Annotated in this window: 71 protein-coding genes (1 of these 71 running past the window's edge); 4 read left to right on the top strand and 67 right to left on the bottom strand. The window is 42.2% G+C overall.

The window, feature by feature from the left end; translation table 11 throughout:
- Positions 1–297 precede the first annotated feature (297 nt).
- The 46 genes from ACEE44_RS07565 to ruvB form a co-directional block, all read right to left on the bottom strand.
- Positions 298–1,557, bottom strand: coding sequence for a glutamate-cysteine ligase family protein (locus ACEE44_RS07565; RefSeq protein WP_449171828.1), 1,260 nt, complete (start codon positions 1,555–1,557; stop codon positions 298–300).
- Positions 1,558–1,769: 212 nt separating this feature from the next.
- A complete protein-coding gene (rplQ, locus tag ACEE44_RS07570; RefSeq protein WP_105113652.1) occupies positions 1,770–2,156 on the bottom strand; it encodes a 50S ribosomal protein L17 in 387 nt (128 codons plus the stop codon).
- Positions 2,157–2,170: 14 nt separating this feature from the next.
- Positions 2,171–3,109, bottom strand: a complete 939-nt coding sequence (locus ACEE44_RS07575) for a DNA-directed RNA polymerase subunit alpha (RefSeq protein ID WP_449171829.1) — start codon at positions 3,107–3,109, stop codon at positions 2,171–2,173.
- A 44-nt stretch (positions 3,110–3,153) separates the two neighbouring features.
- Positions 3,154–3,537 (bottom strand): 30S ribosomal protein S11, encoded by a 384-nt coding sequence (rpsK, locus tag ACEE44_RS07580; protein WP_003080097.1) that lies wholly within the window; start codon positions 3,535–3,537, stop codon positions 3,154–3,156.
- Positions 3,538–3,554: 17 nt separating this feature from the next.
- The gene (rpsM, locus tag ACEE44_RS07585) at positions 3,555–3,920 is read right to left on the bottom strand and encodes a 30S ribosomal protein S13 (RefSeq protein WP_449171830.1); all 366 of its coding nucleotides are present in this window, start codon (positions 3,918–3,920) and stop codon (positions 3,555–3,557) included.
- Positions 3,921–3,939: 19 nt separating this feature from the next.
- Positions 3,940–4,056 (bottom strand): 50S ribosomal protein L36, encoded by a 117-nt coding sequence (gene rpmJ, locus ACEE44_RS07590; protein WP_001808836.1) that lies wholly within the window; start codon positions 4,054–4,056, stop codon positions 3,940–3,942.
- A 24-nt stretch (positions 4,057–4,080) separates the two neighbouring features.
- Positions 4,081–4,299 carry a translation initiation factor IF-1 gene (gene infA, locus ACEE44_RS07595; protein WP_002936627.1) on the bottom strand — a complete coding sequence of 73 codons (219 nt, stop codon included), beginning with the start codon at positions 4,297–4,299 and terminating at the stop codon, positions 4,081–4,083.
- A 122-nt stretch (positions 4,300–4,421) separates the two neighbouring features.
- Entirely contained in the window at positions 4,422–5,063 is a 642-nt protein-coding gene (locus ACEE44_RS07600; protein ID WP_449171831.1) for an adenylate kinase, read from the bottom strand.
- A gap of 93 nt (positions 5,064–5,156) precedes the next feature.
- The gene (gene secY / locus ACEE44_RS07605; RefSeq protein ID WP_172050312.1) at positions 5,157–6,467 is read right to left on the bottom strand and encodes a preprotein translocase subunit SecY; all 1,311 of its coding nucleotides are present in this window, start codon (positions 6,465–6,467) and stop codon (positions 5,157–5,159) included.
- A gap of 13 nt (positions 6,468–6,480) precedes the next feature.
- The gene (gene rplO, locus ACEE44_RS07610; RefSeq protein WP_002936637.1) at positions 6,481–6,921 is read right to left on the bottom strand and encodes a 50S ribosomal protein L15; all 441 of its coding nucleotides are present in this window, start codon (positions 6,919–6,921) and stop codon (positions 6,481–6,483) included.
- Between the two features lie 130 nt (positions 6,922–7,051).
- The gene (gene rpmD, locus ACEE44_RS07615) at positions 7,052–7,234 is read right to left on the bottom strand and encodes a 50S ribosomal protein L30 (protein WP_002936638.1); all 183 of its coding nucleotides are present in this window, start codon (positions 7,232–7,234) and stop codon (positions 7,052–7,054) included.
- Positions 7,235–7,248: 14 nt separating this feature from the next.
- Positions 7,249–7,743, bottom strand: coding sequence for a 30S ribosomal protein S5 (gene rpsE / locus ACEE44_RS07620; protein WP_002936639.1), 495 nt, complete (start codon positions 7,741–7,743; stop codon positions 7,249–7,251).
- 18 nt (positions 7,744–7,761) lie between these two features.
- On the bottom strand, positions 7,762–8,118 hold the full coding sequence (rplR, locus tag ACEE44_RS07625) for a 50S ribosomal protein L18 (RefSeq protein ID WP_002936641.1): 357 nt from the start codon (positions 8,116–8,118) through the stop codon (positions 7,762–7,764).
- A gap of 88 nt (positions 8,119–8,206) precedes the next feature.
- On the bottom strand, positions 8,207–8,743 hold the full coding sequence (gene rplF / locus ACEE44_RS07630) for a 50S ribosomal protein L6 (RefSeq protein ID WP_449171832.1): 537 nt from the start codon (positions 8,741–8,743) through the stop codon (positions 8,207–8,209).
- Positions 8,744–9,025: 282 nt separating this feature from the next.
- Complete coding sequence (gene rpsH, locus ACEE44_RS07635) at positions 9,026–9,424, bottom strand: 30S ribosomal protein S8 (RefSeq protein WP_002936647.1); 399 nt, start codon at positions 9,422–9,424, stop codon at positions 9,026–9,028.
- Between the two features lie 189 nt (positions 9,425–9,613).
- Positions 9,614–9,799, bottom strand: coding sequence for a type Z 30S ribosomal protein S14 (locus ACEE44_RS07640; RefSeq protein WP_002936651.1), 186 nt, complete (start codon positions 9,797–9,799; stop codon positions 9,614–9,616).
- Between the two features lie 14 nt (positions 9,800–9,813).
- Positions 9,814–10,356 (bottom strand): 50S ribosomal protein L5, encoded by a 543-nt coding sequence (gene rplE, locus ACEE44_RS07645; RefSeq protein WP_002936653.1) that lies wholly within the window; start codon positions 10,354–10,356, stop codon positions 9,814–9,816.
- Positions 10,357–10,379: 23 nt separating this feature from the next.
- Positions 10,380–10,685, bottom strand: coding sequence for a 50S ribosomal protein L24 (gene rplX / locus ACEE44_RS07650; protein WP_014637292.1), 306 nt, complete (start codon positions 10,683–10,685; stop codon positions 10,380–10,382).
- 84 nt (positions 10,686–10,769) lie between these two features.
- The gene (rplN, locus tag ACEE44_RS07655; RefSeq protein ID WP_002936658.1) at positions 10,770–11,138 is read right to left on the bottom strand and encodes a 50S ribosomal protein L14; all 369 of its coding nucleotides are present in this window, start codon (positions 11,136–11,138) and stop codon (positions 10,770–10,772) included.
- Between the two features lie 24 nt (positions 11,139–11,162).
- On the bottom strand, positions 11,163–11,423 hold the full coding sequence (rpsQ, locus tag ACEE44_RS07660) for a 30S ribosomal protein S17 (protein ID WP_000440801.1): 261 nt from the start codon (positions 11,421–11,423) through the stop codon (positions 11,163–11,165).
- A 23-nt stretch (positions 11,424–11,446) separates the two neighbouring features.
- Positions 11,447–11,653, bottom strand: a complete 207-nt coding sequence (gene rpmC / locus ACEE44_RS07665) for a 50S ribosomal protein L29 (RefSeq protein WP_002936659.1) — start codon at positions 11,651–11,653, stop codon at positions 11,447–11,449.
- Between the two features lie 9 nt (positions 11,654–11,662).
- Entirely contained in the window at positions 11,663–12,076 is a 414-nt protein-coding gene (rplP, locus tag ACEE44_RS07670; RefSeq protein WP_002936660.1) for a 50S ribosomal protein L16, read from the bottom strand.
- A gap of 3 nt (positions 12,077–12,079) precedes the next feature.
- Positions 12,080–12,733 (bottom strand): 30S ribosomal protein S3, encoded by a 654-nt coding sequence (gene rpsC / locus ACEE44_RS07675; RefSeq protein ID WP_044689746.1) that lies wholly within the window; start codon positions 12,731–12,733, stop codon positions 12,080–12,082.
- A 12-nt stretch (positions 12,734–12,745) separates the two neighbouring features.
- Positions 12,746–13,090 (bottom strand): 50S ribosomal protein L22, encoded by a 345-nt coding sequence (gene rplV / locus ACEE44_RS07680; RefSeq protein ID WP_002936662.1) that lies wholly within the window; start codon positions 13,088–13,090, stop codon positions 12,746–12,748.
- A gap of 17 nt (positions 13,091–13,107) precedes the next feature.
- Positions 13,108–13,389 carry a 30S ribosomal protein S19 gene (gene rpsS, locus ACEE44_RS07685; protein WP_000533766.1) on the bottom strand — a complete coding sequence of 94 codons (282 nt, stop codon included), beginning with the start codon at positions 13,387–13,389 and terminating at the stop codon, positions 13,108–13,110.
- A 250-nt stretch (positions 13,390–13,639) separates the two neighbouring features.
- Positions 13,640–14,473: a 50S ribosomal protein L2 gene (rplB, locus tag ACEE44_RS07690; protein ID WP_002936663.1), complete on the bottom strand. Its 834-nt coding sequence runs from the start codon at positions 14,471–14,473 to the stop codon at positions 13,640–13,642.
- Between the two features lie 17 nt (positions 14,474–14,490).
- The gene (locus tag ACEE44_RS07695; RefSeq protein ID WP_004195491.1) at positions 14,491–14,790 is read right to left on the bottom strand and encodes a 50S ribosomal protein L23; all 300 of its coding nucleotides are present in this window, start codon (positions 14,788–14,790) and stop codon (positions 14,491–14,493) included.
- Entirely contained in the window at positions 14,790–15,413 is a 624-nt protein-coding gene (gene rplD / locus ACEE44_RS07700) for a 50S ribosomal protein L4 (RefSeq protein ID WP_004195490.1), read from the bottom strand. Before rplD ends, ACEE44_RS07695 begins: the two co-directional genes overlap by 1 nt.
- A gap of 24 nt (positions 15,414–15,437) precedes the next feature.
- Positions 15,438–16,064, bottom strand: coding sequence for a 50S ribosomal protein L3 (gene rplC, locus ACEE44_RS07705; RefSeq protein WP_011921686.1), 627 nt, complete (start codon positions 16,062–16,064; stop codon positions 15,438–15,440).
- Positions 16,065–16,161: 97 nt separating this feature from the next.
- Positions 16,162–16,470: a 30S ribosomal protein S10 gene (rpsJ, locus tag ACEE44_RS07710; protein ID WP_002939332.1), complete on the bottom strand. Its 309-nt coding sequence runs from the start codon at positions 16,468–16,470 to the stop codon at positions 16,162–16,164.
- A gap of 265 nt (positions 16,471–16,735) precedes the next feature.
- The gene (locus tag ACEE44_RS07715; protein WP_248051104.1) at positions 16,736–17,209 is read right to left on the bottom strand and encodes a sigma-70 family RNA polymerase sigma factor; all 474 of its coding nucleotides are present in this window, start codon (positions 17,207–17,209) and stop codon (positions 16,736–16,738) included.
- An 86-nt stretch (positions 17,210–17,295) separates the two neighbouring features.
- Positions 17,296–17,844 (bottom strand): nucleotidyltransferase family protein, encoded by a 549-nt coding sequence (locus tag ACEE44_RS07720; RefSeq protein WP_161943271.1) that lies wholly within the window; start codon positions 17,842–17,844, stop codon positions 17,296–17,298.
- Between the two features lie 425 nt (positions 17,845–18,269).
- Complete coding sequence (locus tag ACEE44_RS07725) at positions 18,270–18,587, bottom strand: DUF1292 domain-containing protein (protein ID WP_004195480.1); 318 nt, start codon at positions 18,585–18,587, stop codon at positions 18,270–18,272.
- An 11-nt stretch (positions 18,588–18,598) separates the two neighbouring features.
- Positions 18,599–19,018, bottom strand: a complete 420-nt coding sequence (ruvX, locus tag ACEE44_RS07730) for a Holliday junction resolvase RuvX (protein WP_105108278.1) — start codon at positions 19,016–19,018, stop codon at positions 18,599–18,601.
- Positions 19,018–19,284, bottom strand: coding sequence for an IreB family regulatory phosphoprotein (locus ACEE44_RS07735; RefSeq protein WP_105108277.1), 267 nt, complete (start codon positions 19,282–19,284; stop codon positions 19,018–19,020). Before ACEE44_RS07735 ends, ruvX begins: the two co-directional genes overlap by 1 nt.
- A 105-nt stretch (positions 19,285–19,389) precedes the next feature.
- Positions 19,390–19,788, bottom strand: coding sequence for a transcriptional regulator Spx (spx, locus tag ACEE44_RS07740; protein WP_029177692.1), 399 nt, complete (start codon positions 19,786–19,788; stop codon positions 19,390–19,392).
- Positions 19,789–19,945: 157 nt separating this feature from the next.
- A complete protein-coding gene (recA, locus tag ACEE44_RS07745) occupies positions 19,946–21,097 on the bottom strand; it encodes a recombinase RecA (RefSeq protein WP_449171833.1) in 1,152 nt (383 codons plus the stop codon).
- A 51-nt stretch (positions 21,098–21,148) separates the two neighbouring features.
- The gene (locus tag ACEE44_RS07750) at positions 21,149–22,330 is read right to left on the bottom strand and encodes a competence/damage-inducible protein A (protein ID WP_449171834.1); all 1,182 of its coding nucleotides are present in this window, start codon (positions 22,328–22,330) and stop codon (positions 21,149–21,151) included.
- Positions 22,331–22,366: 36 nt separating this feature from the next.
- Positions 22,367–22,936, bottom strand: a complete 570-nt coding sequence (locus tag ACEE44_RS07755; RefSeq protein WP_449171835.1) for a DNA-3-methyladenine glycosylase I — start codon at positions 22,934–22,936, stop codon at positions 22,367–22,369.
- Positions 22,937–23,393: 457 nt separating this feature from the next.
- Complete coding sequence (gene ruvA / locus ACEE44_RS07760; RefSeq protein ID WP_208561921.1) at positions 23,394–23,984, bottom strand: Holliday junction branch migration protein RuvA; 591 nt, start codon at positions 23,982–23,984, stop codon at positions 23,394–23,396.
- A gap of 38 nt (positions 23,985–24,022) precedes the next feature.
- Positions 24,023–25,960 carry a DNA mismatch repair endonuclease MutL gene (gene mutL, locus ACEE44_RS07765; protein WP_449171836.1) on the bottom strand — a complete coding sequence of 646 codons (1,938 nt, stop codon included), beginning with the start codon at positions 25,958–25,960 and terminating at the stop codon, positions 24,023–24,025.
- A 107-nt stretch (positions 25,961–26,067) separates the two neighbouring features.
- Positions 26,068–27,582, bottom strand: a complete 1,515-nt coding sequence (locus ACEE44_RS07770) for a quinol oxidase (protein ID WP_449171837.1) — start codon at positions 27,580–27,582, stop codon at positions 26,068–26,070.
- Between the two features lie 190 nt (positions 27,583–27,772).
- Positions 27,773–28,993, bottom strand: a complete 1,221-nt coding sequence (locus ACEE44_RS07775; protein WP_449171838.1) for a bifunctional folylpolyglutamate synthase/dihydrofolate synthase — start codon at positions 28,991–28,993, stop codon at positions 27,773–27,775.
- Positions 28,994–29,200: 207 nt separating this feature from the next.
- The gene (locus ACEE44_RS07780) at positions 29,201–30,100 is read right to left on the bottom strand and encodes a helix-turn-helix domain-containing protein (protein WP_449171839.1); all 900 of its coding nucleotides are present in this window, start codon (positions 30,098–30,100) and stop codon (positions 29,201–29,203) included.
- Positions 30,101–30,201: 101 nt separating this feature from the next.
- Positions 30,202–30,816 (bottom strand): HAD-IA family hydrolase, encoded by a 615-nt coding sequence (locus tag ACEE44_RS07785; RefSeq protein ID WP_449171840.1) that lies wholly within the window; start codon positions 30,814–30,816, stop codon positions 30,202–30,204.
- Between the two features lie 67 nt (positions 30,817–30,883).
- Positions 30,884–31,885: a Holliday junction branch migration DNA helicase RuvB gene (ruvB, locus tag ACEE44_RS07790; protein ID WP_024377694.1), complete on the bottom strand. Its 1,002-nt coding sequence runs from the start codon at positions 31,883–31,885 to the stop codon at positions 30,884–30,886.
- 127 nt (positions 31,886–32,012) lie between these two features.
- Between ruvB and ACEE44_RS07795 the strand changes: the two genes are divergently transcribed.
- The 4 genes from ACEE44_RS07795 to ACEE44_RS07810 are packed head-to-tail and all read left to right on the top strand — an operon-like array spanning position 32,013 to position 34,963.
- A complete protein-coding gene (locus ACEE44_RS07795) occupies positions 32,013–32,672 on the top strand; it encodes an amino acid ABC transporter permease (protein WP_449171866.1) in 660 nt (219 codons plus the stop codon).
- Positions 32,653–33,330 carry an amino acid ABC transporter permease gene (locus ACEE44_RS07800; protein WP_449171841.1) on the top strand — a complete coding sequence of 226 codons (678 nt, stop codon included), beginning with the start codon at positions 32,653–32,655 and terminating at the stop codon, positions 33,328–33,330. Before ACEE44_RS07795 ends, ACEE44_RS07800 begins: the two co-directional genes overlap by 20 nt.
- A gap of 4 nt (positions 33,331–33,334) precedes the next feature.
- Complete coding sequence (locus tag ACEE44_RS07805; protein ID WP_449171842.1) at positions 33,335–34,081, top strand: amino acid ABC transporter ATP-binding protein; 747 nt, start codon at positions 33,335–33,337, stop codon at positions 34,079–34,081.
- 12 nt (positions 34,082–34,093) lie between these two features.
- Positions 34,094–34,963, top strand: coding sequence for a cysteine ABC transporter substrate-binding protein (locus ACEE44_RS07810; RefSeq protein WP_449171843.1), 870 nt, complete (start codon positions 34,094–34,096; stop codon positions 34,961–34,963).
- A gap of 231 nt (positions 34,964–35,194) precedes the next feature.
- Here ACEE44_RS07810 and ACEE44_RS07815 read toward each other — a convergent pair whose 3' ends face one another.
- The 21 genes from ACEE44_RS07815 to plsX all read right to left on the bottom strand — a co-directional run.
- Positions 35,195–35,362 (bottom strand): hypothetical protein, encoded by a 168-nt coding sequence (locus ACEE44_RS07815; protein ID WP_449171844.1) that lies wholly within the window; start codon positions 35,360–35,362, stop codon positions 35,195–35,197.
- 136 nt (positions 35,363–35,498) lie between these two features.
- The gene (purB, locus tag ACEE44_RS07820) at positions 35,499–36,791 is read right to left on the bottom strand and encodes an adenylosuccinate lyase (RefSeq protein ID WP_449171845.1); all 1,293 of its coding nucleotides are present in this window, start codon (positions 36,789–36,791) and stop codon (positions 35,499–35,501) included.
- A gap of 15 nt (positions 36,792–36,806) precedes the next feature.
- Entirely contained in the window at positions 36,807–37,493 is a 687-nt protein-coding gene (locus ACEE44_RS07825) for a dual OB domain-containing protein (protein ID WP_449171846.1), read from the bottom strand.
- Between the two features lie 16 nt (positions 37,494–37,509).
- Positions 37,510–37,947, bottom strand: a complete 438-nt coding sequence (locus tag ACEE44_RS07830) for a DUF488 domain-containing protein (protein ID WP_449171847.1) — start codon at positions 37,945–37,947, stop codon at positions 37,510–37,512.
- Complete coding sequence (locus tag ACEE44_RS07835) at positions 37,944–38,669, bottom strand: DUF488 domain-containing protein (RefSeq protein WP_449171848.1); 726 nt, start codon at positions 38,667–38,669, stop codon at positions 37,944–37,946. The genes ACEE44_RS07830 and ACEE44_RS07835 overlap by 4 nt, the downstream gene beginning before the upstream one ends.
- Before the next feature lie 430 nt (positions 38,670–39,099).
- On the bottom strand, positions 39,100–40,152 hold the full coding sequence (gene purK, locus ACEE44_RS07840; RefSeq protein ID WP_449171849.1) for a 5-(carboxyamino)imidazole ribonucleotide synthase: 1,053 nt from the start codon (positions 40,150–40,152) through the stop codon (positions 39,100–39,102).
- A complete protein-coding gene (gene purE / locus ACEE44_RS07845; RefSeq protein ID WP_449171850.1) occupies positions 40,139–40,627 on the bottom strand; it encodes a 5-(carboxyamino)imidazole ribonucleotide mutase in 489 nt (162 codons plus the stop codon). The genes purK and purE overlap by 14 nt, the downstream gene beginning before the upstream one ends.
- Positions 40,624–41,070 (bottom strand): DUF523 domain-containing protein, encoded by a 447-nt coding sequence (locus ACEE44_RS07850; RefSeq protein WP_024379957.1) that lies wholly within the window; start codon positions 41,068–41,070, stop codon positions 40,624–40,626. The genes purE and ACEE44_RS07850 overlap by 4 nt, the downstream gene beginning before the upstream one ends.
- On the bottom strand, positions 41,060–42,325 hold the full coding sequence (gene purD, locus ACEE44_RS07855) for a phosphoribosylamine--glycine ligase (RefSeq protein ID WP_449171851.1): 1,266 nt from the start codon (positions 42,323–42,325) through the stop codon (positions 41,060–41,062). Before purD ends, ACEE44_RS07850 begins: the two co-directional genes overlap by 11 nt.
- Positions 42,326–42,445: 120 nt before the next feature.
- Positions 42,446–43,351, bottom strand: a complete 906-nt coding sequence (locus ACEE44_RS07860) for a type II restriction endonuclease (protein WP_449171852.1) — start codon at positions 43,349–43,351, stop codon at positions 42,446–42,448.
- Entirely contained in the window at positions 43,351–44,277 is a 927-nt protein-coding gene (locus tag ACEE44_RS07865; RefSeq protein ID WP_449171853.1) for a type II restriction endonuclease, read from the bottom strand. The genes ACEE44_RS07860 and ACEE44_RS07865 overlap by 1 nt, the downstream gene beginning before the upstream one ends.
- Positions 44,255–45,070: a DNA-methyltransferase gene (locus tag ACEE44_RS07870; RefSeq protein WP_394733268.1), complete on the bottom strand. Its 816-nt coding sequence runs from the start codon at positions 45,068–45,070 to the stop codon at positions 44,255–44,257. The genes ACEE44_RS07865 and ACEE44_RS07870 overlap by 23 nt, the downstream gene beginning before the upstream one ends.
- Positions 45,060–45,890: a DNA adenine methylase gene (locus ACEE44_RS07875; RefSeq protein ID WP_449171854.1), complete on the bottom strand. Its 831-nt coding sequence runs from the start codon at positions 45,888–45,890 to the stop codon at positions 45,060–45,062. The genes ACEE44_RS07870 and ACEE44_RS07875 overlap by 11 nt, the downstream gene beginning before the upstream one ends.
- 65 nt (positions 45,891–45,955) lie before the next feature.
- Positions 45,956–47,503 (bottom strand): bifunctional phosphoribosylaminoimidazolecarboxamide formyltransferase/IMP cyclohydrolase, encoded by a 1,548-nt coding sequence (purH, locus tag ACEE44_RS07880; protein WP_449171855.1) that lies wholly within the window; start codon positions 47,501–47,503, stop codon positions 45,956–45,958.
- Positions 47,504–47,512: 9 nt separating this feature from the next.
- On the bottom strand, positions 47,513–48,064 hold the full coding sequence (purN, locus tag ACEE44_RS07885) for a phosphoribosylglycinamide formyltransferase (protein WP_449171856.1): 552 nt from the start codon (positions 48,062–48,064) through the stop codon (positions 47,513–47,515).
- Complete coding sequence (gene purM / locus ACEE44_RS07890) at positions 48,061–49,083, bottom strand: phosphoribosylformylglycinamidine cyclo-ligase (protein ID WP_449171857.1); 1,023 nt, start codon at positions 49,081–49,083, stop codon at positions 48,061–48,063. Before purM ends, purN begins: the two co-directional genes overlap by 4 nt.
- 33 nt (positions 49,084–49,116) lie before the next feature.
- On the bottom strand, positions 49,117–50,571 hold the full coding sequence (gene purF / locus ACEE44_RS07895) for an amidophosphoribosyltransferase (RefSeq protein ID WP_449171858.1): 1,455 nt from the start codon (positions 50,569–50,571) through the stop codon (positions 49,117–49,119).
- A gap of 2 nt (positions 50,572–50,573) precedes the next feature.
- Positions 50,574–54,293 carry a phosphoribosylformylglycinamidine synthase gene (locus ACEE44_RS07900; RefSeq protein ID WP_449171859.1) on the bottom strand — a complete coding sequence of 1,240 codons (3,720 nt, stop codon included), beginning with the start codon at positions 54,291–54,293 and terminating at the stop codon, positions 50,574–50,576.
- A 12-nt stretch (positions 54,294–54,305) separates the two neighbouring features.
- On the bottom strand, positions 54,306–55,013 hold the full coding sequence (purC, locus tag ACEE44_RS07905; protein WP_449171860.1) for a phosphoribosylaminoimidazolesuccinocarboxamide synthase: 708 nt from the start codon (positions 55,011–55,013) through the stop codon (positions 54,306–54,308).
- Positions 55,014–55,130: 117 nt separating this feature from the next.
- Positions 55,131–55,379 carry a phosphopantetheine-binding protein gene (locus tag ACEE44_RS07910; RefSeq protein ID WP_141597414.1) on the bottom strand — a complete coding sequence of 83 codons (249 nt, stop codon included), beginning with the start codon at positions 55,377–55,379 and terminating at the stop codon, positions 55,131–55,133.
- Positions 55,372–55,922, bottom strand: the 3' portion of a protein-coding gene (gene plsX, locus ACEE44_RS07915; protein WP_141597413.1) for a phosphate acyltransferase PlsX. It continues 457 nt past the right edge of the window; 551 of the gene's 1,008 nt are visible here — the last part of the coding sequence; its start codon lies beyond the right edge, outside the window; its stop codon occupies positions 55,372–55,374. The genes ACEE44_RS07910 and plsX overlap by 8 nt, the downstream gene beginning before the upstream one ends.

Raw genomic sequence — 55,922 nt, forward strand, 5'->3', positions numbered from 1 at the left:
TCTCGCGACAACTATCTTAGTTTATCATTTCTTCAACTGATTGTCAACACTTTTTTGAAACTTTTTTAATTTCTTTTTTGTGTTCTGTCGCTTCAGATTTGACAACTCAATTATTCTATCATCTTCACTTAACCTTGTCAACTACTTTTTGAAACTTTTTTTCAAACGGTTAACAGGTTCTCTATAAGACAACTCAATCATTCTATCATCTTCATTTCCTCTTGTCAACTCTTTTTTGAAACTTTTTTCATGCCTATTTTTGATGAAATAAAAATAGCTGATAACCTAAAATGATTATTAGTTATTACCCTGTAAAGATAATAAGTATTTTTCTTCCCCCATACCTCTGACTTTCAGACCTTCTGTCGCACAAGTCACTAGTTCTCTGGATAATTGCCCTACGATTTCTCGTTCTCTTCTCGTAAGGTGTTTTACTGAGAATTGTTTACGAAGATGCTTGTAATCTCTTCCAAAATAGTCAAAGAAATCCGTTTCTTCTAGTATTTTTTCAAATTTTTCTAAATTTACAAGCAACCCTAATTGAAAGGCAATCGGTGCAAATGTCTTATCAAATGGTTGTGTACAGATACTTCTAAATTCAATTGTGCCTCTTTTGGTCAACTCCTGATAATGATAAGAACGATGTGTTTTCAAATCGCTAGTAGTTGGAACAATTTCCTGCGACTGACCAGAGGTAGTCATAGCAGTTATTTTTTTCATTCTTAGAAAGTCTTCTACAGTAATAGGGGGGAAGTAATAACATTTTGCATCACGTTCAATATAGAAGATGGCCGTTTTTTTCTGAAACTCAAGGTAATCTGTTTCTGTATTGAAATCCTCTGGATATACCCCGACATTATCCTCTATCAAACCATGCATAGAGGATTCCCAAAAATAATCTCGACTTATTGTCCAATCTTCACGCTCGGCAAATTCAGAATTCGCAAAAAGGAAGGCCTTGACAGCTTCAATCTTATTAAATGCATTTATAACCCGTAGATAGTTTTCACGTGATACATCAAATTGAACCTGGTTGCCGCAAATAAAACCCGCATAATCCACATAGGGATGCATATGAGGCTGGTTTTCAGCCAATCTTAAATAAGCCATTAGCATCTTATAACGATCTGTAGCTACTGGTCTGTGGTCATTTAACTGCCAACTAGGATTTATTCCCACTCCCTGCAATTCATGATCATATAAAGCCAAGACTCCCTGTATTTCTTGTAGATATAATTCAAAGCGCTTGGCTACATCGTGAATACATTTTGCCTTTGCAAACGCCAATTCTAGCGTGTTATAAGTTACTTCGAATAGGATAAGATCGCCATCATCATTGACAATCTCTATAGGATTGCCAGTTTCATCCAACTTCCTTACGTAAAAATCCATATTCTTTGCAAGATGTACGAGTAAATCTTTGGTTACTTTTATAGAGGTGGGTCCTCCATTTTTATTCACTATTGGATATTCAAGTTCAATTCCAATAAATAATTCTGGGTTATCCTGTATTTTCGAAAGATAATAATCTTTAAAGAAGTTAGTAATTTCAGCCATGTATCCTCCATTCGTTCTTTAAAGTATATCAAATTTTATGCAAAAATAAAACGCCTGCTTACGAAATTATTCTACATTAGAGTAATTTCGTAAACAAGCGTCCAATCAATATGATGAGTGTTACCGCTGGGATGAACCCAGCGGCAGACCAGAGCTAGACTAAGGATTTGAAACAAATCCCATCATCATAACACTCAACAAAATTGATGATCTTATACAAGTTCGATAATTGCCATTGGGGCAGCATCACCACGACGTGGTTCAGTTTTGAGGATACGAGTATATCCACCATTGCGTTCTGCATAGCGAGGCGCGATTTCTGAGAACAATTTTTGAAGTACAGTAGTAGCTGTGTACTTGTCAGTAGCTTCGTCATAGTTTTCAGATGCGATTTCGTTACGAACGAATGCAGCAGCTTGACGACGTGCGTGCAAGTCACCACGTTTACCAAGTGTGATCATTTTTTCAACTGTTTTACGGATTTCTTTAGCACGAGCTTCAGTTGTAACGATTGATTCGTTGATCAAAAGGTCAGTTGTCAAATCGCGCAACATTGCTTTACGTTGTGAGCTAGTGCGTCCTAGTTTACGGTATGCCATGATTTCCTCCTATATTATTTATCTTTCTTCAATCCCAGACCTAAGTCAGCCAATTTAACCTTGACTTCTTCAAGACTCTTACGACCAAGATTGCGCACTTTCATCATTTCTGGCTCAGTTTTTTCTGTCAAATCAAATACAGTATTGATGCCTGCACGTTTTAAACAGTTGTATGAGCGAACAGATAGGTCCAATTCCTCAATCGTACGATCGAGCATACGGTCGTCAGACGTTACTTCAGTTTCCTTCATTACTTCTGCAGATTTAGCAACTTCAGTCAAATCTGTAAATAGACCAAGGTGCTCCATCAAAATACGAGCTGAAAGACCTAAAGCATCTTCTGGAATAATTGTACCATTTGTATTGATTTCAAGTGTTAATTTGTCAAATCCATCATTGCTACCAACGCGAGCTGGTTCAACCTGATAGTTGACTTTTGTCACCGGCGTATAGATTGAATCCACCGCAAGTGTTCCCACTGGTGCATCATCTTTTTTATTACCTTCAGCTGGCACATAACCACGACCTGAATTGACGGTCAAGGTAGCTCTAAAGCTTGCGTCTTCAGCAATAGTGAAAAGATAATGATCTGGGTTTATAATTTCAATGTCACTGTCAGTAAGAATGTCCCCTGCTGTTACTTCAGCTGGACCTACTACATCAAGTTCAATCGTCTTTTCGTCTTCGACATAAGATTTTACAGCAATGCCTTTGATGCTAAGAATAATTTGCATAACATCTTCACGGACACCTGGAACTGTGTCGAATTCGTGGAGTACGCCATCAATTTTAATTGATGTTACTGCAGCACCTGGAAGTGAAGCAAGAAGTACACGACGAAGAGAGTTACCAAGAGTTGTTCCATAACCACGTTCTAGCGGTTCGATGACAAATCTGCCGTAATCTTTTTTTTCATCAATTTTTGTTATTGTTGGTTTTTCAAACTCAATCATTTCTTACTCCCTCTTAAACGAAAAGCTGTGTATGGTATGTATGATTATACACGGCGACGTTTTGGAGGACGAGCACCATTGTGTGGTACAGGAGTCACATCACGAATTGCTGTTACTTCAAGACCAGCGGCAGCAAGAGCGCGGATAGCAGACTCACGACCTGAACCTGGGCCTTTAACGGTAACTTCAACTGTTTTAAGACCGTGTTCTTGTGCAGATTTAGCAGCAGCTTCGGCAGCCATTTGAGCAGCAAATGGTGTAGATTTACGAGAACCTTTGAAACCAAGAGCGCCAGCTGATGACCAAGCAAGAGCGTTACCATGCACATCAGTAATCATAACAATAGTGTTATTAAATGTTGCGTGAATATGAGCAATACCAGATTCGATATTCTTTTTCACACGACGTTTACGTGTTGGTTTAGCCAATTTTTCTACCTCCTATTTTATTTTTTCTTACCTGCGATCGCAACAGCTTTACCTTTACGAGTGCGGGCATTGTTTTTAGTGTTTTGTCCACGGACAGGAAGTCCACGACGGTGACGGATACCACGGTATGAACCGATTTCCATCAAACGTTTGATGTTCAAGTTAACTTCACGACGAAGGTCACCTTCAACTTTGATTGCATCAACTTCGCGACGAATAGCGTCTTCTTGATCAGGTGTCAAGTCTTTTACGCGAACATCTTCTGAAATACCTGCAGCAGCAAGAATTTTCTTAGAAGTTGCGAGACCGATACCGTAAACATAAGTCAATGAAACAACTACACGTTTGTCATTTGGAATGTCAACTCCAGCAATACGAGCCATGTTTTCTCCTTTCTATTTCTTAACCTTGACGTTGCTTGTGTTTAGGGTTTGCTGGGCAAATCACCATAACACGACCATTACGACGAATGACTTTGCAGTATTCGCAAATTGGTTTGACCGATGGTCTTACTTTCATGTCTAATCCCTCCAAGTATTTCGACTATTTAAAGCGGTATGTGATACGTCCACGTGTCAAGTCGTATGGACTAAGCTCAACAGTTACGCGGTCACCGACCAAAATACGAATGTAGTTCTTACGGATTTTACCAGAAACAGTTGCAAGGACTTGGTGTCCATTTTCCAACTCAACAGTAAACATAGCATTTGGCATTGTATCAACTACTTTGCCTTCAATTTCAATCACATCTTCTTTTGCCATGCAAAAGTAACCCCTCTCTAAATATCGATTTGATGCCCTCTGAACACAGAGGTAACAATTATAAGTCAGACTAGGCTATTTTATCACTTTTGGTGGAAAAATGCAAGCCAAATCTATTAAGTTTATTGCAATTTTGATAGCACAGTATCAATTGCTTTGAAAACAAGTTCGATGTCTTGGTCTCCTTCAATATCATGCACCAATCCTTTGGCACGATAGTGTTTGATAATCGGTTGACCTTGTGCAATGTTTACTTCTAAACGGCGTTTAACAGATTCTGGCTTATCATCTTCACGTTGGTAGAAATCTTCCTCTTTGTAATCCCCAACTGGTGGATTGAATACCTTGTGGAAGGTTTCACCTGTTTCCTTATGAATGATGCGGCCACTTAGACGCTCAATCAATTTTGATGGATCAATATCAATGTTGATTACTCCTTGCAATTCAATACCCAAATCCGCCAAGTTTGCATCTAGTGCATGGGCTTGTTCGATAGTACGTGGGTAACCGTCCAACAAGAAACCTTTTTCTTTAATATCATCTTGAACCAAGCGCTCTTTGACAATGCCATTAGTAACTTCATCTGGTACTAAATCGCCCTTGTCAATATAAGACTTAGCCAAAACCCCCATCTCAGTCTGATTAGCCATCGCTGCGCGGAACATATCGCCAGTAGAAATATGAGCAACATTAAATTTCTCTACAATCTTAGCTGCCTGTGTCCCCTTACCAGCACCTGGTAAACCCATAATTAAAAGATTCATGACAAACTCCTTATTTTGTTTTCACATAAATTTGCCAACATTGACAAACTTATCTAAAAACAAAATAGAAGGTTGACGAGGTCAACCTATATTCTATTCTGTAATTTCCAAGAAACCTACATATTTTCTCTTTAGAAGGTAGCCTTCCAACTGCTTAATACCTTCGATACTTGTTGAAATCAAGATGATCAAACTCGTACCCAAGAAAGCAATATTCGAAGAAAGCCCAAAGAGATTTTGTGCAAGAATTGGTAGCAAGGCAATAAAGCTTAGGAATAGTGCGCCAATCGCAGCTAAACGCTTCAGCAATTTAGACAAGAATTGTTCTGTCCCATTTCCAGGCCGTACGCCGTGGATGTAGGCAGCACTCTTTTGTAAACTTTCTGCAGTTTTTTCAGGATTGACCTGAACGAATGTATAGAAGAAAGTAAACAAGATAATCAAACTTGCGTAAACAATCATTCCTTTGACAGTTGAATAATCAAAGTATTCTTGAACTGCCATTAACCAACCTGCACTTCTATTCTGACTTGCAAAATATTGAATCAAAGAAGTTGGAACTGCAGTAATGGAACCTGCAAAGATAACGGGAATAACTCCTGCTGGATTCAATTTTAGGGGCAAGTAAGAACTAGAAGGCGCACCTTGAGCACGTTTTGTGTATTGAATTGGTAGTTTATACTCAGCTTGTTGTACAAATGTTGTAAAGTAAATTACAAAAAGTATTAAGACAATCAATGCTGCAACAAAAATCGCAGATTGTCCCAGACGACTCGATTCAATATTAACAAAACGGTCGATGTAAATCTCATAAAAAGTTCCTGGTAGGGAAGAAATGATACCTGCAAAGATAATCATTGATGTCCCATTACCGTAGCCTTTTTCAGAAATTTGTTCTCCTAACCAAGTAACAATAACTGAACCAGTTGTTAAAATGGAACCAATTAACAAATAAGTTTGCCAGTTAAGTGGCATATTTGTTAATTTTGCGCCTGATAGAGCATTGAAACCTGCTGTGATACCGATAGACTGAACAAACGCCAACACCAAAGAGATGTATCGGGTCGCTTGATTTAACTTCCGTCGACCAACTTCACCCTGTTTTCCCCATTCTACAAATTTGGGTAAGATATCCATTTGTAAGAGTTGAACAATGATAGAAGCTGTGATATATGGGCTAACCCCTAGCGCAAAGACCGAAAAATTTCGCATTGCATTACCAGAAACCAGACTCAACATGTTCAAAAATGGGACATTTGACAAGGCTTCAAGACTTTTTGCATTTACTCCTGGCACTGTAATATGAGTACCGATTCGGAAAACCAAAAGGATAAAAATGGTAAATAGAATTTTACTACGTACCAATTTTATTTTCAAGGCATCCTTTAAAAGCTTAAAAAACATAGGCTGTCACCTCTTAGATGACTTCTACTGAGCCACCTTTAGAAGTGATTGCTTCTTCAGCTGATTTAGAGAATTTAGCAGCCTTAACTGTCAATTTCTTCGTCAATTCGCCGTTACCAAGGATTTTGATACCTGATTTTTCAGCTTTAACAATACCAGCTTCGATAAGTACAACTGGTGTTACTTCAGCACCATCTTCAAAAGCGTTCAATTGATCAAGGTTAACGATTGCGTATTCTTTAGCGTTGATGTTTGTAAATCCACGTTTTGGAAGACGACGGAACAATGGAGTTTGTCCACCCTCAAAACCTGGACGAACACCGCCACCGCTACGAGCTTTTTGACCTTTTTGACCACGGCCAGAAGTTTTACCGTTACCTGATGATGTACCACGACCTACACGGTTGCGGACTTTACGAGAACCTGTAGCAGGTTGCAATTCATGAAGTTTCATTACTTATTTTCTCCTCTTTTATAGGCTAGCGCCTGTGGAATACAAGAGTCTTTGTCCACAAACTCGCTTATTTTATTAAATTGACTAGAAGTCGCAAAGAATTTTCTATGCGACTTAGCCATTTGTTATTTTACTTAACTTCTTCTACAGTTACCAAGTGAGAGATAGCGTTAACCATACCAAGGATAGCTGGATTATCTTCCTTAACAACTGAAGAGTTCAATTTACCAAGTCCAAGTGCAACAACTGTTTTACGTTGTTCTGGTTTGCGACCGATTGGAGACTTAGTCAAAGTGATTTTAATTTGAGCCATGAGTATCTCCTTTCTTATGCTAAATCAGAAACTGAGATGCCACGAAGTGCAGCCACTTCTTCAGCACGTTTCAATTGTTTCAAACCTTCAACTGTTGCGCGAACGATGTTGATTGGTGTGTTTGAACCAAGTGACTTAGAAGTCACATCTGCGATACCTGCCAATTCGATTACGGCACGAGTTGCACCACCGGCAGCAACCCCTGAACCTTCTGAAGCAGGTTTCAACAATACACGAGCGCCGCCAAATTCTGAGCGAACTTCGTGAGGAATTGTTGTACCAACCATTGGTACTTCAATCATGTTTTTCTTAGCAGATTCAACTGCTTTACGGATAGCTTCTGGTACTTCTTGAGCTTTACCAGTACCGAAACCTACGCGACCGTTACGGTCACCAACAACCACAAGAGCTGCAAAACGAAGACGACGTCCACCTTTAACAACTTTTGTAACACGGTTGATGGCTACTACGCGTTCTTCAATTTCAACTGCGTTATCTTTGAATGCCATTTCTTAGTGTCCTCCCTATTAGAATTTCAATCCGTTTTCACGAGCTGATTCAGCCAAAGCTTTCACACGTCCGTGATAGAGATATCCACCGCGGTCAAAGACCACTTCAGAAATACCTTTAGCTACCGCGCGTTCAGCAACGAGTTTACCTACAACAACAGCTTGTTCTGTCTTAGTACCTTTTGAAACTTCTTTATCAAGAGTAGAAGCGCTTGCGAGCGTTACACCCGCTACGTCATCAATCACTTGAGCGTAGATGCCTGTATTAGAACGGAAAATGTTCAAACGTGGGCGAGCAGCAGTTCCAGAGATTTTACCGCGAACGCGACGGTGGCGTTTTTGGCGGATTTTGTTTTTATCTGGTTTTGAAATCACAATATTCACCTCTTAATGTATGATTCTGTTTCTTACGAAACAATTTGAGAAATAGTCAGCCAGGTGGCTCAGCCACCTCAGCAAGCTATTATTTACCTGTTTTACCTTCTTTACGGCGAACGAATTCACCAACGTAGCGGATACCTTTACCTTTGTATGGCTCAGGAGCGCGAAGGCTACGGATGTAAGCTGCTGTTTGACCAACAACTTCTTTGTTGATACCAGACACGATGATTTGTGTTGGTGTTGGAACTTCAAATGTGATACCTTCTGGTGCAACCACTTCGTCTGGGTGTGATTTACCAACAGCAAGTGTCAATTTGTTACCAGCCAATTGAGCACGGTAACCGACACCACGCATTTCAAGTTCTTTTTTGAAGCCTTCAGAAACACCAACAACCATGTTGTTGAGGTTAGCACGGCTAGTACCGTGAATAGTCTTCATTTCTTTTGAATCGTTTGGACGGTGAAGAGTAACTTCTGTACCTTCCAAACGGATTTCAATAGCAGTTGGGAATTCACGAGTCAATTCCCCTTTAGGTCCTTTTACAGTTACCACGCCGTTGTTTTGAGCAAGCTCTACTCCAGCAGGCAATGTAATTACTTTATTACCAATACGTGACATATTTTTTAATTCTCCTGTTAAATTATCAAGCCGTCAAGCGACCAGTTTTCACGGGGGCTCATTTAAACACGGACAATAGCCCGTGTTCGATTGAGCAGGTTACATGATACTAAATAATCAGTAAGTCTGATTTGAACACGCACGAAGAGCTGGTCCTCTCGCGTTTGTATCATGCTTTTAGGTTTCAATTTCTAAATGTGGCAAGGCAGAGCGACGCAGGCTATACTCGAGTATGCCAAGACGCTCTAACACAGACACATGACGAAATTGGAAGCTAAAAGATTACCAAACGTATGCGATAACCTCACCACCAACGTTCTTTTGACGAGCTTGTTTGTCAGTCAAAAGACCTTCTGATGTTGAGATGATTGCGATACCAAGTCCGTTAAGAACTTTTGGAATATCTTCACGTTTTGAGTAAACACGAAGACCTGGTTTTGAAACGCGTTTCAAGTTAGTGATAACTTTTTCACCGTTTGGTCCGTATTTCAAGAATACGCGGATGATGCCTTGTTTGTCATCTTCGATGAATTCAACGTTTTTTACAAAACCTTCGTTTTTAAGGATTGTAGCAATACCTTTTTTGATGTTTGATGCAGGAACTTCAAGCACTTCGTGTTTTGCTTGGTTAGCGTTACGAATACGTGTCAAAAAATCTGCAATTGGGTCAGTCATAACCATTTGTTGTTTCTCCTCTTACTAGCAGTTTGATTAAATCACTTGCTAGTTAATGATGTCCTTGCGGACAAGTGATAAGTGTAAATAGAATAAGTTGCTAGTCCTAAGCAATACTAGGAAGCACTTGACAGGCAATACTAAGATATGACCAGAAGTGCTGACGACAAATTGCAAGGGAATAGCAAGTTATTCTTACCAAGAAGCTTTTGTTACGCCAGGAATTTGTCCAAGGTAAGCCAAGTCGCGGAAGCATACACGGCACAATTTGAATTTGCGGTAAACTGAGTGTGGACGTCCACATTTTTCACAGCGTGTGTAAGCTTGTGTAGAGAACTTAGCTGGGCGTTTGTTCTTAGCGATCATTGATTTTTTAGCCATTTATTCTCTCCCTCTTATTTTGCAAACGGCATACCAAGGCCAGTAAGCAATGCACGTGATTCTTCGTCAGTGTTAGCAGTTGTAACGATAACGATATCCATACCGCGAGTTTTATCAACATCGTCGAAGTTGATTTCTGGGAAGATCAATTGCTCTTTCACACCAAGTGTGTAGTTACCACGTCCGTCAAATGACTTAGTTGGTACACCGTGGAAGTCACGTACACGTGGAAGTGAAACTGTAACCAATTTGTCCAAGAATTCATACATACGTTCGCCACGAAGAGTTACTTTCGCACCGATCGCAACACCCTCACGAAGACGGAAGCCGGCGATTGATTTCTTAGCTTTAGTGATAAGTGGTTTTTGACCTGAGATCAAAGCCAATTCTTGAGCAGCTTTCTCAAGGTTTTTAGCGTTAGAAACAGCGTCACCAACACCCATGTTCAAAACGATCTTATCAACTTTTGGCACAGCCATAACTGAAGAATAGTTAAATTGTTCAGTCAAAGCAGGAACTACTTCATTAAGATATTTTTCTTTTAAACGATTTGCCATTATACTTCTCCTTTCCTTCGTGATTAATCAAGCACTTCGCCTGATTTTTTGTTGTAGCGAACTTTTTTGCCGTCTACAAACTTGTAACCAACGCGTCCTGCAACACCATTTTTGTCAAGAACTTGAACGTTTGACACATGGATTGGAGCTTCTTTTTCAACGATAGCGCCTTGAGGGTTTTCGCTGTTTGGTTTTTGGTGTTTCTTAACGATGTTAACACCTTCAACAATAACTTTGTTTACTTTTGGAAGTGCTGTTACGACAAGAGCTTCAACGCCTTTGTCTTTACCAGCGATTACGCGAACTTTATCGCCTTTTTTTACAAACATTTGATTTCTCCTATAATTTCTTACGCCCTAATGGGCACCCTGGTTAGTTTGTTAACCAGGGGACTTAGTTTGTTAGATTTTAAATTAAAGTACTTCTGGTGCCAATGAAACGATTTTCATGAAACCGCCATCACGCAATTCGCGTGCCACTGGGCCAAAGATACGAGTTCCGCGAGGGTTTTTATCTTCACGGATGATAACTGCAGCATTCTCATCGAATTTGATGTATGAACCATCAGCACGACGAGCACCTGTCTTAGTACGAACGATAACGGCTTTAACAACGTCACCTTTTTTAACCGCACCACCAGGAGTAGCTTGTTTTACTGAAGCAACGATGATGTCGCCGATGTTCGCGAATTTACGTCCTGAACCACCAAGAACTTTGATTGTCAAGATTTCACGTGCGCCACTGTTGTCAGCAACTTTCAAACGAGTTTCTGTTTGAATCATGTCAATTTTCTCCTTTCAGGTTGATTAAATGATAACTGCCTCTTCCACAACTTCTACAAGACGGAAACGTTTTGTAGCTGAAAGTGGGCGAGTTTCCATGATACGAACGATATCGCCTTCTTTAGCAACATTGTTTTCATCATGAGCTTTGTACTTTTTAGAGTAGTTAATACGTTTACCATAGACTGGGTGGTTACGTTTAGTTTCAACTACAACTGTGATTGTTTTGTCCATTTTGTCAGATACTACGCGTCCAACAAGAACTTTACGATTATTGCGTTCCATTGAAATTCTCCTTTCCCAATCTATTATTTAGTTTCAGATTGCACAGTTTTGATACGTGCAATTTGTTTCTTCACTTCGTTCAAACGAGCAGTTTGCTCAAGTTGACCAGCAGCAGCTTGGAAACGAAGTTCGAAGAGTTCTTTCTTCAATTCGTTTTCTTTCTTAGCAAGTTCTTCTTGAGAAAGGCCACGAAGTTCTTTTACAAAATCTTTAATTTCTTGAAGTTTCATGTCTTCTCCTTATTCTGCTTCACGTTTTACGAATTTAACTTTAACTGGCAATTTGTGACCAGCAAGGCGGAATGCTTCACGTGCAATTTCTTCAGAAACGCCAGCTACTTCAAACATAACCTTACCGCGTTTAACTGGAGCTACCCAACCTTCAGGAGCACCTTTACCAGAACCCATACGTACACCGATAGCTTTAGCAGTGTATGATTTGTGTGGGAAGATTTTAATCCAAACTTTACCACCACGTTTCATGTAACGCGTCATAGCGATACGGGCAGCTTCGATTTGGCGGTTTGTAATCCATGAGCTAGTAGTTGCTTGAAGACCGTATTGACCAAAGTCTACTTGTTTTCCACCTTTAGCTTCACCGCGCATTTTTCCACGGAATTCACGACGGTGTTTTACACGTTTAGGTACTAACATTTGTTATTTACCTCCTTTAGTGTTTTTACGAGCTGGAAGAACTTCACCACGGTAGATCCATACTTTGATACCAAGTTTACCGTAAGTTGTCAAAGCTTCTTCCCAAGCGTAGTCGATATCCGCACGAAGTGTATGAAGAGGAACAGTTCCTTCTGAGTAGCCTTCTGCACGGGCAATATCCGCACCATTCAAACGACCAGAAACTTGTGTTTTGATACCTTTTGCACCAGCGCGCATTGCACGTTGGATAGCTTGTTTTTGAGCACGGCGGAATGCCACACGTTGCTCCAATTGACGAGCGATTGACTCACCAACAAGGTGTGCATCCAAATCAGGTTGTTTGATTTCGATGATGTTGATGTGTACTTGCTTACCAGTCAATTTGTTCAATTGAGCACGAAGTGCATCAACGTTGCTACCAGCTTTACCGATAACCATACCTGGTTTAGCAGTGTGGATAGAAACGATAACTTTGTTTACAGCACGTTCGATTTCGATTGTTGATGTTGACGCATCAGCCAATTCTTTTTTGATAAAGTTGCGGATTGCAAGATCTTCATGAAGGTAATCCGCGTATTCTTTTTCAGCATACCATTTAGCATCCCAATCACGGATGATGCCAACACGCATACCAATTGGATGTACTTTTTGACCCACGTTTTTACCTCCTTATTTCTCTGCCACAACTACAGTGATGTGAGCTGTGCGTTTGTTAATTGGTGAAGCTGAACCTTTCGCACGTGGACGGAAACGTTTCAACGTTGGTCCTTCGTTTGCGAATGCTTCGCTGACTACCAAGTTAGCTTTTTCCAAACCAAAGTTGTTCTCAGCGTTAGCGATTGCTGAGTTCAAAACTCCCTCGATAATGCCTGCAGCTTTGTTTGGTGTGAATTTCAAGATTGCGATTGCGTCTGCTACGCTTTTGCCACGGATGTTATCCAAGACAAGACGTGATTTACGAGGTGAAACACGTACTGTGCGAGCAGTTGCTTTAGCTGAAGTAATTTCTGCCATTGTGTTTTCCTCCTAAATTATTTACGACGAGTTTTCTTATCGTCAGCAGCATGACCTTTGTAAGTACGAGTTGGTGCAAATTCACCAAGTTTGTGACCTACCATGTCTTCTTGAATGTATACAGGTACGTGTTTACGTCCATCGTAAACTGCGATTGTATAACCGATGAAACTTGGGAAGATCGTTGAACGACGTGACCAAGTTTTAATTACTTTTTTCTTTTCGTCGTTTGCTTGAGCTTCAACTTTTTTCATCAAATGCTCATCGACGAAAGGTCCTTTTTTAAGACTACGTCCCATTTTAGTGTTTTCTCCTTTAAAATATGTACCACAGCGGCTTGGGAGCTGGACAGAACCCCAGTTCCCGTGTTCGTTGTCCTGCCCCCGCACAGTTGATTAGAAGTTTCGACGTAGCTAAGCTACTAGAAACTGCAATCAACCACTGCGTCAAATTGGCATTTCAATCAAACTGAGGTGCTGGAATAGTCAGTCCATAACAAACCCTACCGAGTTGGCGGATGATATAGAATGCTATGCAACTAAGAATAGATTATTTTTGGTTGCGACGACGAACGATAAGTTTGTCAGATTTAGCTTTCTTGTTACGAGTTTTCAAACCAAGAGCTGGTTTACCCCATGGTGTAGATGGTGCTTTACGACCAACTGGTGCTTTACCTTCACCACCACCGTGTGGGTGATCGTTAGGGTTCATTACAGAACCGCGAACTGTTGGACGGATACCTTTCCAACGGCTACGTCCTGCTTTACCAAGGTTAACAAGGCCATGTTGTTCGTTACCTACAGTACCAACAGTAGCACGGCAAGTACCAAGGATCATACGAACTTCACCTGATTGAAGGCGAACAAGAACATATTTACCTTCTTGACCAAGAACCTGTGCAGATGCACCAGCAGCACGAACCAACTCACCACCGCGACCTGGTTTCAACTCGATGTTGTGAACAACAGTACCGACTGGGATGTTTGCAAGTGGAAGTGCGTTACCAACTTTGATATCTGCTTCTGGACCTGAAACGATACGTTGACCAACTTCAAGACCTTTAGGAGCAATGATATATGCTTTAACACCGTCTGTGTAGTGTACAAGAGCGATGTTTGCTGAACGGTTTGGATCGTACTCGATCGTTTTAACGATTGCTTCAACGCCATCTTTGTTACGTTTGAAGTCTACCAAACGGTAGAAACGTTTGTGACCGCCACCTTGGTGACGAACAGTGATGCGACCGTTGTTGTTACGACCAGCTTTGCTCTTCAAAGCAACAAGCAAGCTTTTTTCTGGAGTGCTTGTTGTGATTTCAGCGAAGTCCAAAGAAGTCATGTTACGACGGCCATTTGTCGTTGGTTTATAAACTTTAATACCCACGTTAATTCCTCCTTTGATTATTCAGCGTCAGCTGTAGCGAACAATTCGATCGCTTTTGAATCAGCAGCCAATGTGATGATTGCTTTTTTCACTTTGTTTGTGCGACCTACATAACGACCTACGCGTTTTGTTTTAGGTTTCACGTTGATTGTGTTAACATTTGCAACTTTAACACCCTCGAATGCAGCTTCAACAGCTTGCTTGATCAAGAGTTTGTGTGCACGAGTGTCAACTTCAAATACATACTTGCCTGCTTCGAGTTGGCCCATTGAGCTTTCTGTGATGACAGGTTTTTTGATAACATCATACAAATTCATTATGCAAGAACCTCCTCAATTTTAGAGATAGCTGCTTGAGTTACAAGAAGTTTGTCTGCATTTGCGATGTCAAGTACGCTTGCAGTTGTTGCAGTTGCAACTTTAACTCCTGGGATGTTACGAGCAGAAAGAGCTGCGAATTCGTTGCCTTCTTCAAGAATAACAAGGACTTTAGAATCAATGCTCAATGCTGCAAGTACTTTTGCAAATTCAGCAGTTTTTGGAGCTGTGAATTCAAGTGAGTTAACAGCTACAAATTTGTTTTCAGCAACTTTTTCTGAGTAAACAGATTTAAGTGCCAAGCGACGAACTTTTTGTGGAAGTTTGTACGCGTATGAACGTGGAGTTGGTCCGAAGACTACGCCACCGCCACGCCATTGTGGTGAGCGGATAGAACCTTGACGAGCACGTCCAGTTCCTTTTTGACGCCATGGTTTGCGTCCGCCACCTGAGACTGCTGAACGGTTTTTAACTGCGTGAGTACCTTGACGAAGGCTAGCACGTTGGCTGATGATCACATCAAATACAACTGCTTGGTTTGGCTCGATACCAAAGATCGCATCGTTAAGAACTACTTCACCAGCTTGTTTACCAGTTTGGTCAAATAATGTTACGTTTGCCATTTCGACTGATTTCCCCTTTCCTTATTATTTACCAGCTTTAACTGCTGACTTGATAGTGATAAGAGATTTCTTAGCACCTGGTACGTTACCTTTGATAAGGATAACGTTCTTTTCTGGAACAACTTGTACAACTTCAAGATTTTGAATTGTTACACGGTTGCCGCCCATGCGACCTGCAAGGTTTTTACCTTTGAATACACGGTTAGGTGCAACAGGACCCATAGAACCTGGACGACGGTGGTAACGAGAACCGTGAGCCATAGGACCACGTGATTGACCATGGCGTTTGATAACACCTTGGAAACCTTTACCTTTAGATGTACCAGTTACATCAACAACATCACCAGCTGCGAAAGTTTCAACTGTAATTTCTTGTCCAACTTCCAAGCCTTCAATGTTTTTGAATTCACGAATGAAGCGCTTAGGAGCTGTGTTAGCTTTAGCTACATGGCCTTTGGCAGGTTTGTTGCTCAATACTTCACGTTTGTCATCAAAACCAACTTGAACTGCTGCATAACCATCAGTTTCAACTGTTTTCACTTGAAGAACAACGTTTGGAGTTGCTTCGATGACAGTTACAGGGATAAATTCACCAGATTCAGTGAAGATTTGAGTCATTCCCACTTTTTTCCCTAAGATTCCTTTTGTCATGAGAAAAATATTCCTTTTCTTAATTTTGTATTTAAAAAGTTTTTAACGAGCGTTTTTTATGCTCAAATCAAGTTTCTGAGTTTTGCTCGCGACTTGATTACAATTTGATTTCTACGTTCACACCACTTGGAAGATCCAATTTCATCAAAGCATCAACTGTTTTTTGAGTTGGGTTGATGATGTCGATCAAACGTTTGTGTGTACGCATTTCGAACTGCTCACGAGAATCTTTGTACTTGTGAGTCGCACGGATGATTGTGTAGAGGCTACGTTCTGTCGGAAGTGGAACTGGACCTGCTACTTGAGCACCTGTACGAGTTGCAGTTTCAACGATTTTTGCAGCTGCTGTATCAAGTGTACGGTGTTCGTACGCTTTCAAGCGGATGCGGATTTTTTTGTTTGCCATCTTTTTCTCCTTTTCGTCTATTTAAGATAATAGGCTAGCTCCACAAGAAAACCAACACGTGTTGCGTGGCAATGCAACCGAGCGTGTCGCAACCTCTTGCATCAAAGCTACAGCCGTAATTTTACGGCACTAGAACATTCTATCAAATTATATTGTGCATTGCAAGAGTTTTTACTTAAAAATTTAAAAATCCCAAAACTTCTGTTTTGGGAGGCGGTTCGTGTATTCTATCGCCATTATTCTTATAATAATTAGTAGAAAACAATCATCGAAAATCCTTTAAATGTTCTTGTAAATCCCTAAGCATATTCTTACGACCATTGAAACTCTGACCACTAATTAGTTTTTCATAATTTTCCAATTGGTCCATGGACAAATTTTTCCGATAATCTCTCAAGGCACCTCTCAACAACAATAGCTCGTCATTGACTAAACCTGGCGATTGTATTACTTGTGATAGTTCATGTATGTCTTCATGAGGCATTCGGTCAAACTTTCGCTTTTTACTTTCCTGTCTGCGAACATAGTCCTTAATCCGATTTCTAAATTTAACCTTGAAATAACAATACAACTGAGCTCTTTCCCCAATCAACCATGGTTGATCCTCCAATAATTCAAACAAGGTTATCATGCCTTCCTGCTCCCAGTCATCTCTGTCCCACAGTTTGATATAAAACTCTTTACGAGCCTTGTTAACAATTCCTTTTACGCAATCATAGACCTTTTCAAATTCCATCATCCTATCTCCTTTGTTTGATGGTTTAAGTTTATCGAAAAGAGCTAACTTTCTACAGGACATTTTTGTCTATCGGATTATATTTCGTTTTATTCTTCATATTTTATGGTTATTTTAGACCATTGTTTTTTCCAATTCTTCTTTTTTATTCTTTTCTCATATAAATCCATTCGTTTAGAATTACCAATAAAATGAGGAGTTGGTCGTACCAAATAATTATAAATATCAGTTAATCCATAAGGCGCAAATAGTTCTATATTCCCTTTCTCTGCTTGCCGAACACCAATTGCGGTACACCTTTCAGGAAATTTTTCTATTGCATCTTTTGACGATTGATAAGGAGAGGTATCCGGGCTATGAATGTGCATAAATACTTGATTCTTAACTTCCCACTGATATTCCGGATATCTTTGACGCAAATTTACTTCTAATTCTTTTGTTGCTTGATACGACACTTGGTCATCGTAAAAGATAAGATCAACATCCGTATTTTTATCAAAACGGTAGTGATTCCAGATAAAATTACGAATTGTTCCCGCACAAATCCATGAATCAGCTAAGTCTAAATCCTTTACAATCCCCAAAATCCTAATGATATCAGGGTCTTTTAACAAATATCTTTCTAACTCTTCTTTCATACAATCTTCTACCTTCAAGTTGTTCATTGATTTTAGTGTTATTTTTTTCTAGCTTCCTTAAAAAAATCGTTAGAATTATCATTCTAACGACAGGGAACAGATTAAAACATTCACCAGACCTTTATTCGATTTCTAATTTATGGACTCATGATTCGATGTCCACAGGACCTTGATTAGCTCTTCGATTTTCAGCTCCTGATAAAAAGGTCCAGCCAGACCTAGTTTTGCTCTCCTGTTTTCAAGCAAAAGATAAAAAGGTCCACACGGACCTTAATTCGCTTTCTTGTTTTCAGGCTCATGATAAAAAGGTCCACTGGACCTAGTTTTGCTCTCCTGTTTTCAAGCAAAAGATAAAAAGGTCCACCCGGACCTAGTTTTGCTCTCCTGTTTTCAAGCAAAAGATAAAAAGGTCCACCCGGACCTTTTTATTCCTCCATAAAGCTGTTGAAGACTTCTTCAATCATATCCCACTCTGCTGTCGCGTCTTCTGGGATTGGTTGTAGGTCGCCTTCTGTACCGTTCTCATTTTCAATATATGAGTAAGCTTGGATTTCAACTTCTCCGTTCTCATCTTCTTCTGCGCTTGCAGGAATTAAAAGAACGTAGTTTTTACCAAATTCTTCTTGACCATCAATTGTCAATAAAATTTCAAAAAGTGTTTCATTACCTTGGTCGTCTACCAAAGTAATCAATTCACGTTCGTCGTGATTGTGGTCGTGTTCATGGTCATGATGATGTGCCATTAGTATCTCCTTTAAAATGTTCTATCTAAATAATTTTGCAAAATCAGCTGAGCTGCTAATTTGTCAATAACTTTCTTGCGTTTTCCGCGACTGATATCTGCCTGCTCAATCAGCATGCGCTCTGCCGCTACGGTTGTTAACCGTTCATCCTGATAATCAACTGGTAGTTTGTATTGTTCAATCAATAAATTTCCATAAGCTTGACTAGCTTCAACACGAGGTCCGCTAGTATTGTTCATGTTCTTAGGTAGGCCTACAACAAACTTATCAACCTTATACTGCTCTACTAACTCAGTTAAACGCTCTAAACCAAATTCACCCTTTTCTTCGTCAATTGGGATGATTTCCAATCCTTGAGCTGTGAAGCCCAAGGGGTCTGAAATGGCTATGCCAACTGTCTTAGAACCGACGTCTAATCCCATTATTCTCATTAGAGGTCAATCCCATTTCCTTTCAAATAGTAGCGCACCAATTCTTCGATAATTTCATCGCGTTCATGTTTACGAATTTGGTTGCGGGCATCATTATAGCGCGGAATATAAGCAGGGTCCCCACTTAATACGTAGCCTATGATTTGGTTAATTGGATTATACCCCTTCTCATCCAATGAACGATAAACACTGGTCAGCGTTTGGCTAATTTCTTGCTTATCTGTATCATCCAGACGAAATCGGACTGTTTCTTCTGTGAATCCCATACTTACACCTTCTTTCATTATGTCTTACTCCCATTATAACACACTATCTACATAATCTCAAAGAAAGAGCAAAAAGAACTCTATCATCAGAGTTCTTTCCTACTCTTATAAAGCTGCTCGCATACGAGCTTGAGCGTTCTCTACATTGCGAACCGCTCGTGGTAAGAAGGCGCGAATGTCATCTTCTTTATATCCAACCTGCAATCGTTTCTCGTCAATCAGAATTGGGCTTTTCAAAATACGTGGATTAGAAGTAATCAAGTCAATCACTTCATTGACACTCAAATCTTCGATATCAAAATCCAAACTCTTAGCATAGCGATTTTTTGACGATACAATACTTGCAATGCCGTTTTCCGTCTTGGTCAAGATATTTAAAATTTCTTCCTTGGTGATTGCCTCTTTAGCTAGGTTATGTTCATTATAGGACAATTGATGGGCATTCAACCAGTTCTTTGCTTTCTTACAAGAAGTACAACTAGATACTGTATAAATTTTAATCATGTAGTCACTCCTTTGCTACATCTTAGTAAGCACATTATAAAACATTATACCACAAATTCCATCCGTCTGTAGACCTATTTTTAAAAAACTTTAAATTTTTGGGCGAATATTCGTTTTTCAATCAAAAAAAGTCTGGATAACCCAAACTTTTTCGTTTTTATTCTTCTAATTCAATACCGCCATCAAGATCTAGGACAACATCTTGAACCTCTTCGATAGCAACAGAAGCCTCTTCTGTCACAGCTTCTTGCGTTTCATCAGCTTCAATCAGGCCGTAGTGAACACGGATTTTGCGGTCAATTTCATCAAAGATTGCTGGATTATCTGCTAAGAATTTCTTAGCATTTTCAGAACCTTGGCCAATTTTTTCTCCATTATATGAATACCAAGCACCTGCTTTTTGGATGATGCCGAGGTTGCTACCAATCTCAATCAATTCACCTGTGCGAGAAATTCCTTCACCGTACATGATTTCAACAACAGCTTCTTTAAATGGTGGAGCCACCTTGTTCTTCACAATCTTCACCTTGGTTTCCTTACCAACGTTTTGATCTTTCTTGTCGCCTGTCCCTTTGATTTGTGTGTTTCCACGAACATCCATACGGACAGATGCATAGAATTTAAGCGCACGTCCACCAGGTGTTGTTTCAGGGTTACCAAACATGACACCGACTTTTTCACGTAATTGGTTGATGAAAATAGCTACTGTCTTGGTTTTGTTGATGGATGCACCGAGTTTGCGCATGGCCTGACTCATCATACGAGCCTGTAAACCAACATGGCTATCACCGATATCACCGTCGATTTCTGCACGTGGTACTAGGGCAGCAACAGAGTCCACAACAACCAAGTCAACCGCACCAGAGTCTATCAGCTTGCCTGCAATTTCAAGACCTTGTTCCCCTGAGTCTGGCTGGGACAAGAGTAACTCATCAATATTGACACCAAGAGCTGCTGCATAGGCTGGATCCAAGGCATGCTCCGCATCGATAAAGGCAGCAATACCACCATCTTTCTGGGCTTGAGCTACTGCGTGTAGAGCAACAGTTGTCTTACCTGAGCTCTCTGGACCGTAAATCTCAATGATACGACCTTTCGGATAGCCACCCGCTCCAAGCGCAATGTCGATTGATAAGCTACCTGAGCTCATGACTTGAACTTTTTGTTCAGCACGCTCCCCAAGACGCATAACAGCACCCTTACCAAAATCTTTTTCAATTGATTTTAGAGCATCATCCAGCGCTTTTTTACGCTCATCGCCAAATTTCTTTGTAATATCTTCTAATTTTTTTCCTGGTTTCTTAGCCAATGATTTTCTCCTCTTTTCTTAGTCAAACTATTATAGCAAATATCTGCTATTTCACAAAGTGTTTCGTACAAAATCCCAGGCCTGCAGACAAGCAAGCTGGCGAAGGTATTGCCACGAATAACCACCTAAATCTGTCTCTTTTTGGGAAATACCCGAGGTCGTAGCCAAAGTGAGATATACTTTTGCAAGTACGTTGTCCTCTGTTGATTCCGGTTTGATAAGCACAGACACAGCCAAACCCAAATCAGCTTGCAGCTCCTGCCGAATGCAGTCAGCTTCCTCTGATAGCCAGCCCGATTCTGTCCCTAGCTGACCGATGACTTTTCCTCCGCTAAAATACGGCTGTTCAGCCAAAGCCAGGCTCAATTCAGCTTGCAAGAGACCACCTGTCCCTTGTTCGACGATAGCGATGGTTTGTCTTTTCTCCACCAAACGAGTCGCTACCGTTTTGACCAAACTATTGTCCTCACCATAGGCATAGAAATAGTCGACCAGTTTATCACGTTGTAAGATGTCTTCTTCCAACTGATTCAAACGTAGATTTGCTTCTTCTTGGCTGGTCGCTTTGGTGGACAAGCGTAAAGTTACCTCTCCAACTTTTGCATAAGGAGCAAGAGTTGGGTCTGTCTGCTTGTCGATCAAGTCCGCCAAAACAGTCACCAACTGACTTTCACCAATGCCAAAAAAGCGCAGGACTCGAGAGTAGAGTTGTTGACTTGACTGGTCAAACAAGGGCTGCAAACTTTCTGTAAACATAGCCTTGAGCTCACTTGGTGGGCCAGGCAAAACAATATAGGTTACCCCATCTTGCTCAATCATGCCTCCCACTGCCAATCCTGCTGGATTTTGTAGCGCTTGACTGCCCTCAACAATTTGTGCCTGGCGTTCATTATTGGGCGTGCGGACACGACCTGGTCGGCTGGCAAAGAAGCGGTCTAATTTTGCCATGGCTTTTTCATCAAAGACCAATTTTCTACCTAAGAAGGCCGCCAAGGTCTGCTTGGTCAAGTCATCTTCTGTTGGTCCAAGACCTCCACAGAGAATGACTAGCTCACTACGCTTCCTGGCTACCTCCAGTACAGACAGAAGCCTGTTTTCATTATCTCCAACAGCTGTGTGGAAATAAACATCAATTCCCAGCTCTGCACATTTCTCCGAAAGGAACTGGGCATTGGTATTAATGATTTGGCCTGTCAAAATCTCCGTCCCAACGGCAATTAGTTCTGCTTTCATATTCCTCCTCTGTCTAGGGTGCGATTGCTCGCTCATCTAATTAGTTCGTAATTTCTTTCCAATCTCGCAAGTTTCTTCATGTTCATTCAACAGACCTGCTGCCTGTAGATAAGAATAGACACAGACAGGACCTACAAATTTGAAACCTCGGTTCTTCAGATCTTTGGACAATTTTTCTGATAATTCACTTTTGTTCGGTAGTTCTCGAAAGGACTTAATAGGGTTGTCAAGAGGTGAAAAGTCAACCCAAGACCAAAGGTAATGGTCAAAACTACCAAACTCCTCCTGTACTCGAAGAAAAGCCTGAGCATTGGTACGGGTGGCGCATAGCTTGGCCTTGTGACGAATGATGGTTGGATTTGCTAGTAGACTATCTAGCTGACTGTCCGTCATGGTTGCGACCTTTTTAATATCGTAGTCAAAAAAGGCAGAGCGAAAAGCCTGGCGTTTGTTGAGAACAATCTCCCAGGAAAGTCCAGCTTGGTAGGATTCCAAGCAAAGCAACTCAAACAGAGCCTGCTCATCGTGAAGCGGCTTGCCCCATTCTTCATCATGGTAAGCAATATAAAGTGGATTATTTAGATTAACCCAAGCACAACGGGACATAGAAACTCCTTTTTAGAACGCATATCTAGATACATTTTTGAAAAAATAGCTAAACACAGACTAAGAACTGTGAGAAAAAAATTATCAGATTTCTAAACTTCACAAAATGACGCAATTGACATCTGGCAAGAGACTTCGTCAAAACTCGCCTTTTACCTAGTTGTCATTGCGGAGGTCTCACAACGAAATTTCTAGCAAAATTTCTGTTCGGCCGTCTATTTTGCTTTGTATCGCTTAACGCCTTTGTATCTGGACACGACATGAGCCACAAAAATCGATATTATTTTTGTGGAGAATTAGTAAGGGACCTAGGCAAGTCGCAAATAGCGATTGCCGTAGTATGCAGCAATTGAACACGGACTAAGGACTGTGAGAAAAAGATAAACCTGCCTAGAGCTTAAAAGCTCTGCGTTAGGTTTCCTATTTTCTCTTTGTCCTTTACGTCCTTTGTATCTTATTACTTCATCAGCATTTTAAGGGCGGACTTGATGTAATTTTCTGCGGTGTCGGTCGTGCCGTCAAAGAATTTCTTGATTTTCTTGAGTTCGGCTGGGCGGTAACCAAGGGCTTCCATGGCTTCCATAGCTTCGTCGAGGGCGACATTTTCACTAGCAGGTGCTTCTGGTTGGACAGGACCTGCTTCTTCACTCATGACAAACTTACCTTCCAAGTCCAGAATCATCTGCTGGGCTGTTTTCTTGCCAATCTTTGGAAACTTAGTCAAGTAGGTGATATTTTTCTGCTCAATAGCGCGTACCAGACCATCGTTATCGTCAACGGCGATAATTGCTAGAGCCGTTGTTGGTCCAATACCTGATACTGAAATCAGACTGAGGAATACAGATTTTTCAGCCTCTGTCGCAAATCCGTAGAGCAGATGAGCGTCTTCACGAATAACTTGATGGGTATAGACCGTTACTTCTTGCTGGACCTGTCCAGAGTAAGCATAGGGGTTAGCCACCTGCAAGAGATAACCAACTCCATGCGTTTCTACCACAATATACTTTGCAGTGATTTTTGTTAACATTCCTTTGATATAGTCGTACATATTTTTCCTTTACTAGTGTGTCAGCTCTTGTCAACTGTTTAATACTTCCCCAACTCACGCAAACTCGTGTGATTTTCCTGAATGCGTCTAAACATTTTTTCCATGTCCGACTTGCTGAAATGCACCAAGACTGGTCGGCCGTGCGGGCAGTTATAAGGATTTTGACAATGGGATAATTGTCGCAACAAATCACGCGCCGAGTAATCATCCAAAGCATGGTTGGCTTTGATAGAACGCTTGCAGGACATCATAATAGCCAACTCTGCCCGATACTGCTTGATGGACACCTGGTCTGTTAGAAGTAGCATATCGCACATCTCGTAAATACCAGCCTCAATCTCCTCTTCCTTCATCCAGATAGGGTGCTCACGTAAGATGAATTGGTTGACACCGTACTCTTCCAAGTTGACACCAACTTGACGGAGGGCATCCATTTTATGTGCAAGATTGAGGGCATCGTTCTGAGGGAATTCAAAAATATAAGGTACTAGCAACTGCTGGGCGGAGTTATCTACCTGACCAATTTTCTCACGATAGTATTCGTATTTGACCCGCTCCTGTGCAGCGTGCTGGTCGATTATGTACAAACCTGTTTTTCCTTGTGCAAAGAGATAGGTGCCGTGCATTTGACCAAAATATTCCAATTCTGGGAAGGTTGAGGTTTCTTCTTGGTCTAGTTTGTCTGCTAATTTGGCCAACTCTTTAGTACTCAAGTTAGGGTGTTCTGGGTCTGTACTTTCAGCTGTCTGGCGTTCTGCAAATTGGACAGACTTGACCACATTTTCCTCGGGTACTTCTTGAGGAGCCTGTTTGTCTTCTTCCAAAGGCTTGATGTCTTCTGAAACCACCTCTGGTTTGAGGAAGAAGTCCTGCTTGACGGTATCATAGTAAAGCTTGCTTTCCTTGAGTGGCAAGGTGACCTGCTCTGCTTTGACCTTGGTACGCGTACTAGACTGGGCCAGATTTTCCAGGGCATCAGGAATAAGATCCTGTTCCTTGAGGGCCTTGATAATGGCCTCGCGAATCAGGGTCATGAGTTCCTTTTCCTTGGAAATGCGGACTTCTTGCTTGGTCGGATGGACATTGACATCGGCCAGATAAGGGTCAATCTCAATAGAAATCACAGCCAGTGGAAAACGCCCCACCATGAGCTTGCTGCCGTAACCTTCTAAAATAGCACGGTTGAGTAGGAAGTTCTTGATATAACGTCCATTGATGAAAATGGAAATGTAATTGCGGTTGGCACGGGTCAATTCTGGCAGGGAAACATAGCCCGAAACGTGAAAATCCAAGTCCTCAGCCTCAATCTCCACCATTTTTTTAGCAGAAGCAATACCGTAGATACCCGAAATAGCTTGACGGAGCTTACCCGTTCCAGCTGTCCGCATCAATTCCCGTCCTTCATTGACCAGGGTAAAGGCGATTTCAGGATGGGCCAGGCTCAGCCTGTTGAAAATATCAGCGATATGCGATAACTCGGCCTGCTGACTACGGACATACTTAAGACGGGCAGGGGTATTGTAAAACAAATCCGAAACGGTTATCTGGGTGCCGACTGGGCGACTGATTGGCTCCTCTAACTCAACGATACCACCCTTGGAAATCAAACGCAAACCGTGGGCATGGTTGGCTGTAGCCGTTTCAATAACCATTTGACTGACAGAGGCGATGGAGGGCAGGGCTTCACCACGGAAACCCAAGGTCCGAATTCGAAAAAGGTCCGCCTGATTTTTGATCTTACTGGTGGCATGACGGCGTAAAGCCAAAGCTACTTGGTCAGGGGCAATACCTTCGCCGTTGTCTGTAATTTGAATAGTTTTTAGCCCAGCTTCTTCGATACGAATTTCTATCTGGCTGGCGCCTGCATCAATCGAGTTCTCCACCAACTCCTTAACCACACTGGCCGGTCGCTCAATCACCTCACCTGCTGCAATCTGGTTGGCTAAAATTTCTGGTAATTCGATAATTTGTGACATATCTTTTCCTACATTCCTTTAGACATTCTTTTCCCGTTTACTTATTCCTCCATTATACCACACATCCCTTTGTTTCTAAGTCCATGAAAAAATGACTGCCTGAGCAATCATTCATTCTTTTGATAGACAGTAAAGTAATCGGTAGTTTTGACAGGTTTATACTGCAGCTCTAAATTTGCTTTTACATCATCTAAGAGCGGGATGTTCTTATTAACAATCACCAGACTTTCCTCATTTTTATTGAGGTCATATAGCAAGCTATTTTTATTACCAGTCGTAGTCAGATAAGGCTCCGCTGAGATAATGGTGGCGGATGACAGACGCTGACTATCCAGATAGATACTAGCGCTATTATCCCAAACGTAAATCTTATCCGTCTTAGTCGTTTCCTGCCCAACATAACTAGCAATGCTTGCACGATCCGTGACCAAATCTCCCTCTACAAAATAAGTATAGGCTGGTTGTGCAACCATTCCAAAAGCCATGACAAGAGGCAGGAAAAACTGGCGACTAAGATAGCCCCGTTCCTCACCTTCTGAGTCAGCTCCCAAATGGAGAACAGTCATTACAAAACCATAAGGCAATAGACTGAGCAGTTGGCTATAATGACCATTTGGAGTTCCAATGATAAACACTAACTGAGCTATAAAAACGAGCAGGATTAGAACCTTGATATGAGTATGCCGACCTTGACCGAAGGAAGATACCGTCTGAATAAGCCCCTTGAAAAAACCAGATAGCAATAAGAATCCAGCTACAACTGCCAGTGTCACATACAATCCTGCATACTGGAAATCCAAGCTCAAATTGTAAAGAAAGGTTTGCTGAATAGCTGTACCAAGTATCTGTGCTTCAAAGGCATAGTAGCCAACTAGATACAAGACCAAAAGAAGACCAAATATGCTTGCCAATAATTGATAGAACCCTCGAGCCATTTGCCGTTGTTGCGTGTTAAAAACAAACAATATGAAACCAGCTAGCAACCATAATAAGAGGCTCTCTGGATAAATCAGAAAGGCCAAGGCTGCCTCAATTCCATACAGGATAAAGGCCTCATCACCCACAGCATTTGCAAAATAGCGGACTAGGAACCAAAGGCTTGCCAAAACAAAGGGAAGCGCAAAGATTTCTGCATATAAGCCGCCAAATCCTAAAGAAGCAATAAAAATATAAAACCAATGACTTGAACTGGTCGCCAACCGTTCCGACTGACTAAAATAGACCATGATTTTATAGAAATAAACTCCTGCGATAAACAGCGCAATCATTTGGAGAAAACCAAATACAATAAATCCTCCATCAATATGACCTAACCAGGCTAGTAAGTAATATAAAACGCCGTTTGTTGCAAAGAAATCTCCGTAGGGATGCTGACCAGCCATCATAGCCATTCCGGCATACAAATGCTGTGTCTGCTCATTCGTCGCTAAAAAGGTTAGAAAAGGATTGGCTACGCTCACAAGGCTCAGTACTAAACTCCAAACGAGAGCCGGCCAAATCTTTGTTTTGGGCATCCTGGCCTTAAAATCTTCACTCAGCTGATAACCCTGCGAACGCCTCGCTCTTCGACGGCGCCGAGGTTGATGAGATACTTCACGAGCAACTGCATCTAATTCTGTCATGTTCTCCTCCTTGAATGTACTTTTTTTATTATATCAAAAAGCACTCCCGATGTCATTTCCTATCGGGAGTTCTGGAAATTTTTGCAAACAGTTCCAACTGTCGAAAGGTATGGTGCTTGTTCTCTTGAAATTCTTTTAAAAAGGCTACTTTCTCCGCATGTGTCATACCTATTTATTCGAAAAAAGCTACTTATTTTTTAAAAATCTGACGTACTTCTGAGATAAAGTAGAGAGAACCTGTAATAATCAACGTCCCCTGGCCATCCGACTGCCAGTCTTCTATAAATTGCTGGTAATTTTCAACATATTCTCGACCTTGACGATTTTCCTCCGACAAAGCACCATCATAGGCGAAGCTGGTTAATACAAGGGGAGTATGTGGTAACTTTTCTTCCAATAATTCAAGCATTTCTTGAAAATCCTTGCGTCGAAGGGCAGAAAAGAGAATAGTGACAGGTTCGTCTTGCCCCTGAATAAAGTCAATCAAGCGTTCAATGGCAGGAACATTGTGGGCACCGTCCAAATAGACTTTTGGCTCTTGAACGACCAATTCCAAACGACCGGCCCAGCTGGTTTGGGCAAGGGCATTTTTTATTAACTGAGGAGAAACAGTTTTTTGAATACTTTCCATATAAAGCAAAAAAGTTTGCAAGGCAACGGCCGCATTTTCTTCTTGGTGCTGACCAGCCAGACCTAAAACCAATTCTGACAGCTCTATGTCCGCATTGCTGAACGGTCCTGCTTTATAGGTGAATTCCTGACCAAATTGGTAGACAGAGGCTTGTTTGTCTTGGGCAATGTGGCGACAGATGGCAGTGGTTTCTGGACAAAGTGGTCCTAGGACAACAGGCACGTTTTGCTTGATAATCCCTGCTTTCTGCTCTGCTATTTCCCCTAAAGTCGATCCTAGTAAATCCTGATGGTCCATGCCGATGGAGGTAATAAGGCTTAGGGCTGGTGCCACGACGTTGGTCGTATCCAAAAGTCCACCAATCCCCACCTCTACTAACGCCAAATCAGGTTGTTGATCCTTGAAATAGACGAACATAATAAGTACCATGACCTCAAAATAGCGGAAGGGCTCATAGCGTGTGGCAACTTCCTGCTCCAAGTCGTAGACTTTCTGTAAATAGTGCTGAAAATCGTGGTCAGAGATGGGCTGACTGTCAATACAAATCCTGTCGTGCACGCTCACCATATGAGGCGACACAAAACTACCGACACGCAAGCCGTGAGTCTGAAAGAGCTGGCGCAGAAAAGCAATAGTCGATCCCTTGCCGTTGGTTCCAGCGACATGAATGACTGGCACTGTAAATTGAGGATTTCCCAACAGTTCCAGGGCATACTCAATCTTTTCCATCTTGTAATGAAATACCTGACCTTGTTTGGTGTTTAACCAATTTTCTAACATAGCCACCTCCTATATATTGTCTAGTATAGCAAAAAAGCCTAACAGATGTTGGCTTTTTATGAATATTATTCTTCAATCCATGTTCCCCAGTTACCACCAAGACGACCCAAAAATTTCAAAAAGTTAAACATATTACTAATCTCCTTTAATCTTTATGAGTTTAGTATAATACTTTTTACAGTTCTTCAACAGGACAAAAATGTCACTTTATTGATTGTCAACTTTCCAATCTTCTTCAATCTTCTGTTCTAACTCTCTATTTTCTATCAATTTTGCAAATAGAATCGCATCTAGATAATGCTTTTCAGCCTCACCTCTATCCTTATTTACAAAAAGTGCATACTTCCACTTCAATACACTAACAATAGGCTTTTTCTGAAAATCTTGAGTTGACTGTATAATTTTATCTACAGTGTCGAATATCTTTGGTATTGGTTCATAATATTTTTTACTTCCCAAAATGTTTACACAAGATAACAATGTATCTCTTAGAACAAATAAATCACTGGAATTGATAACATCGATTTGTCCATGTAAATAGTCTATAATTTTCAAAAACTGTTTAAATATTTCTGAGTCACTACTGGACAATCTAACGTATTCAAGCTGGAGCCTAATAATCAGTAAATCATTCACTTCGTACTTTTGTTTTCGGAAAATTTGTTCAAAGTAATCTTCCAGTATCTCTTTTCCAAAGCCTGCTGTCCCTGACTCTAAGGTATCAATTCGGGATTGAATGGCATCAATCGCTATTTTCTCCTCCTCAGGCAAGTCATCATAATAGTCATCATAGATTTCCGTCATGGTAGCATCTCGTTTTTCAACCAACTCTTCGTTTCCGTAAGTCGGTGTGCGAAGCACATCAAATTTCAGCTTGGAGTATCTTTCTGGCAAGGATACATAATCAGGCATAAGCTCGTAAAGCCCCATGCCTAAGCGGGTTGCGATATATTGGATTTTTGAAAAAGTCGGCTTGGAAGTGCCTGCTTCGATACGGGTTAATTGGCGTACGGAAAGCTCAAGTTCGTCATCGCAAAACTGTTCACGTGTCAGACTAGCGGTTTCTCGAAGTTGACGTACACGTTGTCCAAATTCCTTATCGTTCATAACTCACCTCGCTATTTTTATTTCACATCCCTAGTGTATCAAAATTAGCTATAGATGACTAATTGAATATTTTCATGACTTGCAATAGTTTTAAACTATATCTATACTTCGAACTTTTTCTTAATATCCACCAAATGTTCAATCTTCCAATTTTTCTCCAAACCATCAATTTGCAAATTGATACTGTGTATCCCTGCGTTGACAGCCGTTTCCGCATCAAGCAGACGGTCGCCGATATAGTAGGTATTTTCCTTGTCCAGTCCATATTTTTCGATGAGAAATAGCAGAGCTTCTGGACTTGACTTGCGGGCAAAACCAGAATCGCTGGTCAATATTTCTGTGAAATGGTGACGGACACCCAAATCCTCCAAAACCTGAAAAGCATTGTCACTCTTGTGTGTATAAACGAAATTTTGAATTCCTTTCTCTGCTGTCCAGTCCAGAATTTCACGCGCACCAGCCATCAAGGGAATCTGCGTATTTTTCTCCTTCAAGGAAGTCGCACGCACACGATTAAGTTCATCGCTATCCAGACCGTACTTATCCGCATCACGCACCAGCAAATCCTTGACAGAATAGCGCAGTATAAATTGTTTGACTTCCTCACGGTCAAAAGGAAGATTATATTGTTCATAGGTTTCTTGAATACCAGCCAATATCGCCTCGTAAGAATCCAAGAGCGTCCCATCCAAATCCCAAATAAATATCGGTTTCATCTTATCTCCATTCCTAGTTTAGACCGAACTTGAAACAAGGTCGTTACTCGTCTCATCTGCTCTGCCATTATTTTTCCGTATAGGGATAACCCAAGTGCTCGTAGGCCTTGGCTGTCGCAACTCGCCCTGTCCGTGTCCGCATGAGGAAGCCCTGCTGAATCAGGTAGGGTTCGTACATGTCCTCCACCGTTTCACGCTCCTCGGCAATATTGACCGACAGGGTGTTGAGGCCGACGGGACCGCCGCCATACATCTCAATCATGGTGCGGAGAATCTTCTGGTCCACATAGTCCAGCCCCTCACGGTCCACATCCAGCATAGTCAAGGCCTTGTCTGTAATGGTGTCGTCAATCAGGCCGTCGCCCATAATCTGTGCGAAATCCCGCACCCGCTTTAGCAGACGGTTGGCGATACGGGGAGTTCCACGAGACCGACGAGCCAGCTCAATAGCAGCTTCATGGGTAATCTCCATATCAAAGATGTCCGCCGTCCGCTCGACAATCTCCGTCAAATCAGCCAATTCGTAGTATTCCATGTGACCGGTAATCCCAAAACGGGCCCGCAGGGGATTGGATAGCATACCCGCACGAGTGGTCGCTCCAATCAGGGTAAAAGGCGGCAACTCCAAATGCACGGAGCGACTGGCTTCCCCTGCTCCAATCATAATGTCGATGTAAAAATCCTCCATAGCAGAGTAGAGAATTTCCTCAACCGCCATGGGCATACGGTGGATTTCATCGATAAAGAGGACATCGCCAGGCTCTAAGTCGTTGAGAAGGGCTACCAAGTCACCTGCTTTTTCAATAACAGGACCACTGGTCTGCTTGATATTGACACCCAGTTCGTTAGCAATGACAAAGGCCATGGTGGTCTTCCCCAGACCCGGAGGGCCAAACAGAAGCGTATGGTCCAAGGCTTCATCACGGAGCTTGGCCGCCTCTATAAAGATTTTCAGCTGGTCCTTGACCTTGTCCTGACCGATGTATTCATTTAATTTCTGCGGACGCAGGGTGCGTTCTACGTACTCCTCATCCTGCATTTGTTCCATATCTAAAATTCGATTTGTCATGTTTCTATTATAGCATAGCCAACTGTCCTATAGAAAAAACTTATGTCACCCATTTAAAAAATAAAATTTTCAAGCAGAAGTATCTATGTTACTATTAGTTCAATACATCACAAAGGAGGTGAACCTTCTGGATTGGAACTTTATTCAAGAATCCATACCACTTTATCAAGAATCACTAATTCTTACTGTTCGACTGGCATTCTTGGGAATTTCGGGAGCTTTCGGACTAGGTTTTCTTATTAGTCTCATTCGTTACTACCACATCCCTCTTCTCCAGCAACTCTCCACAGCCTATATCGAACTGTCTCGAAATACTCCCTTGGTCATTCAACTTTTCTTCCTCTACTATGGTTTGCCGAGATTGGGAATTGTGCTGGATGCTGAAGTCTGTGCCATTGCTGGTTTGATTTTTCTAGGTGGTTCCTATATGGCAGAATCTTTCCGTAGTGGATTTGAGGCTATCAAGAAAAGCCAGATAGAAATCGGAGCTAGTTTGGGTCTGACAAATTGGCAAATTTTCCAATACATCTTGCTCCCTCAATCGCTTGCTATCGCTCTACCTTCCTTTAGTGCCAATGTCATCTTTCTAATAAAGGAAACCTCGGTTTTTTCCATCATTGCCTTGGCCGACCTTATGTATGTTGCTCAAGATTTGATAGGACTGCAATACGAAACAGACGAAGCACTCTTTCTCCTAGTGAGTTCCTATTTAATCATCTTGCTACCGCTTTCGCTCTTCTTCTATTATCTTGAAAGGAGGATTCGCCATGCAGGATATGGGCATTAAAGTCTTACTAGAGGGGAATAATTTGCAACGACTATTAGTCGGACTGAGTGTCACACTCTGGATTTCCTTTCTCTCTATCGGTATTTCCACCCTTGCAGGTCTAGTATTTGGCATCATCATGACTTCAAAAAACAAGCTAATTATTTGGTTTTCAAGAATCTATTTAGAAACCATTCGCATTGTACCCCAGCTGGTTCTGCTCTTCCTTTTCTACTTTGGATTAGCACGGGGATTCAATATCAATATTTCCGGTGAATTGGCCGCGATTATAGTATTCTCACTTTGGGGAACAGCTGAAATGGGAGATTTAGTTCGAGGAGCCATCACTTCTCTACCTAAACACCAATTCGATAGCGGATTAGCATTGGGGTTAAGCAAACGAAGTCTCTATCGCTATGTCATCATTCCTCAAGTTCTACGAAGGCTACTCCCACAGGCAATTAACTTGGTCACTCGCATGATTAAGACCAGCTCCTTGGTTATCCTCATCGGCGTGGTTGAGGTCAATAAAATCGGGCAACAGATTATTGATTTTTACAGGACTAGCTCTCCAAGTGTGTCCTTATGGATTTACGGAGTGATTTTCTGTATTTACTTTATAATTTGTTTCCCAATATCTGCATTTTCTCGCTATCTCGAAACTATTTGGAAGGAGTGAAGTCGTGAGTCAACCTGTCTTAGAATTACAAAATATTACCAAGAACTTTGGTCAACAAACCATTCTCAATCATCTTTCCTTATCGGTCAAGGAAGGAGAGGTAGTCGTCATCTTAGGTCCTTCTGGTTGTGGGAAGAGTACGCTACTACGCTGTATTAACAAACTTGAAAGCATTCAAGAGGGAGATATTTTACTGGATGGCCAATCCATTCTGTCTGGAACACTTTCTCTACAAGATATTCGGCAAAAAATTGGCATGGTCTTTCAAGATTACGAGTTATTTCCCCATATGAATGTCCTACAAAATCTGACCCTTGCTCCTGTCAAAGCCTTAAAACGAAAAAAAGAAGAGGTTGCAGTAGAAGCCGAGACCTTGCTAAAACGGGTAGGACTAGAGCATAAAAAACATAGCTATGCCAGAGAATTATCTGGCGGGCAAAAGCAACGGGTAGCTATCATTCGTTCCCTCCTGATTCATCCTGAAATTATATTATTTGATGAGGTCACTGCATCTCTTGACCCAGAAATGGTTCGGGAAGTCTTGGTTCTCATCAATGATTTGGCAAAAGAAGGACGGACCATGCTGATTGTGACGCATGAAATGGAATTCGCACGCGCCATTGCTGACCGCATCATTTTCATGGACAAAGGAGAAATTATCGAAGAAAATACCGCTCAGAATTTCTTCCAACATCCACAAACGCAACGGGCTCAAGCCTTTCTAACAACTTTTGACTTTAATCATTTTTAAAAGGAGAATTTTATGAAAATCTTTAAACCTATTTTTGCTATTTTTAGTGTCTTAGCTGCAGTTATTTTAGTTGCCTGCAGTAACGCAAGCAGTTCTTCAACTAGTTCCAGCAGTTCCACAAGCGGGGCAACCGCACGTACTCTTGAAGAAATCAAAGAAAGTGGAACGGTCAAAATCGGTGTTTTCAGTGACAAGAAACCATTTGGCTATGTGGATGCAAATGGTGAATACCAAGGATATGACGTCTATCTAGGCAACCGCTTGGCAAAAGAATTGGGCGTTGCGGTAGAATACGTCCCTGTCGAAGCTGCAAACCGTGTGGAGTATCTCACTTCTGCCAAGGTTGACATCATCCTAGCCAATTTCACCGTAACAGATGAGCGAAAAGAACAGGTAGATTTCGCCCTTCCTTACATGAAAGTATCCCTCGGTATCGTGTCTCCAAGCTCTGCTGTCATCACTGCCCCAGAACAACTCAATGGTAAAACCCTCATCGTCAGCAAGGGTACCACAGCTGAACTTTATTTCGAAGAGAATTACCCAGAAGTCAAACTTCAAAAATACAACCAATACAGCGAAGCCTATGCTGCCCTCTTAGACGGACGTGGTGATGCCATGAGTACAGACAATACTGAAGTTCTCGCATGGGCCTTGGAAAATAAAGGTTTCGAGGTTGGTGTAAAAGCGCTAGGGGATGTAGACACTATCGCTCCTGCCGTCCAAAAAGGAAACACCGAATTACTTGATTTCATCAACCAAACAATTGAAAAACTTGGTGAAGAAGAATTCTTCCACAAAGCCTACCAAGAAACTCTTCAACCAGTATACGGTGATGCTGCTCAAGCTGACGACCTAGTCGTTGAAGGTGGGGTTGTAGAATAGTAGTAAATTATAGCGAAGGTGCAGAGGTGCACCTTTTTATTTTGATAGTAACGAAAACAGCCGGCTCTTGCCGACTGCTCTCAGGAGATTATATGAAAAAGAATGGGCTATTTCTAGCTTGGATAAAGTATAATTCGTCAAGCTTAAGGGAAACTAAAACAACATTCATTTTATTGATTTTCCACTATTTATAAAAACATCTGTGATTTTTGCTCACAGCTACTTTACTCCTCAATTCTTACATGAAAAAAACCATTTATCAATATGTTTTTTATCTGATTTGATTAACTTTTCAGCTACTCCCTCCATATATCTTTCAAATTTTTCTTCGATCTTTGAAATATTTTTATTTCCTATATCAGCTTTATCACAAGATAATGTATAAGTTGCTTTTTTCATTCTATATTCCTTTTAGTTTTATAATTTGAAAAAATCTTATTTTTTTGAATAAGTTGTGAGCATGTTTTCCCCTTCAACTATTTATTCGCAAGTAAACAAAAAAATTCTCTGGAAAATCCAAAGAATTTTGATTTTTTTATAATCCAAGTCGTTCAAAGATGTCATCCACCCGCTTAGCATAGTAGTCTGGGTTGAAGAGTTCATCGATTTCGTCCTGGCTAAGTTTGGCAGTCACACGCTCATCCGCTTCGAGAAGCGGCTTGAAGTCCACTTGATTATCCCATGACTGCGCAGTTTTTGGTTGCACCAAATCATAGGCTTCCTCACGTGTCATGCCTTTTTCAATCAAACTAAGCATGACACGCTGGCTGTAAATCAAGCCAAAGGTTGATTCCATATTGCGTTTCATATTTTCAGGGAAGACCGTCAAGTTCTTGACGATATTGCCAAAACGGTTGAGCATATAGTTGATGAGAATGGTCGTATCCGGCGTGATAATCCGCTCCGCTGACGAGTGGGAAATATCGCGTTCGTGCCAGAGAGCCACATTCTCAAAAGCCGTCACCAAGTGACCGCGCACCACACGAGCCAGACCGGTCATATTTTCAGAGCCGATAGGGTTGCGTTTATGGGGCATAGCAGAGCTGCCCTTTTGGCCTTTGGCGAAATACTCTTCGACTTCACGTTGTTCAGATTTTTGTAGCCCACGGATTTCTGTCGCCATACGCTCGATAGACGTTGCAATCAAGGCTAGAGCTGAGAAATATTCTGCGTGGAGGTCACGAGGTAGGACCTGGGTCGAAATTTCCTGCGGACGAATGCCCAATTTGCCACAAACATACTCTTCCACAAATGGAGGAATGTTGGCAAAGTTTCCAACCGCACCTGAAATTTTACCAGCCTCAACGCCCTTGGCTGCCACATCAAAACGCTCCATGTTGCGTTTCATTTCGCTGTACCAAGTCGCGAGTTTCAAACCGAAGGTCGTTGGCTCCGCATGGACACCGTGGGTCCGGCCCATCATGATAGTGTACTTGTGCTCACGCGCCTTGTCGGCGATGATATTTGTAAAGTCTTCAAGGTCACGACGGATAATGTCGTTTGCCTGCTTGTAGAGGTAGCCGTAAGCCGTATCCACCACGTCGGTCGAGGTCAGACCGTAGTGGACCCACTTGCGTTCCTCACCAAGACTTTCCGAAACCGCACGCGTGAAAGCCACCACATCGTGACGGGTTTCCTCTTCAATCTCTAAAATGCGGTCGATGTCAAAAGTCGCCTTCTCACGAATCAAGGCCACATCTTCCTTGGGAATCTCACCCAACTCAGCCCAGGCCTCATCAGCGAGGATTTCCACCTCCAACCAAGCCTTGTACTTGTTCTCTTCACTCCAAATAGCCGCCATCTCTGGGCGCGAATAACGATTGATCATTTTTGCTCCTTTTACTTATTCTGTTGTAATAATTTTAGCTGCAAGTAGATAAACTCTACCATTCTCTTTAAATATCTCTCCAAGACTTACAATGATATACGCATTATCTAGATGCAAACCATCAATTGAATAATCATTTGGAAAATTAGGATCCGTTACTGTCAAGTTATAGCACAACGTTTCACCTGAATTGTTGTGGTACTCAAAATAAACTTTAGAATGATGCTTTGGCTCACCATTATATTCATTAAATTTAAAAGTCAGATTCTTAGCTTTAATCATAGCAAGAGACTTATGTTTAATATTGTGCTTTTCATAGTAGTCTAATCTTTTAGAAATTTCAATTGAGGGAGATCCGTCCTCTGGCTGTCTAATTCCGAGAACAGTATTTCTTTTCTCAAGACCCCATTTCAAAATTACTTCATCCCAAGTCATTTGTTCGATTTTTTTAAGATAACAATCGGGATGAATTAAAACATTTTCTGGCTGATGTTCAATTTCTGACTCTAAGTCAAAACACTCTACTTCAACAATGTCCAACTCCTTACACTCATAATTCTCTTTAGTCATTAAATCCTTTGATGTTATGACACCTTGTCCATTTACCAAGCGTAGCCATTCACCAGTGTCAATGTCTCTACCTGCAACACAGTATGCACAATGTTTATCTGACTTAGTTAAAATTACCATTCTTTTTTTCATAATAGTCTACCTTTATTTATAAGTGAACAATTCTGTAACCCAAATCTTTTGAAATTTCTTCCGCTAATAATCTTCTGTGACAACATTCAGCAGTATGTTCAGAACAAAGCAATAGTATGTTTGAATATTCACTGAAATTGTTGGAAAAATGTTTTACAACATTCCTTTCTCTAATTAGCATTAAATATTTCTCTTCATATTCTTTCCAGTCAATTTTTCCTTTTTTATAGACGTCCAAAATATCTTTAGTTGGTGCATAGTCCTTTTGATAACTATAATTACAACTAGATATTTTTTTAAGGAAGTATGGTAAGTCCCTCCCTTTAGAGAAACCAGCCAATTGCGACTGATTGTTTAATCGTGTATCAATTAAAATTTCTATGTTATTTTGAGAAATTTTTTCAAAAAATTCTTCTGCTGATTTCTTTGTAAATCCTATTGTATATATAATCAATCTGTTACTCTGCCTTCGTTATTAAATATTCGATACCCTATTTTTTTATTTCTTTGACGATACGCTTCTGCTATTTGTTCGGCTCTATCTATTTCTGTCCATATTTCCTCAGGTTCTTCTGCAATATCTTCAAAAAATATATCATCATTACCTAAACCGAATAAATCAAAAGCTCCTTGTCCTTTTATACGTTCTAATTTGGAAGGAATATACTTTTGATTAACTAGATAAGAATTGAGTATATCTTCTGTCAATTGTTTTTGCGTTTTTAAATTTCCATTACCCAAAATATGATATGTTTCTATCCCATCTAACTCAAAATCTCTAGTAATCATAATTGTTCTATGACAATCTATAGGATTCTTTTCTGTGCACATCAAAGCTATATTATGTTTTGTAATTCCTCTAGTTAATAATCCTTTTTTGGCCTTTAAATACGGAATTGTTTTGCACCAAAGTTCAAAATCCAAATAACCATTAGGGTAGCAATATCTATACTGTTCACCTATTTGTCTAGCTCCAAAATATTCCCCCATTTCAAAATATTCAATTCCATACTTAGGTAGCATCTCGCATAAATTCTCTGAGTTATACTGAGGAGCATATGCTGAATGTGGGGTACTTCGGACATCAAAGACCCAATCAACTTCATATTTTTTTAAGCGTTCTACTAAATATGAGAATTCAAAATTTGAGTGACCTATTGTATATAACTTCTTCACTGCCTCCTCCTCACAACGATTTAATATAGTTCCTTTTCTACTAAAACAAATGCGTGATAGTATCCGTTCACAAGTATCAAGAATACTTATTTTATTAGAATCTTTAAGAAATCCGTAATAAAGAATCTATTCTATAATCACTTACTCTATTTCAATTACAACAATTGTTTCATTGAATTTTTGCAAGACAATATTAGCAATCATTTTATCGCTACTCATTATCTGATGTTCAATTGCCCCAACATTTCACCAATAATCTTAAAAATAATAGCTTTTTATGTTTTTCACAAAAATTAATTAGAGCACACGATTCTTCCTTTACTATTTTAGCTAACAAAATGTTTAGTTCATTAACTAACGAAAATCTGTACAATACTTATCTTTGAAACCTCTTTGTTTTTCTTGACATTTTTTCAATAATCTACTTCCTTCAAATCTCCCCCAACACCGTCACATGTCCCATTTTGCGATTGTGCTTCGCTTCTAGTTTACCATAAAAGTGGGGATGGGCGGTAGGATTTTCTTGAAGAAAGGTTTGAACGGCTTCCATATCTTGTCCGAGAACGTTGATCATGACGGCTGGAGAAAGCAGGCAGATAGGGGGCAGAGGCTCCCCTAGAATGCCTCGGATATGGGTATCAAACTGTGAAAAATTACAGGCTTCAATAGAATAATGTCCTGAATTATGTGGGCGAGGGGCAATTTCGTTAACCAGAATGTCCTGCCCTGCCACAAACATTTCAACACAGAGGGTGCCTGCCAAATGAAGCTTGTCTGCGATTTGTAGGGCCATGGTTTTGGCTTTTTCAGCAAGTTCATCTGAAATACGGGCAGGCACAATGGTCTTGTAAAGAATATTATTGCGGTGAATATTTTCCTGTACAGGAAAGACGGTGTAGTCGGAACCATTGCCAGACACAAGGACGGAGATTTCCAGGTCGAAATTCACAAACTCTTCCAAGACACACTCGGCAGAGTTGGCTAACTGACTAGCCTCTACCAAGTCCGCCTCTTCTCGAATAACCTTCTGACCATGTCCATCATAGCCCCCAGTGGCTGTCTTTAAGACATAGTTTTTACTAAGGTCCAGTCCTTCTAGGTCTAGGCTAGATGTGACGACCTTGTAGGGGGCGACTTGCACGCCAGCTTTTTTGGCCAAAAAATCCTTCTCAAAAATACGGTTCTGGGAAATGCGAAGGAGGTCTGTCCCCTGAGGGAGCTGACCGTCCTTGATGACCGCGTCCAGTCCGTCAGCATCGACATTTTCAAACTCGTAGGTCAGGACATGGCACCGCTTCGCCAACTGTTTGAGGGCCGCCACATCGTGATAGGGAGCAACGATGACCTCGCTGACCTTGGAGGCTGGGCAGTCCGCCGCAGGATCCAGCGTGATCACCTTGTGGCCCATGTAAATAGCAGAAATAGCCATCATCTGCCCCAGCTGACCGCCGCCGATAATTCCGATTGTCTTAGATGAGGTCATCTGTCATCGCCTCCGCAATTTTTTCCTGTTCCTTGGCAAAGTCTGCCAGCGGGGCCGCAATAGTTTGGTCTTCAATGGAGAGAATGCGGAGAGCTGTCAGGGCTGCGTTGGTGGCACCTGCTTCACCAATCGCCATGGTCGCAACAGGTACGCCGCCTGGCATTTGCACGATAGAATAGAGGGAATCCACACCGCTAAGGGCACGGGATTGGACAGGGACGCCGATGACAGGCAGGGTTGTCTTGGCCGCTACCATACCTGGCAAATGAGCCGCACCCCCCGCTCCTGCGATGATGACCTTAATACCACGACCACGCGCCTCTTCGGCATGACGGAACATGAGGTCTGGTGTGCGGTGGGCAGAGACCACTTTCTTTTCATAGGCTACGCCAAATTTGTCCAGCACTTCGGCTGCTTTTTTCATGGTTTTCCAGTCGGAACTAGAACCCATGATGATGGAAATGATTGGTTTCATGATGTTACCTCGTTTATATCTTCTGCATCTACTACCTGATAGCCTCTTTCTTTCAAGGCTTGGGCAAATAAACCGCTACCTGCAACTTTTTGTCCTGAAAAGGTCCCGTCGTAAACCTGCTTGACACCACAGGACGGACTTCTAGATTGTAGAATGGCCATTTCTATCTCTTGTCCTTCTAGTCTTTCAAGCGTTCTAGCAATGCCTTGTTGAAATGCTTTGTCATAAGATGTTCCGCTCACATCTCGTACACTTCCGTCCACAATTTCGACTGGCTCTCTTGGAGTGGGAAGGCCGCCTGCAACCTCTGGACAAACCGATAGAACTTGCTTATCCGATACAGCATCAACAACTGCTTGATTGTAATTATTTCCGCCGTTGTACTTGCAATTTTCTCCAAGCAAGCAGGCACTGACTAAGACACAGGTTTGCTTATTTTCCAATTGCTTTTCCTCCAATATCTGTCCGATAAAAGAGGCCTGTCGTATCCTGATTTTTCAACTCCGAGTAAATTTTTTCCTGGGCTTCTTGGACGGTATCTGCTGTGGTGACTAGCATATAAACCCGACCGCCGTTTGAGAGCAGTGCTCTGCTATTTTCCGCAAAACGAGCCCCTGCATAGTAGGTCGTGATGTCACCCTCGGTCTTCGCTGGCAAGGTCACACTTTTTTCGTAGTCCAGAGGGTAGCCGTTTGATGCCACGACTACACCCAGCGTCACGCCGCTATCCAGCCAAGTCAGCTGTGTCGGGCGTTTGTGGAGGATGTCGTCGATGTTCTGGGCAAAGTCAGAGGTCAGGCGAGGCAGGATAATCTGGGTTTCTGGGTCGCCAAAACGGGCGTTAAACTCGATGACCTTGGGACCTTGGTCGGTCAGAATCAAACCAGCATAGAGCACGCCCAGATAAGACCGCCCTTCCGCAATCATGCCCTCAAGAATAGGCTTGACAATGGTGTCAACCGCTGTGTCCACCACGTTTTGAGGCAGGTGGGGAACAGGAGCGTAAGCCCCCATACCGCCCGTGTTGGGACCTTGGTCACCGTCAAAGGCACGCTTGTGGTCCTGGGCTGTCGGCAGAATGTAAAACTGGTCGCCATTGACCAGAGCAAAGAGGGAAAACTCCTCGCCCGCCAAGAACTCCTCGATGACCACGCGGGCACCCGAATCGCCGAACTTGTTGTCCAAGAGCATCTCCCGTGCCGCTTCGACCGCCTGCTCGACGGTTTCCGCCACGACCACACCCTTGCCCAGTGCCAAGCCGTCCGCCTTGACCACGATTGGTGCGCCCTGCTCTTCGATGTAGGCTTTGGCTTCTTCGAAGTTGGAAAATGTGCCAAAGGCTGCTGTTGGAATGCCGTATTTGACCATGATTTGTTTGGCAAAGTCTTTTGACCACTCCAACTCCGCGGCTAGACGACTGGGACCAAAAGCCTTAAGTCCCGCCTGTTCAAAATCATCAACGATACCTGCTGCCAGAGCATCGTCTGGACCAACAAAAGTCCATGCAATGTCATTTTCCTTAGCAAAGTTTATCAGGGCAGAATGTTCGGAAATCCCGATATTTACTAACTCTATACCATCCAAGGTCATTCCGTCATTCCCAGGAGCAACAAAGACCTGTTCTACCTGCTCAGAATCTAACAACTTCTTTGCAATCGCATGTTCACGACCACCAGACCCAACGACCAAAAGTTTCATTTTTTATACCTCAAAAACGGATTTTATATAAACAGTATAGCAAAAACAGACGGATTTTGATAGAAAAAGCAGGGTAACGTTCGGGAATGGAAAAAGCTCACACGAGGTGAGCAAATTTGATTATCTAAACAAATCATATAAGTAACCTTGTTTTAGCATGTCAAGATTGAAGACATGGGTTATATGACCAAATGCTTCTGCTAAAGGAAGATGGGCAGTCTTCCATCCCTGACCATCCGTTATCCAAACAAAATTCACATCATCTACCGATTTTGTTACAAATTGGCTTAATTCTGTAAATTCTCCAGCTACAGCCTTTAACTTACTACCGCCTCCACCATAATAATTCGTTTCAATTAACCATACTTTATGTTTATCTTTTGAAAATACAGCAACATCAAATCGGCGTTCCGACTTATCAACAGGGACCTCAATCCCCCAATTATCCTTTATAAATGGAGCTGTTGCTTGTGCCTTAAACTCCAATCCATATTCTTTACAGACATGTGCTACTGTTCGCTCTAAAATCCCCTCCATGGTAGTTCCGCTTCTATTCTTACGAGCATTACTGTCAAGTCCCGCCTCTACTCCATAAACGTAGTCCACTAAAGAGCGATTGGCTTTCTTTTGCAAAAAATCTAATAATCCTGTTGCTTCTACAAAGTTAGTATAATCTACAATTCTATCCTCATCAATTTTTGCAAAATCTAAGTTATCAAAACTCATATTATCATCGGCATCAATTGATAAAATATCCAGTGTTTTATCACGACTTGCAATCAAACTTGGTATAGCTTTTAATAAATTTGGTTGTTTATTAAAAAGTTGCAACGCTTCGTTGTATATATCATCTTTACCAATTAAATAATTCAAAGTATTTAATTCTAACTCATATTTTTTTGTTTCTCGTTCAACCTTGGACCAATTGACATAGTAATCTGGCGTTCGATTAGTAACTGATAAAGTACTTAAAAATATTTTTAAGCGTTCTTCAGAAGATAAATTTATATAAGCTTGCAAATTCATTAGTCCATCTCCATTTCTAATAACTCTTTAATATTTTTATTCCGAATATCATGGAGATTGTACAATCTTGGTATTCTTTCAAATGCCTCCTCTAAATTAGATTTAGACCTTTGCCAACCTTCACCATCTGTTATCCAAACAAAATGAACATTCGAAATTTCAGTAAGTTTTTCTGCTAAATTTTCATATGAACGTGTGGTTTCATTTGGTTTTGACCCTGATTTAGAATAGAAATTTACTTCCGTTAAATACAATTGACCATTTACGTGAATTGCAAAATCGAATTTCTTATGATTTTTACCATTATTCGTTATGGCACTTAAATCAATATGAAATAGTGCTTCAATTTGCTTAGTACTTATTTGTTTATAGTAGTCCGTTTTTTCTTTTAGTCCTGCATTCCAAAGTTCTCTTTCAACCAAAGCTTCCATTATCTTACCCATTCTATTTTTACGACCATTTGAATCTAACCCGACTTCTACACCGTAAACATAGTCCTGTAAGTTTTTAACTAGATGTGATTGCAGTAGTTCAAAAACACCTGTATTCTCTAGCAAATCTGCATAATTCTCTATGGTATAGTTAGGAGAATAAAAATCAAAATCGTAGCTTATTATAGCATCGTCCCCATACTCGCGAATAGGTAAAGCAATTGGTTTACGATTTTTTCCTCGGCCTTTAGATTCCAAACGTATAGCCAAAAGAATTGGTATGATAGTTAACACATCTGGATACTTTTCACAGATTGCGATAAAATCTTCTCGAATTTGTTTACTCCCTACCAACGTATTCAAGATATTCAAATTAGTTCTCAAATACAGGTCGTTCATATTATTAAAAACTTTTGTAAAGTCAACATAGTAGTTCCAATCAGCAACCGTATCTGTAAAAGTTTCAAACCAACTATGAAAAATTCTTCTTGCCATCTTCCTTATCCAATCTAGTTCTCGCGATTTTTAAATAATCCCGTTCAGCATCAATCCCAATAAATTTTCTTCCTAAACGTTTGGCAACCACTCCTGTCGTCCCGCTTCCTACAAATGGATCAAGTATGTAATCTCCTTCTTGAGTTGAAGCTAAAATAATACGTTCTAAAAGATATTCTGGTTTCTGAGTCGGATGCTTACCTGCCCATTTTTCAGATTTTTTTGTTAGTCCTCCAACCCAAACATCTTTCATTTGTTTGCCATCATTGAGTTCTTTCATAAGTTCGTAATTATAATAATGACGAGCTTTTTTATCATCTTTTCGAGCCCATAAAATAGTTTCCGTTGAATGAGTAAAGTAACGACAGGAAAGATTTGGGGCAGGATTTGTCTTCTGCCAAGTAATATTATTTAGTATTTTAAAACCTTCTTGTTCTAAGGCCATCCCCACTGAATAAATATTGTGAAAGCTCCCTGAAATCCAAATGGTCCCATTTGGTTTCAACACATTTTTGGCTAAGCGAATCCACTCCCTATTAAATTTATGTTTTTCTTCTAAAGAATTAACCTTATCCCAATCCCCCTTATCTACGGAAACAACTTGACCTCCAGAGTTAGAAATTCCCCCATTACTTAAAAAATATGGAGGATCTGCAAAAATCATATCCATGCTCTCTGGTTTCATTTTATTCAAAAATTCAAATGTATCTGCGTGTACCAAAATAGCTTTATTTTTATGATAGTATGGTTTGTTCATTAAGACCCCTCCATACTTATATTCGTTATTCGCCATAATTTCTTACAATAATTTCTTGAATTTTTCCACGACTGGAATTACTTGCTCCATTCGTTCTCGATACATCTACTCGGGAAATATTAAAACCAGCGTACAATTCTTCAACTACTGGGCTTGAAGAGTTAGAAAGCATTACATTAACTCCTCTTCGGTCTAAATCTATGAAAGTATCTCTTAATCGACGCTGATCCTCATCCGAAAAACCTTCATGCGTATAGGAAGTAAAAGAGCTAGTAGCCGTTATAGGAACATATGGAGGATCAAAATATACAAAATCTCCTGCAACAGCTTCTTCAACTGCCGTAACAAAATCACCTTGCATAATTAAAATATTGTTATCATTTAAGTATCTTGATACACTAAGAATAAGTTCCGAGTCTACTATCTTTGGATTTTTGTACCTACCGTAAGGAACATTAAACTGATTTTTAGAGTTCACCCTATATAGACCATTAAAATCTACTCGTAGCATATACAGTATGCGTGCTGCTCGCTCCACATCGGACATAGTTTCTATTCTACCATCTCTATCAACCGAACGAACATCCAAATAATATTCCTTGGAATTGTGCTCTTGATGGATATGTAATAAATCAAGCAATGCTTCTGGATTATCCCGTATCTGTAAATAAGTATTTATCAATTCCTCATTAAAATCGTTTATTACAGCATTTTCGGGAGCTAAATCAAAGAATAGTGCTCCTCCCCCAACAAACGGTTCAAAATATCTATTGTATTCTAATGGCAAGTGTTCATGTAGCTGCGTTAATAACTTCCGCTTCCCACCTGTCCATTTCGTAAAAGGTTTTAAAATCATAGAACTATTATACCAAAAACCACCCCAACTTCTCCAGCTGGGGTGTCCTTCTTGCTTCAAAATTCTCAATGTCTAAAATGTCTTACGCCTGTAAAGACCATGGTCAAGCCGTATTTGTTAGCCATGTCAATGGAGTCTTGGTCACGGACGGAGCCACCTGGTTGAATGATAGCCTTGATGCCTGACGCTGCGATTTCTTCCACATTATCAGCAAATGGGAAGAAGGCGTCCGACGCCAAAACGGCTCCCTCCAAACGATCTTTGGCTTGCTCGATAGCGATACGGACGGACGCCACGCGGTTGGTTTGTCCCGGCCCCACGCCCAAGGTCATCTTGTCATTGGTGATGATGATGCCGTTGGACTTGACATACTTAGAGGACTTCCAGGCGAACTCCATGGCTACCCACTCTTGCTCGGACGGTTGACGCTCGGTCACCACCTGCCAGTCCGCTGGGCTTTCCACCACCACGTCCTGATCCTGCACCAAAAGCCCGCCGACAACGCCTGTAAACTCTTTTTCCACTTCGCTTGCATCCTGTGCGTCAAAGGCCAACTCCAAAATCCGAAGATTTTTCTTTTTATTGGTCAAAATAGCTAACGCTTCTGCCGAGTAACTCGGTGCGATGATGATTTCTAAGAAAATCGGGTGCATCTTTTCAGCCGTCGCAGCATCCACTTCCCTGTTCAGCACGACGATGCCTCCGAAAATTGATACTGGGTCAGCCTCATAAGCATAATCCCAAGCCTGCTCAATAGTCTCTGCCTGACCGATACCACAAGGGTTCATGTGTTTGAGAGCCACAACAGTCGGACGGTCTTTGAAATCACGGATAATACGGATAGCCGCATCCGCATCACGAATGTTGTTGAAAGACAGCTCCTTACCGTTTAGCTGTTTAGCAGCTGCAATCGAGTAAGCTGTCGGAATGGCATTTTGGTAGAAATCCGCATGTTGCTGAGGATTTTCTCCGTAACGCATAGGCTGATTAAGGTCGTAGGTAATGGTGAGTTTTTCAGGCTTCTCTTCACCGACTTGCTTGGTAAAGTAGTCTGCAATAAGAGCATCGTAAGCTGCGGTATGGCGGAATACCTTTGCAGCCAGTCGCTGACGTGTTGCATAGCTCGTTTCCCCCTGCTCTGCTATTTCTCCTAAAACTGTTGGATAATCTGCCGGGTCTACCACAACTGTCACACTGGCATGGTTCTTGGCCGCTGAGCGCAACATAGATGGACCACCAATGTCAATGTTCTCCACTGCCAAATCATAGGTTACATCCGGGCGAAGAATTGTTTCTTTGAATGGATAAAGGTTAACCACCACCAAGTCAATCAGGCCAATTTCATGGTCCTTGGCTGCTTGCAGGTGGCTGTCCAAATCCCGACGAGCCAGCAAGCCCCCGTGGATTTTGGGGTGAAGTGTCTTGACGCGACCGTCCATCATCTCAGGAAAACCGGTCACATCATCAATGGCAATAGTAGTCACTCCAGCCTGATCCAAGGCAACCTTGGTACCACCGGTCGAGATAATTTCCCAACCAAACTTGGTCAATTCTTGGGCAAATTCTACAATACCATTTTTATCTGATACGCTAATTAACGCACGTTTTGTCATGATTTCTCCTTATTTTTTCACTGCCCCCAACTCCTCCAAAACTGCTGGATAGAGTTGGTACTCCGCTTCATGTATTCTGGCTTCAAAGGCTCCCAAGGTGTCATCGGCCAATCTTGGCACTCGGACTTGTTTGATGATTCGTCCTGTGTCAATACCGCTGTCAACCCAATGGACTGTCACGCCACTTTCTGCCACACCTGCATTCCAAGCGTCTTCAATTCCATGGGCTCCTGGAAATTCAGGCAGATAAGCCGGGTGGATATTGATGATACGACCTTCATATTGAGCTAACAAGGTCGGACCCACAATCTTCATATAGCCTGCCAAGACCACCAAGTCAATCTGGTGCTTATCTAAGAGTTGGATGAGGGCTTTTTCGTAAGCCTGCTTATCGGCGAACTCTTTTAATTCAAAAGTAAAGGCTGGCACACTAAGTTTTTCAGCCCGTTCCAGGACATAGGCGTTTCTGTGGTCTGAAAAGACAAAGGTTACTTCAAACTGCTCTGCGATGACTTGAAAATTAGAACCAGACCCGCTGGCAAAAACAGCTATTCGTTTCATTTGATGACCACGCTCTTGTCTTCCTTAGTGATAATGCGGCCGATTTCATAGACTTCTTCATCTACCAATTCACGGACTTTCTCCACCTGCTCTGGACTGACAGCTAGTACCAGACCGATACCCATATTGAAGATTTCAAACATTTCTTCATGTTTGATGTTGCCATATGTTTCAAGGGCTGTGAAGATTGGAAGGACTGGAATCTTATCTTCTTCAATCTCAGCTGCAAGATTATTAGCAAACATACGGGGAATATTTTCGATAAAGCCACCGCCTGTGATATGGGCAATGCCGTTGACCAGCCCTGCTTTTACCAGAGGCAACACCTGCTGGACATAGATACGGGTAGGCTCTAGGAGGACATCCTTCAGAGCTCTGCCATTGAGCTCTGGCAACAGAGCGTCGCCAGCAAGATCCGCAAACACACGACGGACTAGGGAATAACCGTTGGAGTGGATGCCGCTGGAAGCTAGGCCGAGGAGAATGTCGCCCTCCTGGACCTTACTGCCGTCAATAATCTGGGACTTCTCCGCAATACCGACAGCAAAGCCAGCCAGATCATAGTCATCCTCGCCGTACATGCCAGGCATTTCGGCTGTTTCACCACCAATCAAGCCGCAACCAGCCTGGACACAACCTTCCGCAACACCTGCAACCACCTGCTCCAGCTTGGCTGGCTCATTTTTTCCAGTCGCGATGTAGTCGAGGAAGTAAAGTGGCTCCGCACCTGCAGCGATAATGTCGTTGACACACATAGCCACGCAGTCCTGACCAATGGTGTCGTGCTTGTCGTACTGGATAGCTAGCATGAGCTTGGTTCCCACGCCGTCTGTCCCAGATACCAAGACTGGCTCTTTGACATCCAGCTTCGTCAGATCAAACATACCACCAAAGCCACCGAGAGCTCCCATAACGCCCAAACGTTCTGTCCGAGCAACGTGTTTCTTAATCCGCTCAACCACTTCATAGCCAGCTTCGACGTCAACACCCGATTGGGCATATGCATTTTTATTTGTCATCTTGGGTCCTTTCTTCGTGAAATGTTACATAACTTACTTGACATTTTCAATGTAGAAACTCGTTTTCTCTTCTAGGCTACGGAGGTACTCTTCCTCGTAGTCGTAAAGAGGGGTTGGAAATTCGCCGTCAAAGTAGGCCACACAAAGTCCACCTTTTGGAGCATCGGTTTCGATACCAATGGCCTCAATCATCCCTTCAAGAGAAAGGTAGGTCAGACTGTCTGCCCCGATGATCTCGCAGACTTCCTCAACCGTATGATTGGCTGAAATCAATTCCCGACGAGTCTGAATGTCAATCCCGTAAAAACATGGATACTTGAGTTCTGGGCTACCAATAGCTACATGGACTTCTTTTGCCCCAGCATCACGAAGAAGCTGGACAATGCGACGGCTAGTTGTCCCGCGAACAATAGAGTCGTCAATCATGACCACGCGCTTGCCTTTGACAACACTTGAAACGGCTGACAACTTCATGCGAACGCCTTGTTCGCGGAGCTCCTGAGTCGGTTGGATAAAGGTCCGCTGGGTATACTGATTTTTTATCAGCCCCATTTCATTGGGCAGGCCAGACTCCTCAGAGAATCCGCTGGCTGCGGAGAGAGAGGAGTTTGGCACACCGACCACAATGTCTGCTTCATGTTTGAACTCCTGTGCCAAACGACGGCCCATGTTTTTTCTGGCCGTATGGACATTGACACCATGGATAACCGAATCTGGTCGAGCAAAATAGACATATTCCATAGAACAAACTGCTAGCTGGGTGTCGGCCGTATAACGGTCATAGTGAACACCGCTATCATCGATGATAAGAATCTCACCAGGCTCCACATCACGAACCCACTCAGCACCTACTACTTCAAAAGCACAAGTTTCGCTGGCAACTACCCAGGCACCATTTTTCATTTTGCCTATTGAAAGTGGACGGAAGCCATTTGGATCCAGAGCTGCAACTAATTTGTCTTCCAACATAATCAAGTATGCAAAGCCACCTTTAACAGTATTGAGGGCTTCCTTGATTTTGCCCATAAAGCCTGGATTGTGACTGCGACGAATCAAGTGCATGAGAATTTCCGTATCGGAAGAAGAAGAGAAAATGGAACCATTTTTTTCCAATTCAGCCTTCAAACTGACCGCGTTGGTCAAATTCCCATTGTGTGCCAAGCCCACCTGCATATCTGCAAAATCAAAGAGGAAGGGCTGAATATTATTGATAGAAGCAGAACCAGAAGTCGCATAGCGGACATGACCAATGGCAGCCCTTCCAGTCAAGGCTTCTAAATCTGCTGGATTTTTGAAGACTTCTGCAATCAGGCCCGTTCCGCGATGGCGACGCAAATGCCCACCATCATTGGCTAAAATCCCTGCCCCTTCTTGTCCACGGTGCTGCAAGCTATGCAGACCAAAATAGGTCACCTGAGCAGCCTGCGGATGTCCCCAAATGCCGAAAACACCGCATTCTTCGTTAAGTGATTTAACTTCATATGTCATATTTATTTTCCTGTAAAATAGCGAACTGCTGAAACAAAGAGACCTTGGTCTTTCTTACCTGGAATGTTTTGGAAAAGACCGTCCTCGTAACGCTCGGAATGCCCCATTTTCCCGATAATCTGACCATTGCGGCTGGTAATACCTTCAATGGCATGGCTAGAACCGTTTGGATTGTACTTAGAATCCATGCTTGGCTGACCAGTAAAGTCAACGTATTGGCTGAAAATTTGACCATTATCCCGCAAGATAGCAAATTCCTCGTCCGTCACCACAAACTTTCCTTCCCCGTGAGAAACTGGAATAGCATGAATGTCACCGACCTGGACACCTGCCAACCACGGTGAGTTGACATTGGCAATCCGCGTTTCCACCATTTTGGCAACGTGCTGGTTGGCATCGTTGTAGAAGAGGGTCGGACTGCTTTCACCGGCCTCCTCAAAGTTTCCATACGGCAACAAGCCCGATTTGACAAGGGCCTGGAAGCCATTGCAGATACCGATGATGAGGCCACCTTTTTCGATAAATTGGTCAATAGCAGAGCGGACCTTGGCGTTTCGTAAGATGTTCACGATAAACTTAGCAGACCCATCTGGTTCATCTGCAGCGGAGAATCCACCTGCAAAGAAAAGAATATTGGCCTTGTCAATGTTGTCAACCATGGTGTCAACAGACTGTTCAATACTTTCCGCATCCAAAGTCACAAATGGAACAAGATTAACCTTAGCACCAGCCTGTTCAAAGGCCTTGGCTGAGTCGTATTCTGAGTTGGTCCCTGGGAAGACTGGAATGTAAACAAGCGGAACATCAACACTTTCTTTAGCTTGTATAACTGCTAAATTGGTGACTGCTGGAACATCCTGTAAGTCTATCGCCTGTTCAAATTCTGTTGGATAGACTTCTTCCAACTTACCTTCAAAGGCAGCTTGTAGGTCCTGTCCAGCTAGGCTGACACCGTTGATAAGCAGTGTAAAATCTGTTGTCGTTTGACCGATTTTCACAGCAGCTGGAATGTCTTCTTTGGATGTGAAGACAAAGCCACCGAGCTGACCTGTCAGGCTCGTTTCAAGATCTGCCAACTCGATTTCTGCACCGATTTGGTTACCAAAGGACATGAGGGCTAGACTTTCTAAGACACCGCCATACTTGACTGCACTAGCAGCCGTAATCGCATAATCGCTCTGCCATTTTTCAAAAGCCTCAAAATTTGACTTGATCGAGGCAAAATCAATGTCTTCTGACAAGACTTGACCTGGTAGATAGTAGATGTACTCGCCAGCCACCTTGAACTCAGGTGAGAGGATCTTGCGGCTGTCTGCCGTTGTAACACCAAAGGCAACCAGGGTCGGCGGAACTGTCAAGTCCTCAAAGGTACCAGACATGGAGTCCTTGCCACCAATAGACGGCAAGCCAAGCTGAATCTGAGCCTCGATAGAACCAAGCAGAGCTGCTACTGGCTGACCGAAACGTTCAGCCTGCTTGTCCATACGTTGGAAATACTCCTGATAAGAGAAACGAGCCTTGGACCAGTTGGCACCTGTTGCCACCAAGCGAGCAGTCGCTTCAATGACCGCATAGGCTGCTCCGTGGTAAGGTGACCAGTCTGCTAGGTAAGGATGATAGCCCTGAGCCATAACAGAAGCCGTCGTCGTCATCCCATGTTGGACAGGCAACTTCTGTACCGAACTTTCTGTCGGAGTCAACTGGTAGCGACCTCCGAGTGGGTGGTTGACCGTTGAGCGACCAACAGATGAGTCAAAGATAGTCTGCAAACCTTTTTGACTAGCATGGTTGAGGTCTGACAGAAGAACTTTCAAGTCCTCTTGCAGTGTATCAGCAGATGTTGTACGTGTTTCTGGTAGCTTGACAGCACTATCAACCACCTTAGCATCCACCACCACACGCACACCGTTGGTATTAAGGAAGGAACGTTCCAAATCGACAATGGTTTGTCCATTCCAGGTCATGACTAAGTTTGGCTTTTCAGTGACTTTGGCTACAACAACCGCATGGATATTTTCCTGACGGCAGGCTGCGATAAAGGCATCTACGTCTTCCGGACGGACAACCACGCTCATTCGCTCTTGTGATTCAGAAATGGCAATCTCCGTACCATTCAAGCCAGCATACTTGAGTGGAACCTTATCCAAATCAATTTCAAGACCGTCTGCCAGCTCACCAATGGCAACGCAGACACCACCAGCACCGAAGTCATTGGATTTTTTAATGAGACGAGTCACGGCACCATTGCGGAATAAACGCTGAATTTTGCGTTCTTCGATAGCATTTCCTTTTTGGACTTCCGCACCAGCTGTTTCGACAGACTCGACTGTCTGTACCTTGGACGAGCCTGTTGCCCCACCGATACCATCTCGACCGGTTTTGCCTCCTAACAAGATGACCACATCGCCTGCGACTGGTTTTTCACGGACCACATTTTCCTTTGGAGCTGCACCGACAACGGCACCAAGCTCCATGCGTTTAGCGATAAAGCCTGGGTGGAAATATTCACGCACATAAGTGGTTGCCAGACCGATTTGGTTTCCGTAAGAAGAATAGCCATGTGCCGCTGTTTTCGAAATGATCTGCTGTGGCAATTTCCCTGGACGTGTCGCTGTCAGCGGTTGGGTAATATCGCCCGCACCTGAAATTCGCATGGCCTGATAAACATAGGAACGACCTGACAAAGGATCACGAATGGCTCCACCGATACAGGTTGCGGCACCACCGAAAGGCTCGATTTCTGTTGGGTGATTATGGGTTTCATTCTTGAACATGAGGAGCCATGGCTCTTTCACGCCATCCACATCCACTTCAATTTCCACCGAGCAAGCATTGATTTCATCCGACACTTCCATGTCATCCAGACGGCCATTGGCCCGCTCATAGCGACCAAAAATCGTCGCCATATCCATCAATGTCTGAGGCTTGTCTGTTCGTCCTAATTCTGTCCGCATAGCAAGGTACTTGTCATAAGTCGCCTGCAATTGCTTGTGGAATTTTGAAGCTGAAAAATCAATAGACTTGAGCTCCGTTTCAAATGTCGTATGACGGCAGTGGTCACTCCAGTAAGTATCCAATACCTTAAGCTCTGTTTCCGTTGGCACACGACCGATTGACTTGAAATAGTCCTGAATAAAGAGCAGGTCTTCCACTTCCATGGCCAAACCAGCCTCACGCTTGTAAGTCGCAAACTCCTCCGCCCCATAGCCTACAAAAAATTCCAAGGTCGGAATCGTAGCATCCGAAACTGAAAACTCCTGAGCCACCAAAGGAGCAGCCATATCCTTGAAAAGCGAATCCACAGGATTGAGCAAATAATTCTTGATAGCTGCCAACTCTTCTTCCTGCACACCACCGTTCAAGATGTAAAGTTGCCCTGTATTGACACGCACCTCCTGGCGACTGCCCAACAAGAGAAGGGCCTCCTGACTACTGGCAGCCCGCTGGTCAAATTGCCCAGGAAGAGCCTCAATTGCAAAATATACAGCACCTTCCAAGCCTAGCTCAGCTTCCGACAAGACCTTGTCTGTCACCTGCTCTGTAAAGATGTGCTTGATGGCCTGCTCCAGCAAGCCCTCCTCCAAATGAAAGACATCATACACCTGCACCAGACGTACACTCGTCAAACTCGTCAGCTGCAAATTATGGGTCAACTCCTTGCGAAGAGCCTCCGCCTTAATCTGAAAATCCGTCTTCTTCTCAACAAAAATCCGCTTCGCCATTTTTTCCAATCCTTATTTCACTTCTTTTAACTTTGCCAATACGACCTCGTAAACCTCGGTCAATTCCCCGAGACCCCGACGAAAAACATCCTTGTCCAGATGGTTTCCATCCGCATCCCACAAACGACAATTATCAGGAGAAAATTCATCCGCCAATAATATCTGACCAGAAGAGTCAATCCCAAATTCTAGCTTGAAATCCACCAAAGTCAGCCCAATCTGAGCAAACAAGTCCTTCAAGAATTCATTGATTCGTCTTGTTTCTTCCTTGATATAGGCGATCTGATCCTGACTAGCCAGTTCTAGAAAGGCAATGTGCTCCTCATTGATAAAGGGATCATCTAACTCATCTTTTTTATAGTAAAATTCCACGATTGGAGTAGCTAATACAATCCCTTCTTCTACCCCAAAACGTTTTGAGAAAGACCCAGCTGTCACATTTCGCAAAACCACCTCCAGCGGAATAATCTCCACTTTTCTATTTAACTGCTCCGTGTCAGACAGTCGCTTGATAAAATGTGTCTTTACACCTGCAGCATTCAACTTTTCAAAAATAAGCGATGAAATCAGATTATTGAGCCGGCCTTTACCCACAATCTGCTCTTTCTTGCCGCCATTAAAAGCCGTTGCCTGGTCCTTGTAAACTGCAACAATCTGCTCACTATCAACTGTAGCGTAGATATCTTTAGCTTTTCCGGAATAGAGAAGGTCTGTTTTCATTAAAACGTTCGCCTTTCATAAAATATTCTAGTCTTTTCGTTTATTCTATCACATAATATTCGCGTTAACAAACAAAAATCTAAAATACTATCGAATAAAAAGAAAAACGCCCGTAATCTACGAACGTTTCTGTAATTCTTCATAAATAAAATCCACAATATCAGACAAGGTTTCAAAGCGTTCAATGGCCGCATCTGGAACATCGATACCAAACTCATCTTCCAAAGTTAAAACGAATTCCATAATTTCCACTGAATCCGCAGCTATATTATCTGCCAAAGAAGATTCTGCCTGTACTTGAAAATCTTCTCCCTTTTCATCTTGAATCAATTCAACAACCCGCTGATAGACCTGCTCTCTAGTCATGACTTTCCTCCACTACTGAAAATTTCTCCACCGATTTTTCGACAATACCAGCCTCCAAAATGGAACGCGTCTGCTTGATGGTATAGAAAATCGACTGGGCATTGCTGGACCCGTGCGCCTTGATGACAGGTGCCTTCAGACCAAGCAAGACAGCTCCACCAGCCTTCTTATAATCCATAGCCCCCAGTGCCTTTTTAAGAGTCGGCTTGACCAAAAGACCACCCAATTTAGCACGCAGACCGCCATTTTTGATAGAGCCCGTCAACTGACCAACGATGGATTTTGCAGTCCCTTCAACTGTTTTCAGCACAGCGTTTCCCGTGAAACCATCCGTCACGACCACATCCGCCACGCTGTTGAGCAACTCACGCGCCTCCACATTCCCAATAAAGTTAATCGACTTGTCTTCCGCCAAGAGTTTATAAGCCTCTTGGTGAACTGGTGTGCCCTTGCTATCTTCCGTACCGTTGTTCAAAAGTCCCACACGAGGTTGTTTGACACCACGCACGTGCTCCGCATAAAATGAACCAAGAACACCATACT

This window comes from Streptococcus sp. 32226D021BW (assembly GCF_053545015.1).

Coding starts and splice junctions, on each gene's coding strand:
- ACEE44_RS07775 (WP_449171838.1), bottom strand. CDS start 28,993: ATGTTAGAAAATTGGTTAAACACCAAACAAGGTCAGGTATTTCATTAC.
- purM (WP_449171857.1), bottom strand. CDS start 49,083: ATGACAAATAAAAATGCATATGCCCAATCGGGTGTTGACGTCGAAGCT.
- ACEE44_RS07860 (WP_449171852.1), bottom strand. CDS start 43,351: ATGAATTTGCAAGCTTATATAAATTTATCTTCTGAAGAACGCTTAAAA.
- ACEE44_RS07900 (WP_449171859.1), bottom strand. CDS start 54,293: ATGGCGAAGCGGATTTTTGTTGAGAAGAAGACGGATTTTCAGATTAAG.
- rplN (WP_002936658.1), bottom strand. CDS start 11,138: ATGATTCAAACAGAAACTCGTTTGAAAGTTGCTGACAACAGTGGCGCA.
- mutL (WP_449171836.1), bottom strand. CDS start 25,960: ATGTCACAAATTATCGAATTACCAGAAATTTTAGCCAACCAGATTGCA.
- ACEE44_RS07910 (WP_141597414.1), bottom strand. CDS start 55,379: ATGACTAGAGAGCAGGTCTATCAGCGGGTTGTTGAATTGATTCAAGAT.
- purE (WP_449171850.1), bottom strand. CDS start 40,627: ATGAAACCAATCATTTCCATCATCATGGGTTCTAGTTCCGACTGGAAA.
- ACEE44_RS07815 (WP_449171844.1), bottom strand. CDS start 35,362: ATGAAAAAAGCAACTTATACATTATCTTGTGATAAAGCTGATATAGGA.
- rpmJ (WP_001808836.1), bottom strand. CDS start 4,056: ATGAAAGTAAGACCATCGGTCAAACCAATTTGCGAATACTGCAAAGTC.
- ACEE44_RS07750 (WP_449171834.1), bottom strand. CDS start 22,330: ATGAAAGCAGAACTAATTGCCGTTGGGACGGAGATTTTGACAGGCCAA.
- spx (WP_029177692.1), bottom strand. CDS start 19,788: ATGATTAAAATTTATACAGTATCTAGTTGTACTTCTTGTAAGAAAGCA.
- ruvB (WP_024377694.1), bottom strand. CDS start 31,885: ATGACAAATCGAATTTTAGATATGGAACAAATGCAGGATGAGGAGTAC.
- ruvX (WP_105108278.1), bottom strand. CDS start 19,018: ATGAGAATAATGGGATTAGACGTCGGTTCTAAGACAGTTGGCATAGCC.
- ACEE44_RS07825 (WP_449171846.1), bottom strand. CDS start 37,493: ATGAAAAAAAGAATGGTAATTTTAACTAAGTCAGATAAACATTGTGCA.
- ACEE44_RS07600 (WP_449171831.1), bottom strand. CDS start 5,063: ATGAATCTTTTAATTATGGGTTTACCAGGTGCTGGTAAGGGGACACAG.
- rplF (WP_449171832.1), bottom strand. CDS start 8,743: ATGTCACGTATTGGTAATAAAGTAATTACATTGCCTGCTGGAGTAGAG.
- rpsH (WP_002936647.1), bottom strand. CDS start 9,424: ATGGTTATGACTGACCCAATTGCAGATTTTTTGACACGTATTCGTAAC.
- ACEE44_RS07695 (WP_004195491.1), bottom strand. CDS start 14,790: ATGAATTTGTATGATGTTATCAAAAAACCTGTCATCACAGAAAGCTCA.
- rplV (WP_002936662.1), bottom strand. CDS start 13,090: ATGGCAGAAATTACTTCAGCTAAAGCAACTGCTCGCACAGTACGTGTT.
- ACEE44_RS07800 (WP_449171841.1), top strand. CDS start 32,653: ATGCAGGATATGGGCATTAAAGTCTTACTAGAGGGGAATAATTTGCAA.
- rpsE (WP_002936639.1), bottom strand. CDS start 7,743: ATGGCATTCAAAGATAACGCAGTTGAAATTGAAGAACGCGTAGTAGCC.
- purH (WP_449171855.1), bottom strand. CDS start 47,503: ATGACAAAACGTGCGTTAATTAGCGTATCAGATAAAAATGGTATTGTA.
- rplP (WP_002936660.1), bottom strand. CDS start 12,076: ATGTTAGTACCTAAACGTGTAAAACACCGTCGTGAATTCCGTGGAAAA.
- rplD (WP_004195490.1), bottom strand. CDS start 15,413: ATGGCAAACGTAACATTATTTGACCAAACTGGTAAACAAGCTGGTGAA.
- rpsJ (WP_002939332.1), bottom strand. CDS start 16,470: ATGGCAAACAAAAAAATCCGCATCCGCTTGAAAGCGTACGAACACCGT.
- ACEE44_RS07755 (WP_449171835.1), bottom strand. CDS start 22,936: ATGTCCCGTTGTGCTTGGGTTAATCTAAATAATCCACTTTATATTGCT.
- rplE (WP_002936653.1), bottom strand. CDS start 10,356: ATGGCAAATCGTTTAAAAGAAAAATATCTTAATGAAGTAGTTCCTGCT.
- ACEE44_RS07575 (WP_449171829.1), bottom strand. CDS start 3,109: ATGATTGAGTTTGAAAAACCAACAATAACAAAAATTGATGAAAAAAAA.
- ruvA (WP_208561921.1), bottom strand. CDS start 23,984: ATGTACGACTATATCAAAGGAATGTTAACAAAAATCACTGCAAAGTAT.
- purK (WP_449171849.1), bottom strand. CDS start 40,152: ATGACCTCATCTAAGACAATCGGAATTATCGGCGGCGGTCAGCTGGGG.
- rpsM (WP_449171830.1), bottom strand. CDS start 3,920: ATGGCTCGTATTGCTGGAGTTGACATTCCAAATGACAAACGTGTAGTT.
- rplO (WP_002936637.1), bottom strand. CDS start 6,921: ATGAAACTTCATGAATTGCAACCTGCTACAGGTTCTCGTAAAGTCCGC.
- purC (WP_449171860.1), bottom strand. CDS start 55,013: ATGAAAACAGACCTTCTCTATTCCGGAAAAGCTAAAGATATCTACGCT.
- rplC (WP_011921686.1), bottom strand. CDS start 16,064: ATGACAAAAGGAATCTTAGGGAAAAAAGTGGGAATGACTCAAATCTTC.
- rpmC (WP_002936659.1), bottom strand. CDS start 11,653: ATGAAACTTCAAGAAATTAAAGATTTTGTAAAAGAACTTCGTGGCCTT.
- ACEE44_RS07725 (WP_004195480.1), bottom strand. CDS start 18,587: ATGGCACATCATCATGACCATGAACACGACCACAATCACGACGAACGT.
- rplQ (WP_105113652.1), bottom strand. CDS start 2,156: ATGGCATACCGTAAACTAGGACGCACTAGCTCACAACGTAAAGCAATG.
- ACEE44_RS07875 (WP_449171854.1), bottom strand. CDS start 45,890: ATGATTTTAAAACCTTTTACGAAATGGACAGGTGGGAAGCGGAAGTTA.
- rplX (WP_014637292.1), bottom strand. CDS start 10,685: ATGTTTGTAAAAAAAGGCGATAAAGTTCGCGTAATCGCTGGTAAAGAC.
- ACEE44_RS07715 (WP_248051104.1), bottom strand. CDS start 17,209: ATGATGGAATTTGAAAAGGTCTATGATTGCGTAAAAGGAATTGTTAAC.
- purD (WP_449171851.1), bottom strand. CDS start 42,325: ATGAAACTTTTGGTCGTTGGGTCTGGTGGTCGTGAACATGCGATTGCA.
- purN (WP_449171856.1), bottom strand. CDS start 48,064: ATGAAACGAATAGCTGTTTTTGCCAGCGGGTCTGGTTCTAATTTTCAA.
- ACEE44_RS07780 (WP_449171839.1), bottom strand. CDS start 30,100: ATGAACGATAAGGAATTTGGACAACGTGTACGTCAACTTCGAGAAACC.
- ACEE44_RS07565 (WP_449171828.1), bottom strand. CDS start 1,557: ATGGCTGAAATTACTAACTTCTTTAAAGATTATTATCTTTCGAAAATA.
- ACEE44_RS07865 (WP_449171853.1), bottom strand. CDS start 44,277: ATGGCAAGAAGAATTTTTCATAGTTGGTTTGAAACTTTTACAGATACG.
- rpsQ (WP_000440801.1), bottom strand. CDS start 11,423: ATGGAACGCAATAATCGTAAAGTTCTTGTTGGACGCGTAGTATCTGAC.
- ACEE44_RS07810 (WP_449171843.1), top strand. CDS start 34,094: ATGAAAATCTTTAAACCTATTTTTGCTATTTTTAGTGTCTTAGCTGCA.
- ACEE44_RS07870 (WP_394733268.1), bottom strand. CDS start 45,070: ATGGCGAATAACGAATATAAGTATGGAGGGGTCTTAATGAACAAACCA.
- ACEE44_RS07640 (WP_002936651.1), bottom strand. CDS start 9,799: ATGGCTAAAAAATCAATGATCGCTAAGAACAAACGCCCAGCTAAGTTC.
- infA (WP_002936627.1), bottom strand. CDS start 4,299: ATGGCAAAAGAAGATGTGATTGAAATTGAAGGCAAAGTAGTTGATACA.
- ACEE44_RS07770 (WP_449171837.1), bottom strand. CDS start 27,582: ATGACAGAATTAGATGCAGTTGCTCGTGAAGTATCTCATCAACCTCGG.
- ACEE44_RS07785 (WP_449171840.1), bottom strand. CDS start 30,816: ATGAAACCGATATTTATTTGGGATTTGGATGGGACGCTCTTGGATTCT.
- rpmD (WP_002936638.1), bottom strand. CDS start 7,234: ATGGCTCAAATTAAAATCACTTTGACTAAGTCTCCAATCGGTCGCAAA.
- purB (WP_449171845.1), bottom strand. CDS start 36,791: ATGATCAATCGTTATTCGCGCCCAGAGATGGCGGCTATTTGGAGTGAA.
- ACEE44_RS07735 (WP_105108277.1), bottom strand. CDS start 19,284: ATGGGATTCACAGAAGAAACAGTCCGATTTCGTCTGGATGATACAGAT.
- purF (WP_449171858.1), bottom strand. CDS start 50,571: ATGACATATGAAGTTAAATCACTTAACGAAGAATGCGGTGTTTTCGGC.
- rpsS (WP_000533766.1), bottom strand. CDS start 13,389: ATGGGACGTAGTCTTAAAAAAGGACCTTTCGTCGATGAGCATTTGATG.
- ACEE44_RS07720 (WP_161943271.1), bottom strand. CDS start 17,844: ATGAAAGAAGAGTTAGAAAGATATTTGTTAAAAGACCCTGATATCATT.
- secY (WP_172050312.1), bottom strand. CDS start 6,467: ATGTTTTTTAAGCTTTTAAAGGATGCCTTGAAAATAAAATTGGTACGT.